The organism is Desulfotruncus alcoholivorax DSM 16058 (genome assembly GCF_000430885.1).
Taxonomy (GTDB): domain Bacteria; phylum Bacillota; class Desulfotomaculia; order Desulfotomaculales; family Desulfallaceae; genus Desulfotruncus; species Desulfotruncus alcoholivorax.
Genome location: NZ_AUMW01000014.1, coordinates 1 through 57,671, shown reverse-complemented (window position 1 = coordinate 57,671; position 57,671 = coordinate 1). Strand labels below are relative to the sequence as shown.

General features: G+C 47.8%; 58 protein-coding genes, 1 pseudogene and 1 riboswitch (1 of these 60 running past the window's edge). Of the genes and pseudogenes, 15 read left to right on the top strand and 44 right to left on the bottom strand.

Annotated elements, in window-relative coordinates:
* The 17 genes and pseudogenes from H569_RS0108255 to H569_RS0108175 all read right to left on the bottom strand — a co-directional run.
* On the bottom strand, window positions 1-1,180 hold the 5' portion of the coding sequence (locus H569_RS0108255) for an ATPase, T2SS/T4P/T4SS family (protein ID WP_027364614.1). It extends 215 nt beyond the left edge of the window; only the first 1,180 of its 1,395 coding nucleotides appear in the window; it begins with the start codon at window positions 1,178-1,180; its stop codon lies off the left edge, out of view.
* Window positions 1,177-1,914 (bottom strand): AAA family ATPase, encoded by a 738-nt coding sequence (locus H569_RS0108250; RefSeq protein WP_027364613.1) that lies wholly within the window; start codon window positions 1,912-1,914, stop codon window positions 1,177-1,179. The genes H569_RS0108255 and H569_RS0108250 overlap by 4 nt, the downstream gene beginning before the upstream one ends.
* Window positions 1,904-2,614, bottom strand: a complete 711-nt coding sequence (cpaB, locus tag H569_RS0108245) for a Flp pilus assembly protein CpaB (protein WP_027364612.1) — start codon at window positions 2,612-2,614, stop codon at window positions 1,904-1,906. Before cpaB ends, H569_RS0108250 begins: the two co-directional genes overlap by 11 nt.
* A gap of 356 nt (window positions 2,615-2,970) precedes the next feature.
* Window positions 2,971-3,144, bottom strand: a complete 174-nt coding sequence (locus H569_RS22730) for a hypothetical protein (protein WP_169726458.1) — start codon at window positions 3,142-3,144, stop codon at window positions 2,971-2,973.
* A gap of 68 nt (window positions 3,145-3,212) precedes the next feature.
* Complete coding sequence (locus tag H569_RS0108235) at window positions 3,213-4,139, bottom strand: ParB/RepB/Spo0J family partition protein (protein WP_027364611.1); 927 nt, start codon at window positions 4,137-4,139, stop codon at window positions 3,213-3,215.
* Window positions 4,105-4,929 (bottom strand): ParA family protein, encoded by an 825-nt coding sequence (locus H569_RS0108230; protein ID WP_027364610.1) that lies wholly within the window; start codon window positions 4,927-4,929, stop codon window positions 4,105-4,107. Before H569_RS0108230 ends, H569_RS0108235 begins: the two co-directional genes overlap by 35 nt.
* 261 nt (window positions 4,930-5,190) lie before the next feature.
* Window positions 5,191-5,598: a DUF4145 domain-containing protein gene (locus tag H569_RS23585; protein ID WP_407638051.1), complete on the bottom strand. Its 408-nt coding sequence runs from the start codon at window positions 5,596-5,598 to the stop codon at window positions 5,191-5,193.
* Between the two features lie 386 nt (window positions 5,599-5,984).
* The gene (locus H569_RS0108220) at window positions 5,985-9,305 is read right to left on the bottom strand and encodes a DEAD/DEAH box helicase (RefSeq protein WP_027364608.1); all 3,321 of its coding nucleotides are present in this window, start codon (window positions 9,303-9,305) and stop codon (window positions 5,985-5,987) included.
* Entirely contained in the window at window positions 9,302-10,096 is a 795-nt protein-coding gene (locus tag H569_RS0108215) for a Hachiman antiphage defense system protein HamA (protein ID WP_238473034.1), read from the bottom strand. Before H569_RS0108215 ends, H569_RS0108220 begins: the two co-directional genes overlap by 4 nt.
* A 204-nt stretch (window positions 10,097-10,300) precedes the next feature.
* A complete protein-coding gene (locus H569_RS0108210) occupies window positions 10,301-12,235 on the bottom strand; it encodes a DUF3732 domain-containing protein (protein WP_027364606.1) in 1,935 nt (644 codons plus the stop codon).
* Entirely contained in the window at window positions 12,232-12,780 is a 549-nt protein-coding gene (locus tag H569_RS0108205) for an ABC-three component system middle component 4 (protein WP_034629976.1), read from the bottom strand. Before H569_RS0108205 ends, H569_RS0108210 begins: the two co-directional genes overlap by 4 nt.
* Window positions 12,780-14,021 (bottom strand): dsDNA nuclease domain-containing protein, encoded by a 1,242-nt coding sequence (locus H569_RS0108200; RefSeq protein WP_027364604.1) that lies wholly within the window; start codon window positions 14,019-14,021, stop codon window positions 12,780-12,782. Before H569_RS0108200 ends, H569_RS0108205 begins: the two co-directional genes overlap by 1 nt.
* Window positions 14,022-14,201: 180 nt before the next feature.
* Entirely contained in the window at window positions 14,202-14,435 is a 234-nt protein-coding gene (locus H569_RS0108195; protein WP_027364603.1) for a single-stranded DNA-binding protein, read from the bottom strand.
* A gap of 136 nt (window positions 14,436-14,571) precedes the next feature.
* On the bottom strand, window positions 14,572-14,820 hold the full coding sequence (locus H569_RS0108190) for a hypothetical protein (protein ID WP_034630010.1): 249 nt from the start codon (window positions 14,818-14,820) through the stop codon (window positions 14,572-14,574).
* A gap of 774 nt (window positions 14,821-15,594) precedes the next feature.
* Window positions 15,595-15,747, bottom strand: a pseudogene (locus H569_RS22180) (IS3 family transposase); the annotation flags it as partial.
* Window positions 15,748-15,759: 12 nt separating this feature from the next.
* Window positions 15,760-16,269 (bottom strand): nucleoside recognition domain-containing protein, encoded by a 510-nt coding sequence (locus H569_RS0108180; RefSeq protein ID WP_027364600.1) that lies wholly within the window; start codon window positions 16,267-16,269, stop codon window positions 15,760-15,762.
* 59 nt (window positions 16,270-16,328) lie between these two features.
* Window positions 16,329-16,748: a nucleoside recognition domain-containing protein gene (locus H569_RS0108175; protein ID WP_027364599.1), complete on the bottom strand. Its 420-nt coding sequence runs from the start codon at window positions 16,746-16,748 to the stop codon at window positions 16,329-16,331.
* 184 nt (window positions 16,749-16,932) lie between these two features.
* Between H569_RS0108175 and H569_RS0108170 the strand changes: the two genes are divergently transcribed.
* From H569_RS0108170 to H569_RS23475, 3 genes are read left to right on the top strand one after another with little or no spacing between them, the layout of a single operon-like run.
* Entirely contained in the window at window positions 16,933-17,682 is a 750-nt protein-coding gene (locus H569_RS0108170) for a tetratricopeptide repeat protein (protein WP_027364598.1), read from the top strand.
* Between the two features lie 23 nt (window positions 17,683-17,705).
* Window positions 17,706-18,485, top strand: coding sequence for an alpha/beta hydrolase (locus tag H569_RS0108165; protein WP_027364597.1), 780 nt, complete (start codon window positions 17,706-17,708; stop codon window positions 18,483-18,485).
* Between the two features lie 58 nt (window positions 18,486-18,543).
* Window positions 18,544-19,188: a lytic transglycosylase domain-containing protein gene (locus H569_RS23475; protein WP_027364596.1), complete on the top strand. Its 645-nt coding sequence runs from the start codon at window positions 18,544-18,546 to the stop codon at window positions 19,186-19,188.
* 28 nt (window positions 19,189-19,216) lie between these two features.
* Here H569_RS23475 and H569_RS0108155 read toward each other — a convergent pair whose 3' ends face one another.
* Window positions 19,217-20,119 (bottom strand): SDR family oxidoreductase, encoded by a 903-nt coding sequence (locus H569_RS0108155; protein ID WP_051273460.1) that lies wholly within the window; start codon window positions 20,117-20,119, stop codon window positions 19,217-19,219.
* A gap of 81 nt (window positions 20,120-20,200) precedes the next feature.
* A complete protein-coding gene (locus H569_RS0108150) occupies window positions 20,201-20,779 on the bottom strand; it encodes a stage II sporulation protein M (RefSeq protein ID WP_027364594.1) in 579 nt (192 codons plus the stop codon).
* Window positions 20,780-21,037: 258 nt separating this feature from the next.
* Here H569_RS0108150 and trkA point away from each other — a divergent pair, with 258 nt between their 5' ends.
* The 3 genes from trkA (at window position 21,038) to H569_RS0108135 (ending at window position 25,485) form a co-directional block, all read left to right on the top strand.
* Window positions 21,038-22,384, top strand: coding sequence for a Trk system potassium transporter TrkA (gene trkA / locus H569_RS0108145; RefSeq protein WP_027364593.1), 1,347 nt, complete (start codon window positions 21,038-21,040; stop codon window positions 22,382-22,384).
* Window positions 22,385-22,387: 3 nt separating this feature from the next.
* Window positions 22,388-23,830, top strand: a complete 1,443-nt coding sequence (locus tag H569_RS0108140) for a TrkH family potassium uptake protein (RefSeq protein WP_027364592.1) — start codon at window positions 22,388-22,390, stop codon at window positions 23,828-23,830.
* A gap of 404 nt (window positions 23,831-24,234) precedes the next feature.
* Window positions 24,235-25,485, top strand: coding sequence for an L-lactate MFS transporter (locus tag H569_RS0108135; protein WP_207637534.1), 1,251 nt, complete (start codon window positions 24,235-24,237; stop codon window positions 25,483-25,485).
* A 97-nt stretch (window positions 25,486-25,582) separates the two neighbouring features.
* Here H569_RS0108135 and H569_RS19690 read toward each other — a convergent pair whose 3' ends face one another.
* From H569_RS19690 to H569_RS0108110, 5 genes are all read right to left on the bottom strand, one after another.
* On the bottom strand, window positions 25,583-25,963 hold the full coding sequence (locus H569_RS19690) for a DUF4363 family protein (protein WP_051273458.1): 381 nt from the start codon (window positions 25,961-25,963) through the stop codon (window positions 25,583-25,585).
* The gene (locus H569_RS0108125) at window positions 25,960-26,652 is read right to left on the bottom strand and encodes a DUF421 domain-containing protein (protein WP_027364590.1); all 693 of its coding nucleotides are present in this window, start codon (window positions 26,650-26,652) and stop codon (window positions 25,960-25,962) included. Before H569_RS0108125 ends, H569_RS19690 begins: the two co-directional genes overlap by 4 nt.
* 27 nt (window positions 26,653-26,679) lie before the next feature.
* Entirely contained in the window at window positions 26,680-29,226 is a 2,547-nt protein-coding gene (gene glgP, locus H569_RS0108120) for an alpha-glucan family phosphorylase (protein ID WP_027364589.1), read from the bottom strand.
* Between the two features lie 204 nt (window positions 29,227-29,430).
* Entirely contained in the window at window positions 29,431-29,736 is a 306-nt protein-coding gene (locus tag H569_RS0108115) for a zinc-ribbon domain containing protein (RefSeq protein WP_027364588.1), read from the bottom strand.
* A 163-nt stretch (window positions 29,737-29,899) separates the two neighbouring features.
* On the bottom strand, window positions 29,900-30,433 hold the full coding sequence (locus H569_RS0108110) for a hypothetical protein (protein WP_169726457.1): 534 nt from the start codon (window positions 30,431-30,433) through the stop codon (window positions 29,900-29,902).
* Window positions 30,434-30,537: 104 nt separating this feature from the next.
* On the opposite strand from H569_RS0108110, the gene H569_RS0108105 reads away from it, so the two are divergent.
* The 3 genes from H569_RS0108105 to H569_RS0108095 all read left to right on the top strand — a co-directional run bounded on the left by H569_RS0108105 (window position 30,538) and on the right by H569_RS0108095 (window position 33,745).
* Window positions 30,538-32,160 carry a phosphoenolpyruvate carboxykinase (ATP) gene (locus tag H569_RS0108105; protein ID WP_309294780.1) on the top strand — a complete coding sequence of 541 codons (1,623 nt, stop codon included), beginning with the start codon at window positions 30,538-30,540 and terminating at the stop codon, window positions 32,158-32,160.
* Between the two features lie 284 nt (window positions 32,161-32,444).
* Window positions 32,445-33,299 (top strand): DegV family protein, encoded by an 855-nt coding sequence (locus H569_RS0108100; RefSeq protein ID WP_027364585.1) that lies wholly within the window; start codon window positions 32,445-32,447, stop codon window positions 33,297-33,299.
* Window positions 33,299-33,745, top strand: coding sequence for a YaiI/YqxD family protein (locus H569_RS0108095; RefSeq protein WP_027364584.1), 447 nt, complete (start codon window positions 33,299-33,301; stop codon window positions 33,743-33,745). The genes H569_RS0108100 and H569_RS0108095 overlap by 1 nt, the downstream gene beginning before the upstream one ends.
* Here the strand turns inward: H569_RS0108095 and H569_RS0108090 are convergent.
* The 5 genes from H569_RS0108090 to H569_RS0108070 are packed head-to-tail and all read right to left on the bottom strand — an operon-like array spanning window position 33,737 to window position 37,246.
* The gene (locus H569_RS0108090; protein ID WP_027364583.1) at window positions 33,737-34,483 is read right to left on the bottom strand and encodes an ABC transporter ATP-binding protein; all 747 of its coding nucleotides are present in this window, start codon (window positions 34,481-34,483) and stop codon (window positions 33,737-33,739) included. The genes H569_RS0108095 and H569_RS0108090 overlap by 9 nt on opposite strands.
* A 42-nt stretch (window positions 34,484-34,525) precedes the next feature.
* Window positions 34,526-35,545 carry an ABC transporter substrate-binding protein gene (locus H569_RS0108085; RefSeq protein WP_027364582.1) on the bottom strand — a complete coding sequence of 340 codons (1,020 nt, stop codon included), beginning with the start codon at window positions 35,543-35,545 and terminating at the stop codon, window positions 34,526-34,528.
* Complete coding sequence (locus H569_RS0108080; RefSeq protein WP_238492496.1) at window positions 35,538-36,236, bottom strand: ABC transporter permease; 699 nt, start codon at window positions 36,234-36,236, stop codon at window positions 35,538-35,540. Before H569_RS0108080 ends, H569_RS0108085 begins: the two co-directional genes overlap by 8 nt.
* A 58-nt stretch (window positions 36,237-36,294) precedes the next feature.
* Window positions 36,295-36,594: a thiamine-binding protein gene (locus H569_RS0108075; RefSeq protein WP_027364580.1), complete on the bottom strand. Its 300-nt coding sequence runs from the start codon at window positions 36,592-36,594 to the stop codon at window positions 36,295-36,297.
* A complete protein-coding gene (locus H569_RS0108070) occupies window positions 36,581-37,246 on the bottom strand; it encodes a thiamine diphosphokinase (RefSeq protein WP_027364579.1) in 666 nt (221 codons plus the stop codon). Before H569_RS0108070 ends, H569_RS0108075 begins: the two co-directional genes overlap by 14 nt.
* 44 nt (window positions 37,247-37,290) lie before the next feature.
* Window positions 37,291-37,401: riboswitch (TPP riboswitch) on the bottom strand.
* A 90-nt stretch (window positions 37,402-37,491) separates the two neighbouring features.
* On the opposite strand from H569_RS0108070, the gene H569_RS0108065 reads away from it, so the two are divergent.
* Complete coding sequence (locus H569_RS0108065; protein WP_051273456.1) at window positions 37,492-37,932, top strand: NUDIX hydrolase; 441 nt, start codon at window positions 37,492-37,494, stop codon at window positions 37,930-37,932.
* Between the two features lie 9 nt (window positions 37,933-37,941).
* On the opposite strand, the gene aroF is transcribed toward H569_RS0108065, so the two are convergent.
* The 8 genes from aroF to trpE all read right to left on the bottom strand — a co-directional run bounded on the left by aroF (window position 37,942) and on the right by trpE (window position 45,529).
* Entirely contained in the window at window positions 37,942-38,766 is an 825-nt protein-coding gene (gene aroF, locus H569_RS19685) for a 3-deoxy-7-phosphoheptulonate synthase (protein WP_051273454.1), read from the bottom strand.
* A gap of 2 nt (window positions 38,767-38,768) precedes the next feature.
* Window positions 38,769-39,593 carry a tryptophan synthase subunit alpha gene (gene trpA, locus H569_RS0108055; protein WP_034629972.1) on the bottom strand — a complete coding sequence of 275 codons (825 nt, stop codon included), beginning with the start codon at window positions 39,591-39,593 and terminating at the stop codon, window positions 38,769-38,771.
* On the bottom strand, window positions 39,586-40,788 hold the full coding sequence (gene trpB / locus H569_RS0108050) for a tryptophan synthase subunit beta (RefSeq protein WP_027364576.1): 1,203 nt from the start codon (window positions 40,786-40,788) through the stop codon (window positions 39,586-39,588). The genes trpA and trpB overlap by 8 nt, the downstream gene beginning before the upstream one ends.
* Before the next feature lie 3 nt (window positions 40,789-40,791).
* On the bottom strand, window positions 40,792-41,412 hold the full coding sequence (locus tag H569_RS0108045; protein WP_027364575.1) for a phosphoribosylanthranilate isomerase: 621 nt from the start codon (window positions 41,410-41,412) through the stop codon (window positions 40,792-40,794).
* Window positions 41,390-42,226, bottom strand: a complete 837-nt coding sequence (gene trpC / locus H569_RS19680) for an indole-3-glycerol phosphate synthase TrpC (RefSeq protein WP_081410932.1) — start codon at window positions 42,224-42,226, stop codon at window positions 41,390-41,392. Before trpC ends, H569_RS0108045 begins: the two co-directional genes overlap by 23 nt.
* Window positions 42,223-43,260, bottom strand: coding sequence for an anthranilate phosphoribosyltransferase (trpD, locus tag H569_RS0108035; RefSeq protein WP_027364574.1), 1,038 nt, complete (start codon window positions 43,258-43,260; stop codon window positions 42,223-42,225). Before trpD ends, trpC begins: the two co-directional genes overlap by 4 nt.
* A gap of 48 nt (window positions 43,261-43,308) precedes the next feature.
* Window positions 43,309-43,878 (bottom strand): anthranilate synthase component II, encoded by a 570-nt coding sequence (locus tag H569_RS0108030; RefSeq protein ID WP_027364573.1) that lies wholly within the window; start codon window positions 43,876-43,878, stop codon window positions 43,309-43,311.
* Between the two features lie 199 nt (window positions 43,879-44,077).
* Window positions 44,078-45,529 carry an anthranilate synthase component I gene (gene trpE / locus H569_RS0108025; RefSeq protein WP_027364572.1) on the bottom strand — a complete coding sequence of 484 codons (1,452 nt, stop codon included), beginning with the start codon at window positions 45,527-45,529 and terminating at the stop codon, window positions 44,078-44,080.
* Window positions 45,530-45,849: 320 nt separating this feature from the next.
* Between trpE and H569_RS0108020 the strand changes: the two genes are divergently transcribed.
* The 3 genes from H569_RS0108020 to H569_RS0108010 all read left to right on the top strand — a co-directional run bounded on the left by H569_RS0108020 (window position 45,850) and on the right by H569_RS0108010 (window position 48,511).
* A complete protein-coding gene (locus tag H569_RS0108020) occupies window positions 45,850-46,107 on the top strand; it encodes a DUF1294 domain-containing protein (RefSeq protein WP_407638047.1) in 258 nt (85 codons plus the stop codon).
* 125 nt (window positions 46,108-46,232) lie between these two features.
* Complete coding sequence (gene spoIIP, locus H569_RS19675; RefSeq protein ID WP_051273452.1) at window positions 46,233-47,447, top strand: stage II sporulation protein P; 1,215 nt, start codon at window positions 46,233-46,235, stop codon at window positions 47,445-47,447.
* A 41-nt stretch (window positions 47,448-47,488) separates the two neighbouring features.
* Window positions 47,489-48,511, top strand: a complete 1,023-nt coding sequence (locus tag H569_RS0108010; RefSeq protein ID WP_034629970.1) for a potassium channel family protein — start codon at window positions 47,489-47,491, stop codon at window positions 48,509-48,511.
* A 77-nt stretch (window positions 48,512-48,588) separates the two neighbouring features.
* On the opposite strand, the gene H569_RS23330 is transcribed toward H569_RS0108010, so the two are convergent.
* Complete coding sequence (locus H569_RS23330) at window positions 48,589-48,720, bottom strand: hypothetical protein (protein ID WP_257720098.1); 132 nt, start codon at window positions 48,718-48,720, stop codon at window positions 48,589-48,591.
* Between the two features lie 158 nt (window positions 48,721-48,878).
* Between H569_RS23330 and lgt the strand changes: the two genes are divergently transcribed.
* A complete protein-coding gene (gene lgt, locus H569_RS0108000) occupies window positions 48,879-49,646 on the top strand; it encodes a prolipoprotein diacylglyceryl transferase (protein WP_027364569.1) in 768 nt (255 codons plus the stop codon).
* A gap of 722 nt (window positions 49,647-50,368) precedes the next feature.
* On the opposite strand, the gene H569_RS0107990 is transcribed toward lgt, so the two are convergent.
* From H569_RS0107990 to H569_RS0107960, 6 genes are all read right to left on the bottom strand, one after another.
* Window positions 50,369-51,613, bottom strand: coding sequence for an acyl-CoA dehydrogenase family protein (locus H569_RS0107990; protein WP_027364568.1), 1,245 nt, complete (start codon window positions 51,611-51,613; stop codon window positions 50,369-50,371).
* Between the two features lie 12 nt (window positions 51,614-51,625).
* The gene (locus H569_RS19670) at window positions 51,626-53,224 is read right to left on the bottom strand and encodes an AMP-binding protein (protein WP_207637533.1); all 1,599 of its coding nucleotides are present in this window, start codon (window positions 53,222-53,224) and stop codon (window positions 51,626-51,628) included.
* Window positions 53,225-53,235: 11 nt separating this feature from the next.
* Window positions 53,236-53,502, bottom strand: coding sequence for a hypothetical protein (locus H569_RS0107980; protein WP_027364567.1), 267 nt, complete (start codon window positions 53,500-53,502; stop codon window positions 53,236-53,238).
* A gap of 152 nt (window positions 53,503-53,654) precedes the next feature.
* Complete coding sequence (locus tag H569_RS0107970; RefSeq protein ID WP_027364566.1) at window positions 53,655-54,890, bottom strand: thiolase family protein; 1,236 nt, start codon at window positions 54,888-54,890, stop codon at window positions 53,655-53,657.
* 19 nt (window positions 54,891-54,909) lie between these two features.
* Window positions 54,910-55,740, bottom strand: a complete 831-nt coding sequence (locus H569_RS21270) for a DUF2148 domain-containing protein (RefSeq protein WP_051273450.1) — start codon at window positions 55,738-55,740, stop codon at window positions 54,910-54,912.
* Between the two features lies 1 nt (window position 55,741).
* Window positions 55,742-56,413, bottom strand: a complete 672-nt coding sequence (locus tag H569_RS0107960; protein ID WP_027364565.1) for a DUF2148 domain-containing protein — start codon at window positions 56,411-56,413, stop codon at window positions 55,742-55,744.
* Between the two features lie 118 nt (window positions 56,414-56,531).
* Here H569_RS0107960 and H569_RS0107950 point away from each other — a divergent pair.
* Window positions 56,532-57,671, top strand: a protein-coding gene (locus H569_RS0107950; protein ID WP_207637532.1) for an IS3 family transposase whose coding sequence is annotated in 2 segments (ribosomal slippage) — window positions 56,532-56,790 and window positions 56,790-57,671 — 1,141 coding nt annotated over the 2 segments. Because the reading frame shifts where the segments join, the coding sequence is not laid out codon by codon here. This gene is flagged as partial in the annotation.

Sequence of the window (57,671 nt, the reverse complement as noted above, 5' to 3'; positions counted from 1 at the left end):
CTTCAAAGACTTCCATGTATTTGCGGGATTTGTCCGGGAGCTGCCGTTTGAAAACCATAATCGGAAACGCTTCAACGATATTGCGCAGCAATCGTTCCTCCGACAGGGAGGTTCCGGCTTCCAAACACATGGTCAGGATGCGGTCGTAAGCGGATCTGGCGCTGTTGGCGTGCAGGGTGCTGACAATGGTGTGCCCCGTCCGCCCGGCCTCCTGCACGGTCAAGGCCTCCGCGCCGCGCATTTCCGCCGGGACAAGTATTTCCGGGTGCAGCCGCAGCGACAGCTTTAATAAGTCCAGCATGGTGACGGGATTCGGCGCTTCTTTTGTCAAAAGGTGAATCACGTCATTGGTCATGATACCGTTTTCATCGTACTTTGCCAGGGATAATTCCCGCGTGTCCTCTATGGTGACGATGCGCTTCTCGGGAGCCACGGTGCTGAGGATGTAGCCCATGTCCGCCGTTTTACCGCTGCCGGTGGCTCCGGCGATGGCTATGGAAACGCCGTTGTTGACGCAGATAGTCAAAAAGTCCAATTCCTCCGCCGTCGCCGTCCCCCAGCGAATCAGGTTCTGCCTGGTGATGAAAGACGGCTTTTGCTTGCGGATGGAGGCGATGGCCCCGGCGTTTGCGTCAACACAGGGCTCTATTGCGCCCGACATTCTGACGCCCCGTGAAATATAGCTGTCCCCGACAGGCTTGGAGCCGTCCAGGATTACGCCGCCAAACCTGCTCATTTTCCTGACGATGTTGGCGCAGGCTTCCGGGCTGCCGAAGGTTTCCGGCAGGCGCATCTTCTTGTCCTTGTACTGCACCCAGACGCCGCTATAGCCGTTGACGTTGATTTCCTCGGTATCGGGGTCCTGCAAATAAGGGGATAAAAGCCCCATAAAGGCCATATCGTTATATACCGCGTCCACCAGCTCGGAAATGTTGCGCACGTCCTTGGACACCAACTGCTCGCTGTTTAAGTAGCGCATAATCAGGTCTTTGAGCTTGGCTTCGGCCTCCTGGGAGTACAGAACCTGGGCCAGCTCCGTGGAATGGTTTTGGGCGATAATGCGCTGCAGTCTGTCTAAAATCTCACCGTAGTCCCGCGCTTCCAGGCTGCTTTCCTCGGTGGCGGAGCGCCGCTTGTTGGCGCGGTAGATCAGGTCATGGATGGAAAACCGGCTGTTCATGGCTTGCCACCTCCGCAGATTCTGTCGGCAATCTGTTCCAATACCTTGCCGTAATGACGGCAGGCCCGGTCGCGGTGGAAATGCAGGGGCGTTCCGGCGTTTTGCAGCTCGCTTGCCCGCTTGACGTAAGGCAGCTCAAAGGGAAAGGGAAGTCCGGTCATGTTCCGGTAGGTCTGATCGTCGAATTCGCCGTCCGGAGCCAGCAGGATATGGATTTGTTTTTCCGCTATATGCAGCTCCCGTACAAAATCGGAAACGGATTGATGCCACATCTGCGCCGCAATAGAGGGCCGGTGCAGGGTGCAGATTGTTTCCGCCAGCCACAGGCCCACACCTGACACCGGGTTTGTCAGCTCTGCGGCTCCGTCGATGACCAGAATGTCGAACGCTACGGACGCGGCGTTGATCATTTGTTCAACCTGCTCAAGGGTTACGGTGTCGCAGAGAAGCCCAGTATAGCGGGTGGGAACAGACAGGAAAAACAGGTTTTTGCTCTCCCCCGACGCCACGAATTTTTCCCCGATGTTGGGGTTGTCTTCGCTTAGTGCCCGGAACAGGCCCTTTTCCGGGGGGACGTATTGGCCGAAGAAGATTTGCAGGTCTCCGAAAACCAAATTAGCGGAAATGAGCCCTACCAATTGGTCACGGGTGGAAAGGGCGTAGGCCAGGTTGGTGGCGAAGGTGCTTTTTCCGCTGTTGCTGCCGCCCCAGACGGTGATGATTTTACTGCTCACGGCTCACACCCCGTTTCTCAAAGACCAAATGCAGTTTGCCGGTGTATTCGGCCTGGATGAGCCTTTCCGCTTGCGCTTCGGTGACGATCAAGGTCACGGCTTTCACGATGGGATCGCTTGTGGAGGACTGGCTTTCGGCCTGCTGTTTCCGAACCTGGGCGGTGTCCTGGGCGCGGGCGTTCTCCGCGCTGTAAACCTCCAGTCCCTTTAATTCGGGATAAATGATCGCCTGCGGAGAGGCGCTTTGGCCGTCGGGTGATTTGTCCGCAAACACGGCCACCGTTACGATGTCGCCGCTTCTCAGGTGTGAGGATAATCCCGCCGCGATGCTGGGCACGCTGATAGTGACCAAACGCTGATTGTTTGCGGCAATGCGGTCAAGCAGCTCGCTGGCAATCGTTCCGCCGAGTTTTTGGGGAAACAAAAAATCCCCCTTGGCGATATCGGTCTGCGCGATTTTCCCGATGATTAAGGTCTTGTCATTCATGACATTTTCCGGCAGGCCATAGCTTCCGACTTCCACTGAAACAAGGTGCTTGTCCTGGATTGCCGTCCCAGCCGGAATATCCATTGCCGCCCGCAGCACTGTCACGGTCGCGTTTTTACTTTCGTAAAAACGGGGCAGGAGAAAAAACGAAACGCCCGCCGCCAGGATTAGGCAAAGGGCGCTTAAAAATATACGATTCTTGAGTAGTTTCAAGTTGTATAATTCCTCCTTCCGAAAATTTTAGATGGAGGGCAGCTTTACCTTCCTAAAAAGAAGGGAGACGCCCGGTCTGCTTTTCTTTTAATTCTTTTTTCCGGCCGCCTGCCCATTGCTGCTGCCGAGTGATGGTTTATCGTCCATATAGATGGGTTCGGAACACCTTGGGCTGTTCTCGTTCTATCGTTTCATGCAAGGCTATTTTGTATATTACCTGCCGAAAGACAGGGATATTTCTTTTTTCGGCTGGTAGTTTTTAAGAGAAGAAGTGTGGAGATGGGGCGTCGGAAGGCGGTGCTGTCTGCATGTTTCATAAACAGGCAGACTACCCCTTTAGTATAGAATTGGGCATTTTACTCCTTAAAAACAGTACACTTCCCTTTGCTGCATTTCTCATGCTGCGTATCGTAATGAAGGCAATGCTCGCAGTCCTGATCCTGTATGATTTTTACAGGGTCGCGTTCGTGTTTAGGCTTTTCCTGCATCATGCGCTCATAGGTCCGCAGCCGCCCCTCCGTAAAGTACATTGAAACACCTCCTTCCCCAACGGACACAAAAAAAGCCCTCTTTTTTTTGAGAGCGAGGCTGCCACGTTTTAGCGTTCCTGTTCCCGCTGCCGCTTTTTGTACCAGCTTTCCAGAAGTTGAACGATCAAGTCCTCTTTTTGCTTTTCCGTAAAGTTACTGGGAAAAAAGCGGTCGATGCGTTCCCGCCGGATATTGAATTTTTCCTTTTGATTGGGCTTTTCCTCAGTGAGAATGGAGAAGATGACATCCATGTTCAGCCTGCCGTCCTGACTGAGCTTTTTCATCCGCTGCGCCTGGGCCAAAGACGGAGTGCAATCTTCGGACTGCATGGTGTTGTACAGGTCTTGTTGTTCATTTTCGGCCAGGTATGAAAGCTCCACAGCAGGGTTAAAGGCGATTTGTTTTTCGTCCACCATTTCAAGGATGGAAGGGAGCAGGGAGGTAAGGCGGATATATCGGGAAATTTGATGTGGTCCTTCTCCAGCCTGTTCTGCAATTATTTGCCTTGATGTTTTGTTAGTTAACTTCTGCGCAACTTGCGCAGAAGTTAAATCAGTCCTTGAGCCTTGCCGCTTTATAGCTTCCAGTTTCATCTTATATGCAAAAGCTTTTTCACTTGGTAAAATGCTTTCCCTTTGCAGGTTGCTGTCAACCATAATGATTATCGCGGCATCGTCATCCATTTCACGGACAATGCAGGGCATAGTTTCCTTACCCGCAAGCTCGCTTGCCTTTTTGCGCCGGTGACCGGCAATCATTTCATAGCCGCCGTCCGCTTTTGGCCGGACAAGGCCGGGGACCAAAACGCCGTATTGCTTTACGCTGTCCGCCATTTCCAGCATGGCCTCATCCGCTTTCACCTTAAAAGGATGGTTGGGAAAATCGCTGATTTCCGATAGGGGAATATCCATCACTTTTTCGCGCTGCTGCTCGGCGCGGCTTTCCTCGGTGGTAAACAGATCATCTACTGAGGCCAGTTTTATGCTGCTTCGCACGTCGTTTTTCGCCAATGTCCCGCACCTCCTTCGTAAAGGCTTCATAGGCTTTCGCCACTAAACCGTGAGGGTCGTGGGCATAGATGCTTTTCCCTTTGGCGCTGGTTTCCGCCGCACGGATAGACAAGGGGATTTCCGTTTGGAAAATGCGCAGCTTGTCGCCGTAGTCGCGGCGCAGGATAAAGGAAATGTCCCTGGCAAAGTTGGTGCGGTTATCCACCATTGTCACCAGAACGCCGTCAATGGTTAGCTTGGGATTGATTTGCCGCCTTACCCTGGCTATGGTCTGTAAAAGCTGCGTCATTCCTTTGGCGGGCAGATAATGGGCCTGAACCGGAATAATTACGCTGTCTGCGGCGGCAAGGGCGTTGATGGTCATCATGCCCAAAGAGGGCATACAGTCGATCAGCACATAATCATACCTGTCTTTGACGGTGTTGATGTAACTACGCAGCACCGTTTCCCGGCTCATAGTGTTGACGAGGGAAACCTCAATGGCCGACAACTCAATATTGCCCGGCATGAGGTCAACGCCCTCCGAATGATGAAGAATACCCTCATTAGGCTCATACGGTTCCTCCAACATGTTTTTGGTTAAAACGGTCGCCAGTGAAACAGGCAGATTGTCCGGCTCATGGAAGCCCAACGAATCCGTTAGGTTGCCTTGCGCGTCCGCATCCACTAAAATCACCTTTTTACCCTGCATCGCAAGGCCGATACCCAGATTGACCGTTGTGGTCGTTTTGCCCGTGCCGCCTTTTTGGTTGGCAAGGGCGATTACTTTTGACACTTGAAATTCCTCCTTTTTTATTGAAATAAAAAAAGCCGTTTGCTTTCAGGGTAATAAAGCAAACAGCTCTTTTCTTTACTTGGTCTTGTATTATGAAAAAACATAAGTACAAAAACCTATGTTCCTCTTATTGATTTATTTGGTTGTAATATGGATAATGGGAAATTTAGTTATTAAAAGGATAATCAGTCCAGGTAATAAAAATTTCTCTTCTTAACGAGCATTCATGAATCTAGTCATCTTTTCTCTTGTAGATTTCCGTCATTTAGACCTAGCTCGACGACTTTGAAATTCATCATACCTCGTGTTTAGAGAAAAAACGTACATAAGAACTGCTTCCACGAAATGGAGTGAATCAAGCGCATCAGATTTATCAATCTGTGCGTCTAAATCGTGCGCTGCGTCGTTCCCTATCGTCCGCAATCCGTCTAACCATATAATAAGCTTGCTATCTATCTTCTGCTGGTCGCGTAATGCCAGTAAGCGTTTATGCAGGCTCCCCTTAGTTTCACCTAACTCGTGACACATGGCCTCGATACACTTACGGCACATGATCACGCATGGTTCATAAAGTCCCGCAGCATACGAGCGTACCGCGTCTTGCTGAGCACGCCTAACAGTTTCAGGCACACCCTTTCCAGGAAATACATCGTGGTCCGGATATAGCATTCGCTCTCCTTGGGGTGCCGAGAATTCACCAGGTACTTCAATATAGTCATACTCAAACAAGAAGGGCTCCTCGCATCCACTGCACACAGCGAACTCGTATACAGTCACGTAGTACGGGCTGTCTACCGGATCGCCGCCTGGATTAGCAAGTTGCGATTTCACGTGCGTCGCTACGACCTGGGCCTCGGTCCGAACGTTACAAGTCTTGCAGTATACCTGGCGCTTTTTTACATCATCCATAACCCTTAATCTCTCCTTAGTAAATTTGACGGCACTTAGCCACTGTTTTGAATGATTATGTTTATATGGATAATAGGCATTTCATTTATAATAGTTCTTATTAATCATAAGTTGTCTGTATTTATGAGCCAAATAATAAGCTTTTCTCATTCAACTAAAATGAGCGGGTTATAGGATTTTAATTGCCACACACCATGGTTCAATTCAAAAAAAAGCCCACTAATGTTTGCGACTTTAGCAAAAGGTAAATCACCATTGGAGTTAACCTTCTCTTGAAAATACCCATCACTCGAAGTCAAGAAATACTCTCCATTCTTTTCACGAGGATATAATTTTTGCGGAAGTCCATCCTTTTTCCATGTAAAAGCTGGAAATGAGATTGTCTTAGGCTTTTGAGCTTTATAAAACTCAGAAAGCAAATTAATCCAGACTCGTGATTTATCCGAAAAGTTAGTCTCTTGCGAAGAGAGGTCTAACAAGATTTGTTTGATTTCGGCAACAGTCTTGTTTTGAAAAGCATCAAGTGCAGAAAGTTCTAACGCTGCACTACGCGAACGCACACCAGCCATATAAATACTTGCGGCAGTTTCATCGGGTAGTCCCAACTCAACGAACATTGCAAGAGTGGAATACGTCTGAACAATGCCTTTTTCAACTTCGGGGTCAAACATTTGAGAAATTGCATGTATAACCCAAGGTAATGTAAAACCATAATAGTCTTTTGAGATTGTATCGGCGTTTTGTTCAGAGTTTATGATTGTTGAAAGCGAGATTCCACTTATCCAATCTCGTCGTATGTTATCAAGAGATGATTGTGCAGGCACTGATTCCATTAGTCCGCTGGCATTTTCGTTACTCCAGATTTCCAATTCACGAATAATGCTGTCTAGCAAATCAATACGATCACTTCCTTCAGCAAGCTCCTGAGTAAATGATATGGCAAGGGTTCGGAAAAACTCTATATTTTCAAGTATAGATTTTGACACGGATAGAGGAATACCAGAAGCCACAAGTTTTTTTCTATCCGCCTTGTTTTTTACCCGGTTTAGCAAGGCAATTGTCCGCGCTCGTAATAACCGCAGGTACAGTTCTTCATTTTCGACTTCAGCTTGAATGAGAGCCAATGATTTTCTAAAAACATTGTCAACCCAATCTATATTTGTATCGTCCGCACAAAAATCCTCATGCATCGCGAGAAGTTCATCATCCAGATAATCAAATAACCCATCCAACCAATTAGAAAACTCGTTTGAAATATCAGGTTCAGAGAAATCATTCGCGATTACTTCAACGAGTAGGTTAAAATCAGTGTTTGTTTTTCTTGCTACCTTAAGAATAGCCCTTAGTGCTGCAAGTAAGCCACTTTCAACTCCCTCCATCCGCTGATTATCAAAATAGTACTGTGCGAGCCTTTTATCGTTATTAACTTGCCATTGTTTCCTTGTGGTATCAATTGTGTAAAGTATTTTCCCCTCCGTATCAGCAAAAGCGCGGCCTGCGCGCCCGCAAATATTCCAAAAATCACGATTACTTATCGGGTTGCTACTATAATATGGAGTCGCAACAATCACTGTTGAAATCCCAACATTAATCCCTTGTCCAAGGGTTGAAGAAGCTATAATGACTAATGGTGGTTTGGAGCGCATGAGCCGCTCTATTGCAATACGCACAAGCGTAGGCAATCTATTGCTGTGGCAAATAACACCTTTTCTTGCAGCCATTAAAACAATATTATCGTCGTTGAGTTCTTCGCTGCAAAGGCTTTGAAAAACAGCCCACAAGGAATTATCCCAAGGGTAATCTTCTGAGTGTTCCCCCAAAGCCAGCAAAACGCTTTCGGCCAGTCCGTTAATAGAGTTTGCCCTTGCGGAATATATCATAACAGTTCCGCTTTGAGCCAACCGAACTGCTGTAGCTGCAATCGCTTCGTTTTTGTTATTTGGAAAGTGGTTGCGTCTGCGCCCAAACCCTAAAGGCTTCTTCTGGATGAAGTTGGGATTAAATGGCTCTCCGTCACTTTTCCATTCCAATCTTACACGATTCCCATCCCAAAGTAATAAACCCAATCGTTCAAGAGAGGGCTTCCATTCTGATTTTGCTACCGAAGCTGAATCGTCAGCAACCCATTGAGCTAAATCATCAGCATTAGGCAATACAGCCGATAAAAGTAAAACTCTTATTTCATTTCGTGAAGCAAATTCTTTTATATGAGTCAGGAACATTTCATTTCGGATGTGTCTTTCTTCTGCTCCAAGTAGGTGCCCTTCATCAATTACGATCAGTTTGATTTCTGCTTCAATCCCTGAGCCACAGCGAATAAGGGCTTTTGCTTTTTCCGGAGTAGCAATGATAATCTGTGATTGACTAATAAGTTCGAAATCTGTTACATTTGCGGTCGAACCACCATATAGCTGCGAAACAGTAATGCCAAGAGGGAAGAAAGTCTTATTCAGGCTTTGTTCAATTTCAAAGGCTAATGAGCGAAAAGGGGCAAGATACAGCACTTTTGACATAATGTGTGTCGATAACGTTTTTAGTATGGCTATCTCAGCTACTCTTGTTTTCCCCCCACTTGTACGCAAATTGATAACTGCGCCGTTATTGTCGCCAACAGCAAGCGGAAGCGAAGCCGTCTGCGACGGCCACATTTCAGTAACGGGAGATTTGAAATTACTGAGTAACCGTATGTATTTTTCGGTTATATGCCTTGCCGGAAATAATGGCGGCAAAACCGACCAAAGAGATGAATTCTGAAATGTAGATAAAATTATCCTCAGTAGCCGAATGATAAGCCAGTACAGCGTTAAGTTGTCCTCGGAAGAGAGGTACAGGAGTTTTTCCAGAATATCATTTGTAAGAATAAAGTTTTCTTCATTTCCGGTATGAATAAAATCAATTATAATAAAAAAACATCGTGCGACCTCGTGTGAGATTACCCACTCATCAAAGCTGCGAAGCTCTGACTGCGCTGGCGCAGAAGAAAAAAACACGTTGCTCGTAACATTCATCAGGGAGGCAAAATCTTTTTTTATAAAACTGATTATTATTTGTCCAACATTAAAATCGGTGTCAATGTCTTTTAGCACTATAAAAGCGCGGGAATACTGCTTTGCTGCATATAAAGCCATACCCGCAATCAAGAGATTATAGTTTTTATTTTTTTTATCCTCATTAGGATTAAAGCTAAAGGTATCTGATAGTATTTTCCCGGCTTTTTCTAAAGCAAGTAATCCCTCGTTGGTTTCGCCATCTTCATTTTCAACCATTGAGCAACCACACGAAAGCAGAACATACGCTATGTGTGTTGCTTTTTCTGTGAGCGAAGGGTCGAAATTAGGATAATTTTCAGCAGTTTCCTTGACTTCTTGCAGTATCCTTCGTGCATCTGCTTGAGCTATGAGGTTTTTAATTCGCCCCTGAGATAAGTTATTAAGCAAATCTGTAGCGTAATCTGTAGGGATACTCATACCGCATCCTCCAATCGTGCAAAGGCTTGCTGTACGATCGTTTCTGGCGACTGAACCCCTAAAGAAATCATAAGCAAATTATGTAGCTCGTTTGTAGTGTCGTTATTAACGTGATTGCTTACATTGCGATTGCTCATAAGCAACCCTACGTAATCTATTTGCAGTCTATTTGTTGCGAATAATATGGCGCAGCTTTGAACTTTTTTTGCCATATCATTCTTGCCTTCTTCAAAGAGCCGATCTGCGACGAACATCAATGAAACAGGCAGGCCAGCCTTGTTTGAACGTACCAATCCATCAATCGTATCAACTACGGCTTGCTTGGTTGGGGTTCCCCTGAACTTTGCTTCGCCAACAATAATCCGCACAGGCTCAGAATCCATATCGAAAAGCAGTACATCGTCACCCTTCATGGATTGCTCAACATTGGGATTATATCTTAATCTATATACAGGGATTTGAGCTTCGGTGGTTGACCGCAGGTATTCAGCAAGAAAAACCTCTGCAAAGTTTCCTTTCCGGGTTGTGGTGTTTTGTGGATAAGGCGACGGAGGAATCGGAGCATTCGCAATCCTAAGAGATTGAATCAAGTCCTTTCGTCGTTCTAAAGCCTCAAGACTAATATGATGGGTTTGTAACGCAGGCACAATGAAATCAAGGAAAACGTCATTGTGACCGTTTTCCTCTAACTTTCTGTGTGCAACACCGCACGCAGTAGTTATATCTGTGGAAAGCAGGGAAACAGCAAAAGGGTGTGTTCCTGTAGGATGATCATTTATGATATTGGCCAATGCTTTTCCCTCCTTTGATTATTACAGTCAGGGCGGCAATTGCTTTTACTTACGTAATCGTGAGCTTTTAATTATTTGCCTTTTAAAAACTTATTTATCAAAATTACCTCCCAAGGCATAAAAGGTACATCCTCAGAGTTATTTTCCGAAATTGACATCGGGTCAAATTAACCTAATGTTGAACTATGAATAATTGTAGGCATATTACGGACCATTATAATAAGAGATAAGACTGGGGGCTTCTTCGGTTCCGGCCAAATGCCGCAACTTGAAATCTGGCAATTCAATTGTTGGAGCTACATAATCTGAGTCAATTAAAATAAACTGTAGGCTGCCATAACTATCAAGTGCCAGTTGATATATCTCCTTATACAACGACTTAACTAATTCCGGGTTTTCATCTTCACTAATGTTCTTTGTCGGGCTATCAATAATTAGTATAGATGGAACCGGTAAATTGCGTTTACTAGCGATTGAGTGAATTGCCAGTGCGTAACAAACATTAAATAGAGTTTTCTTTCCGCCACTTCCAGTATCCCAGAAACTCCAAGCAGTCTCGCCATGTAACACTTCCGGTTTCCAGCTCCTAGGGTCAATAACCACTTGATCATCAACATAAACTCCAGGGAATTTCACACTAAGCATTAATCGCTTAAACTCATCAGCTATCTTTTTTACAATTGCATCAGCCTCAGATAAACGTTTTCTCTCATTTTCAAGCTCTGTTCTTAATATATCAATAGTACCTTGTAATGCGCCTGCATCTTCTTCCAATTTATTAATAGCCTGAGGCATTGATTGTAGTTTTTTCAAAGAAGCAATACGCTCTTCAAGTGTAGCAATTATTTTATCAACATATCGTATTTCTTCAACAATAGCAGAATCATAGTTAGAAAGATCCTCTTGTAATTGAGTATCAAGATGAGCCTTGTCGCCAATGAGCTTATCCAATTGCTTTTTGGTCTTTGATATTTCCATTTCACGACGCTTAATTGAATCAGCTAGCTCATCTATCCGTATATTAAGATCTTTGCGCAGGGAATCATTATCGATTTGGGCTTCTAAAACATGTTCACTTGCTGTCTTGCCACAAAGACTACAACAATCTGAATGTTCAGTAGCTTGGATTTTTGCGCCACAAGCTGGGCAGCTCTCAAATTTTACATCATCAAAAAGCATGCCAGCCTGAACCAACCGTTCATTTTTTATTTTTGCTGTTATAAGCTCTGAGTGCAACATACGTTGCTCATTTACTATTTCGATCGAATCATCGATGGCTATTTTTAGCTGATAAATTTGTTCACCTAATAACAGAATTTTCTCCCTTAAAAAATCAGTAGGGTGTATATCTATACTCCTTTTTTTATGCAATTCAGTTTTCCTTAATTTTGCATCTGATAATTGAGTCTCCGTTTCTTGTAATTGGTCAATTATCTCACTCTCCGAACCTAATGAAAATTGACTCATAAATTCACGAATTTGTTTGACAGCACCTCTTTTAGCCCGCTGATCGTCTATCGCCTTCATTAAGTCAGTTTCTAACTGACTTAATCGTTCAGAGTGAAGACCTGTAAAAAACCGCATTGCGTCTTGACTCTTTCTTCCTCTAAAGGGGTCTTCAAATCTAAAGAATGAGGAGTCCAGATGCATTTGTTCAAGGTAACAATAACGCCATAAGTCCCTAAAACTCAATCTTATCAAGGGTGAATCAGCATCGCGACTCCTTTGTCTCACTTTGATTGGTTCTATACCGCAAAGAAAATATATTATGTCGCTAAGCGTGTATAATTCACTATTCGGAATTATGGGTTCAGCCTGAGCTTGAAGTGGCGCATTTACAGACCCGTTAACTTTTTCAGACTCAAACCATGTTATACGAACACTGGACCCATCTGTTGCACTTCGTTCCAAAGTGCACTTATAATTGCCAAGGCGTACATGCAAGATTGCCGATATAAATTCTTGTTGAATTGCAGGAGTGTTTTCAAGATGGCCTCCCAAACAAAAGTCAATTAAGCGAGCCAATGTAGATTTTCCTTTTCCAACTGGCCCATAAACATATGTTATCAATTCAGAAAACTCGATAATTTCTCTGGTCTTTTTTGTTTGGATTAATAAACGTTCTAATTTAATTTTCATAACTGTATCCTCTTGCCCGAGTTGAGCGAAACAATTTCTGGAAAAGTATCATAAATAAAATTCATGAGGTTTGTTGAAGTCATATCAAAATGTCTCTTTAAAATTCCTGCACGTTTAGTGTATATCTGCATCAAAGAATTTGCACTTAATTTGTTTGCGAAAGCGAAGCCTTTATCCGACAAAGCAATTATCACTTTTCGCCCCTCTGAAATCACTTTTATTAACCCTTCCCCAACCAAAAGATTCAGATAAAACCTATACCGGTGATCCCACGGTCCAAAACGGTAGCGTACCATCTCTGATTCAACACTATATAACTCGTGATCTTCTATAGATAAATCTCTTGTTGACGCTCCTTTGACCTCTAAAGCATGCTTTAACATTGTGGGGTATCTTAGTAAAAAATCCAACTTGGCTAATTTTGTAATTCCTTCGATTGCACCTTCGTTATTTTCACCTGCAAAGGCATATAGAAGTAATAATAATCTCGATTTATGCAAAACTGGCTGTTCATCTAAATCTGCTAACACTTCCACATAATCCATTACTCCACCTCCCACGGACGGTTTATGCTCCATATTACTTTACATTGTGAAGTAAGCGAATACGCTAGCCCTTCCAAGTGCTCAACAGAACAGCCATAGAGTTGCTCTCCAGATGAAGCCCTATTTTTCAAATTATCACGAAGAGAGGACAACATATCAAGTCCAAACGGATCTTCGTCCTTCTTTTCCTTCTCATATGCTCTGGCAGCATCCCCTTGGACCTTTAATCGTAATTCGTGATATTTTTGGAGGCCTCGTTCACGACCGTATTTTTGGATAAGACATGCTCCTGCATAATCCGCTGTATCCCGTAGGTCTTCTGCGTGTATAGTAGATATAGCTGAAAATCCACCTGCGGTTAGTTTTTTGCGTAACAATTCTTTGCTGCCTGTACGAATATCTTCCAAATCCGTTGGATCGCAAGATAATGGGATTGTTTCATCTAAGCCTTGTAATAGCAAATCATAAACGCGCTGTTTGTTAAATGTTTTTCCTGCAATGCGTTCTTGGATTTCTCTTTCAACTCCACTGGATGAAATAGGCAGATATGCAGGTAACAAATCCTGGCTTGCTAATGAAGATGCGCGAAAACATGCATCAATTAAATGGCTTGCAGCGCGCTTTATTCCTTCATAAGAAGCTCCCTTTGCTCTATCCCAAACCAAAACTATTGTATCTATAAGCCGCATTGTGGCATCTCGAAATTTAGGCAAATCATGTTTGATCGATGCCTTTTTTAGTGTATGAAAGCTATCTTCTTCGGCGATCTCTGCTGTTCTAGATATTCTTCTTATAAAGGTTTTAACAACATTACTTAATGAGTCATGATTTTCAATTTGACTTATTTGGCAAAGCAGATATGCAATATCTTGTCCATTCGAGGATGACTGTATGGGGTGATTTGTGATAAATTTAAACGCTTGAAACTGTCTGGGATATTGGTTGTCTAATATCACAAATCTGGCAAAAGCTTTAACCACGTCTTCATCGCTTGCTTTCCAGAGTGGTTGATCGCTTGCCCTAGTTTTTACCTGTATACCAGTAAATAGACCATTAATATGTTTTACCAAAATATCCTCATGATGCTCACAAAACACTTCTTTGACGTCTTCATCTTGATCCAGTAGCATGCAGCAGATAATAGCTGATAAAACCCATTGATATCGGAATCTATTGGAAGTTTCATCGCCAACGTCTGTAGATAAAGCAGAGTCTATTTGAGTGTTTTCAACCTCCGGCATATTGTCGTCCCTCCCTTACTGAAAGGTTCTAACATCGGGCCAAGCTGGCCCGATGGTTTAGTTCAGATCAAATGCCTATGTATAAATATCTAAAATCAAAAAAGCCATATATGACAACATCTATGCGTTTATATTTCAACTTCTTCGTAGTACGAAATGTCTATACTCGACTATTACGTTTTAATTAATCCTATATCTTTGCTGTCCCGAAGAAGTCTTCTCAATCGCTTGTATCGAATTCTTTGACGTATTCACATAGTTTAAAAATAATGTGCCAAGCAGAAGCCGTTCACTACGAGAAATGCGGTTCCATTCATAGCCTTTGAATAAATCTCTTACAAGGAAAACTTCCCCTTGATTCAAGTTCCCTGTTTCTTTAATTGCAGTATTTAAAAGCTCATTCACATCCGGCATTAAAAAAACCTCCATACAATATCAATGAAAACAACGTTGTCAATATAAATTATATCAGCCATATGAATTTATTTCCATATAAAAAGAGAACATAAGCGCAAACCTATGTCCTCTTGTTCATTCATTTTAATTACTGCTAAACCTGTACTTTTAGCTCTTGCCGGTATTGGGCGTAATGGTCGCTTAATACATAGTCGATAACACATACTTTAGGTATCCTGTAGGTGTTGCGGATAAAAAAATACTTTATATGGTTCCCATGCAAAATCTTTCGTGCCGTGGTCTCTCCAATGCCGCCCAACATGGCTCTGAATTCATCCAATGTAACGACATCAGGATACGGCTCAAAAAGCTGCTCGTAATATTCTTGATTTTTCACAGTCATCAGCTCCTGAAAAGATTTGTCAATGGTAGGATGACTGTTACAATATTGATTTTTGATTAACACACGTTCGACATTCCGATGACAGATGGTCCGGATATCCCTCCTGTATATCCCTCCAATATCCCTCCAACGTCCAAAATTTATGTCAAAACCGCTCTTTTGAGAGAGCCTTGGAGTGACGTGGGTTTCCGGGTTTTAAGTGCCGCAAACCCGCATTATACAAGGTTTTTTGGGGTCTGAGGATTCCGGTAGAGTACGTTACATTCCCGATGCTTCCGGTAATGCGGAGGGACTCAAAATCGTGCGGGTTATCCCATGCGGGTTCGACTCCCGCCTTCGGCACCAGCTTTTTGAGTTTCAGTTGCTAACGCAACTGTTTTTTTTATATCTAATATGTTTTCGATAATTTGCCCCATTGAGCTATCAATACAGTAGGCTAGTTGCTCCTGCATGGTTGGCAGCAGGTGACTGTAAGCGTCAGAAGTAATTGCTATGTTGGAGTGACGTAGCTGCTCCAGATTTAATGTTTTTTTCGTCTATATTATTCCTGGCCATACTGGTCATTAACCTGCCCTTCATAACAGCAGGTGCCAACGCTCAGGATCAGACCCAGATGGACGTATACGAAAACCAGCAACTGAGGAGGTTCACAGTGAAAGCTAAATTCTTATTTATGGCGGCTATCATAGCCGCCAAAACCTTAGTACTTTCCATGAAGGACGGCGGCCTTGACAGCCCTAAGGGCCGAGGTGCTATTATATTGCCGACGACTTACTCATACTTAAGATTTCGCCAGAATCGTTCTGTGAAGATGTTATCCAGTGCCCGCCCCCTCCCATCCATACTGATTTGAACACCGGCGGCCTTTAAGAGACCAGTGTATTGTGGACCTGTAAAATGACTTCCCTGGTCGCTGTTCATGATCTGGTGTGTAGCCTTTTAGCAGCATTTCCCCCCTGTTCCCCCCGGAGGAACTAATAAAACCGGGGCGCCCCGTTTTAAACTTTCCCTTTCCAACCAGGCTGAGCGGCTCAACAGAAAGGTTAGGATTACAGCTACGACAAAACGTCCCAATAGTATCACTACGCCGTTGGCGCCCACGGCTATAAACAAGGCGGTGTCTTCCACTACAGCGTGACAAACCGATAAAAATACATTGATCAGGAAAAGATCCTTCCAACTTAAACGGCCGCTGCGCGCTTCCTCAATTAACACACCGGCCCCGTAGGCAATACCGAATATTATGCCAACCAGCAGCGGAAAAGCAGCCTCTCTGGATAGGCGAAAAACCCCAACCACCGGAGCAAGCCATTCTGCAATCCGGTCCAAAATTTTTAAATCCCTGGCAATCTCCAGAACCAACATTATAGGTATAATAATCATAGCCATCATAGCTATATTGTGAACTACTCCCAGCGAGACTTCTCTAGCAAACCCGAACCAATCCAAACATAGCACCTTCTTTTTCTAAAAATATATCTGAAAAGTTTTTGTTGTGTTTCCTTTCCTTAAAGCAAAAGGTTTAGTAAAATCCCGGACAGCACTGCCATGGCAATGCGAAAAACTGTTATAAGTACAGAGTTTACGCCGGTGCGACCCGATACAGCCGATTCAATCGGCAGCGAGTGGGATAAAAGCAGCATGGCAGCAATAATTGTTATTTCTCTGTGGGAAAGGCCAAGCGAAGATATAGCCCCGATAGCTGCGTAAAGGTTGATTAGTTTTCCCAGCACCAATACCAGGGAGGCTTCACCGGGAAGGCCGAACAAATGCATCACCGGTGCGAATAAAGCGGCCAACCAATCTAACACCGGTGTGTATTTTAATACAGTAACCACAAGGTAAACAGGAACTACTACTTTGGCCAGCGTCCAGGTGGTGGAAAAACCCCGGTGCAGCCCCCTTTTTAATGTTCCTGAAGTAATCATGCCGGCAACCCCTTAGATCGTTTAACGATATCTTTCTACAAAAAAACATATTTTACCTCCATTCGCTAAATTACTTAAGTTCGCATGCTTATTAAAACTTTTCATCAGCGGTTTAGGCAGGAAAAAACATCGCCCAGGTAAAATATAGAGTAATTAATTAGGCCTTTACAGGGATGTGCATGGTATGGAAAAAAACGTGGCCAAACACGTACTGGCCGATGTTCTGTGGGTAACCCACCAGTCCCGGGGACATCGGGAGGCCAAAGCTATTTATGATTTGTTGAAGCGTTCCTACCGGGCAAGACAACTGGACTGGCATGAAGAATGTCTTCAATTGGCCTGGGAACAATACCGGCACTGGGTTAGTTCCGGCAGCGCAAATGAATTAAATGATTTTAAACGCAAGGGGCACCATAACAAAAAACCAAGTAATTTAGCCTACCCTATTCGCTTGGAAAAAAGGGGACGAAATGAATGGGAATTCGCCTGGCCGGGAGAAGTATTGAACCTTTCAGACAAGTTTGACCTGGGGATTGATTATCTGGAAGCCGGCGATATAAAAAAAGCAAGAAGGATTTTTAAAAGCTTATTGAGTGAATGTCCTTATTTTATAGACGCATTAAATCACCTGGCAGTTACCGAATGGGATACCGGTAACCTGGTGGCAGCGGAAGATTATTATACAAAAGCGTACAATGTGGGCCGGTCTGTTTTGCCTGCTGACTTTAAAGGTAAATTACCCTGGTACTGGACCGACAACCGCCCTTACCTGAGAACGGTGCACGGACTGGCGCTGGTAAAATTAAGGCGTGGTGATTTAGCCGGAGCTAAAGAATTGCTTGACAGGCTATTAAAACTGGATCCGGACGACCACCTGGGGGTTCGTATGCTATTGGAGGATATAAAAAATGGCACGGTGCCATGGGATGAATAAGCCACACACAGGAGGAGATCACCATGACCAGCGGGCAAGCTTGGGAAAGAGTTAGCTTTACGAATTCCCGAAAACAATGTCTGGCAGGTTTACTACACGCCCCGGCCGGAAATTTAGGACCGGTGGTGATTGTTTGTCACGGTTTCACCGGCAGCAAAGAAGGCGGCGGCAAGGCCAGGGCCATGGGAGAGGAACTTGGAAACCGGGGTTTCAATGTTTTTCTGTTTGACTTTAGCGGCAACGGGCAAAGTGAAGGCTTATTCGAGAGAATAACCCTATCGGGCCAGATAGATGATTTAAACAGCGCGGTGGACTGGTGTACCTCGGCAGGCATGGGCCCCGTCTTTACAATGGGGCGCAGTTTCGGCGGAACAACGGTAATTTGCCACGCTGCAGTCGACCGGAGAGTATCAGGAGTATGTACCTGGGCGGCCCCGGCCAGGCTAAAAGATTTGTTTATAGAGCTGGCCGAAGGCCCTGTGGACGAAAACGGCGAGATGTACGCACTGACCGGAGAGGACGGTATCATTTACCTGCGCAGAACTTTCTTTGATGACCTTGACCGGTTTGATGTACCCCGGCTGGCAAGTAAGATTGCGCCCAGGCCATTATTGATGATCCACGGGGAAAAAGACAACGTTGTTCCCCCTAAGGACGCCAGGTTAATATTCCAAAGTGCCGGTGAACCAAAGAAACTCCTTTATATTCCAGGCGCCGACCACCAATTCTCCAACCATACCCGTGAGGTGTGGGATGCAATGTTCGGCTGGCTTAATCAAATTACAGTATCCGGCAATCCATAACTTGGGTGGAATTATCCCAAAGATTAAGTAATCTTAGAGAAAGTTGGGTGGGTGGCTGATGAGAATAGATGAACTGGCCAGGCTGCTGGTTGAAACCCAGTCGTTATCGGTAACAACCAATCAGAGGACCGAAGAAATTTTGCCGGAAGAGGACTTTTCCTTCCTGCTAATGCTGGCCTTGGCCAAACAGCAGGAAAACAACAGCAGCACACCTGAAAAACAGTCGGCTATAACAACGGAAAATATTTTTCCTGCTGAAACAACATCTTCAGTAACAGCCGGCAGAACTAAAACTACCGCAACGACACCTGTTCATAAAACCGGTATTGAGACAATGGTAGAAAATATTTCCAAAAAACATGGTGTTGATCCGGCATTGGTTAAGTCTGTAATCCAAGTGGAATCAGGATTTAATCCCCGCGCGGTTTCTCCCTCCGGAGCTATGGGCTTAATGCAATTAATGCCTGCTACAGCAGCGTCGCTGGGAGTAAAAGACCCTTTTGACCCGGTTCAAAATGTAGACGGCGGGGTTCGCTACATTAAAAAGATGCTCAACAGGTATAATGGAAACACAGCTTTAGCCTTGGCAGCATACAACGCCGGACCTGGCGCGGTAGACCGGGCCGGAGGAATTCCCGATTGCCGGGAAACAAAGAATTACGTTCAAAAAGTATTAAAACACCAGCTGAATACAATAGCTTGATACTACATTATCAAGCTATTGTTGGCGTTTAGCTCTTTTTACCGGCAGGCAGGTATTTGAGCCCGTTACGCAGCGTCCTTGGCTTAAAGCCAAATTTTTTTTCCACAGCATCAATGTCTGTGATGTTCGGCACTTCCATTTGTTTTAATTCCACAGGAGTTACGGGAGGGTCTGGTAAAATACTATCCATAAGGGGCACAATTAAACGCATTAGAAACATGGGTACATAAATCTTATAGCGTTTTTCTCCCAGCCGTTCCATCAGGAGATCCAGCATCTGCGAGTAACTAAGATGCTCTGGCCCTCCTAATTCGACCATTTGCCCGAACATATTCCCATTTTCGCCAATCAAACACAGGCAGCGCACTATGTCTTCTACAGCAATAGGCTGAAACAAAGTCGCACCTTTACCCGGAACCGGCACAACTGGACCAGGTACATACCTGAATGACTGCATCATCCGGTCAAAAAAATTAAAGCCGTCCCCATATATAATAGAAGGGCGTACAATAGTCCAACCCAAGCCGCTTTGTCTAACCGCTTCCTCCCCGCGCCACTTTGAATAGACATATTTGTACTTGGGATTATTGCAGGCTCCAATGGCACTCATATGGATAAAATGTTTAACTCCGGCCTGACCCGCAGCAATAACAAGGTTTAATGTTCCCTCTACATTCACATGCTCAAATGTATTATCTCCCTCTTCCCTGATCACGGCGACAAGGTGATAAATCTTATCGACACCTTTGCAGGCAGCAGAAACTGCCGCTGAATTATTAATATCGCCGCGGACTAGTTCAACACCTGAGGGTAGCAGTTCCCCGCTTTTTTGGGGAGAGCGTACCAGGCAGCGTACTTTGTGACCTTTTTCTACCAACGCCTTAACAAGATGTCTTCCAACCAGGCCTGTACCCCCGGTTACCAGAATCACAGAACCCCCTCCAGTCATCAGGGTTACGCAGTTAGCTATATATTTGTTATTAAGCCGTAAAATTCCTTTATTTTTTTAGAATTACTGCAAAAACCTTTGGATAATCAGCGGGGTTACAAAGGTTTCTATTAATGCGGCCAGAACCAGCAAGGGCAAGACAACTGAAAAATATGTTTTTACCACCCGGCCCCAAACCGGTTTTCCTCTGCTGCGCAACCTTCGATAATAAAAACTGGACCCGCAAGCGATAAATAGCGCGCCCAGCTCAGGAATGCCATGGGGAATCAATCCAAAAAGCCAGATTTCAAAAGTATAATGATTAAAAAGAAGCGCCTGCATTTTAGCTGCAAAACCGCTAATAACCCCGTTCATTAACAGAATCATTACAGGCCAAACGTTATATGTAACTATGCCCAGCACCAGTGCGGTAAAGCTTACAATGGCATTACGGGTTAAAATATACAAAAAAATATTTTCCGGCAAACCGCTTCCGATAATGATCTTTCGCACTTCAGCATAATACTCGACGGACCTGTCTTGCAATAATACCGCTGCAATATACCCGGCATACACAGCGGCTACAAAAATAGCACAACATACTAAAATATCCCGCTGGTAGTTTTTAAGACCGCGCAATTCATTGCCAACCGAAGAAAACATAGTACCCCCCTAACCCGCAAGCGGATGTTTCTGACACCCAGAATCAATTCAGCCATTGCCTGTATGCAATGGCCGTTATAGTAAGATACCAAATATCGCCCATTTTTAGCCACCCCTGGTAAAATACTATAGTAGTCACTATTTTCCTGCCTTCAATCTATAAAAAATAACGAACCTATATTTGCAAAAAGAAATTTATAACTTATACTAATTAATTATTGAAAATATTACGCCCGGTTTCATTGATGAGGTGAAAAAATGCAAATAACAATTATCGGGGCCGGTAAAGTTGGTAAGGAAATAGCTACCCGTTTGCTGCATGAAGGCCACGATTTAATTATTATTGATAAGGATGAGACAAGACTTCAAAAAATAGAAGAGGATTATGACTGTCTGTGCATCAGGGGCAGCGGTTCCGCAGCCAAAATTCTGAGTTCCAATGTCATTGCAAGCAGTGACCTGCTTATTGCAGTCACAAATAGCGACGAAGTTAACATGATAGCATGCATGACCGCCAAGCGGATTGGCATTCCCCGGGCTATCGCCAGAATCAGAGACCCGCATTATTCCAAAAATCTAATCATTAGCAAAGAAGACCTGGGCGTAGACCTGATCATCAATCCCGATTACTCGGCGGCAATGGAGATCAACCGCCTGTTAACCCTGGCACTACCGGTTAACATGGAACCATTTGCGCAAGGCAAAGTGCAAATGGTTGACATTGCAGTTGATGAGAAGATGACTATATTTTCCAACAAAAAACTTATGGAGATGGATATTCCCAGATCACTACTAATCGTAGCTATATCTCGTGACGGTGATATGCTAATCCCGGGCGGCTCAGACGTGGTTCTGCCGGGCGATATCATTTATCTGTTAGGTCATTCCGATGTAATCAATAAATTTTGTTCAAAAGTCAAAAAGAATAAACAAAAGGTTCACAGCGTCATGATCCTGGGAGGCGGGAGAATCGGCTTTTATCTTGCTGAAAAACTTTGTTCCCAGGGCATGAAGGTAAAAATTATTGAACAGGATAAGAAAAAAAGCCGCGAACTGGCTGAAGAATTGCCGGGGGCGCTAATCTTGTGCGCCGACGGATCCGATATGGAACTACTTAAACGAGAAGGGATCAAAGATATTGACGGGTTTGTAACCGTTACAGGACTGGATGAGGAAAACTTGCTGTTAGGGCTCCTGGCCAAACAAATGGGAGCTAAAAGGGTAATCGCCAAGGTAAGCAGGCCAGGCTACGCCCCTTTGGTAGAGCAGTTGGGGGTTGACTCCGCTATTAGCCCGCGCTTAATTACGGCCGGTGAAATACTGCGGTTTATCAAAGGCGGAAGATTACTGTCACTTTACCTATTGCTAAACGAAAAGGCAGAAGTAATGGAGTTGATCGTACAGCCCGGCAGTAAATTGTCAGGACGCCCGCTGCACAGGTCGGGCTTGCCCCCGGGTACGATTATAGGAGCCATTATGAGAAAAAACAAGGTGATCATACCCCAGGGTGATGATGTAATCAAAGACCTTGACCGGATTGTAGTTTTTGCACTTGGCCATAACGTCCATATTGTAGAGTCGCTGTGCAGCCTTGGAGGAAACTAAACAATGAATACTTCATTGATACTGCGCACGCTGGGACTGGTCTTACTTTGTGAAGCAGGGGCAATGCTGCCTTCTTTAGGAATCGCCCTGTTTTTAGGTGAAGCAGATTACCTGGCTTTTGCCATTTCCATTTTTTTTATTGCCATTGCCGGTTTTATTCTGGCCCGTACTCGCATTGAATCCAGCGTGGTCGGATACAGGGAAGGTTTTATCATCGCCACCGCGGGGTGGTTGTTTTTGGCGCTGTTCGGCTCCTTACCGTTCATCATATCAGGAGCGATTCCCGGTTTTATTGACGCATTTTTTGAAACAATGTCCGGCTTCACCACCACTGGTGCTTCAGTTTTAACTGATGTTGAAATCCTTTCCCGAAGTATTCTATTCTGGCGCAGTATAACCCACTGGCTGGGCGGCATGGGCATTATTGTTCTCACCCTGGCGCTGATACCTTCATTAAAGATCGCCGGCATGAAATTATTCCGGGCCGAAGTGCCTGGACCGGCCAAAAGCAAGGTGCTCCCCCGGGTGGCTCAAACCTCCAGGGAATTATACAAGCTGTATTTTATTATCACAGTAGCAGAAATACTCGCTTTAAAAATAGCAGGGCTTTCATGGTTTGATTCTTTCATTCAAACCTTTGGAACCGTGGCTACAGGTGGCTTTTCCAATAAAAACGCCAGCGTTGCCGCTTTTAACAACCCGGCGGTGGAATATATTATCGTTTTTTTTATGTTCCTTTGTGGTATGAACTTTGCGCTGCACTTTCATGCCTTGCGGGGGAATTTCCGTCCTTTATGGAAAGACCCTGAAACCCGTATGTACACCCTTGTTACACTGGCCGCTGTGGTTTTTATCTGCATCAACCTGATTACTGTTCAGGGTTACGGTATTGAGGCAGCTTTTCGCCAGTCAGCCTTTCAAAGCGTTTCCATTCTCACTACTACCGGGTTTGCCACTGCCGATTATAACCAGTGGCCTGCTTTTAGCCAGGGGGTCCTGTTTCTGCTCATGTTTATCGGTGGGTGCGCCGGTTCAACCGCCGGCGGGATAAAAAATGTCCGTTACCTGATCCTGTTTAAAAATGCTTCCCGCGAAATTACTAAAATGATCCACCCCAAGGCGATTATACCTGTCCGCCTGGGCAGGGATGTCATCACAGAGGAACTGGTGGAAAGCGTCGTTTCCTTCTTTTTCCTTTATCTTGCTATTCTACTCGCCTCAACATTACTCTTAACTGCCATGGGTATTGACTTAATCAGTTCAATATCGGCAGTGGCAGCAACACTGGGCAATATAGGGCCGGGCTTTGGCGCTGTAGGCCCGGCCACCAACTACGCCGCCATTCCCGCCGCGGGAAAGTTACTGCTTGCACTGTGTATGCTGGTGGGAAGGTTGGAGGTTTATACCGTCCTGGTGGTCTTCTCCGCCCGGCTCTGGCGCTCTTGAAAAAATATGTCGATTTAGACCAGCCACTGGTTTTATATAGGAGGCAACGGTTAAAGCAGCGTTGCCTCCTATTTGTTTACCGCTTAATAATTAATACTACTGTTAAAATCTTAATGTGACTATTAGACTGAATTTTGTTAATTTTCTGTAAGTTATATACTAATATATAATGGACTAAAAATTTACAGGGGGTGATAAAAATGACTTAACTACTTTCTATCAGGACTCCGACAGTCGTGTTTATTGAATATTGTAGGAATTGGCGGTTTTATAACATTATACCCAAATAATTTGGACTGTTACCTTTCTTAATAATATATCTGCCTGGAAAACTATTAATTTACCCCTTTGATACAATATTAATTACGTGTCTATATTCCTCAATAATACTGGAGGTGTAAAAATTGTCAACTAATCAACCAAGTTTAACCACTGCCTGGTTGAAGGTTTTCGCAGGTACCGGTGTCAACCTCTGCCTGGGTGTGCTTTATACCTGGAGCGTATTTGCCGCTGCATTAAAAACACAGCTTGGCTGGTCTGCTACTGAAACCCAATTTCCCTATACTTTGGCCTGCCTGATCTTTGCAGCCAGCATGATCCCCGGCGGTCGACTGGTCGACAAAATTGGCCCACGCTGGGTCGTCACTGTAGGCGCTGTTTTTGTCGGTCTTGGTATGTATATCAGCGGCTCATCAATTACTTTAACAAGCATTACCATCGGTTTCGGCCTCTTTGTCGGCATAGCCATGGGCTTGGGCTACGCCGCTCCTACCCCTGCCGCGGTCAAGTGGTTCCAGCCTCATAAGAGAGGCTTAATTGCCGGCCTGGTGGTTGCCGGCTTTGGCGGCGCTTCGATATACACGGCGCCTTTAACCAACTACCTCTTAACGACTTATGGCGTAAAGGGAACCTTCTTCTATCTGGGAGCACTTTTCTTCGTGGTAATGATTCTTCTGGCTCAGTACCTTTCCGTTCCGCCCGCAGGTTATATACCGTACGGCGGACCTCCGCCGAAATCAAATGGCAATACCCCTGTGGCCTCCAAGCGAGACTATACACCCGCTGAAATGGTCAAAACCCCGCAATTCTATCAGCTTTGGCTAATGTTCTTATTTGGCGCCTCGGCAGGTTTGATGATAATCGGCCACCTGGCCACCATCTCCAAAGTGCAGGGCGGCATTACCTGGGGCTTCGTACTGGTGGCTGTGATGGCCGTAGCCAACGCCGGCGGGCGGGTTTTCTTTGGCTGGTTGTCCGACAAACTCGGGCGAACCAGAACCATGTTCCTGGTATTTGCCATCCAGGCAATCAATATGTTCTTGTTTTCCTTCTATACCAGCGGCGCAACCCTCTTAATCGGTTCTGTCCTTACCGGCGCAGCCTACGGCGCCTGCTTGTCGCTGTTCCCATCCACTACGTTTGACTACTTCGGCCTGAAGAACGGCGGTTTAAACTACAGCTTCGTGTTCACAGCCTGGGGTATCGCGGCACTAATAGGTCCCATTATTGCCGGCCGTGCTTTAGACCTTACCCAGAGCTACCAGGGCGCCTACACCATCTCCGCCATCCTGATGATTGTAGCGGCTATTCTGGCATTGATAACGAAGGCACCCAAACCAATGGAGATGCCCATAGACAACAAAGTAACAGGTTAAGTGAAAAGGGGACACACCTCCTTCGGAGGAATGTCCCCAACTTATGGAACAATAGCAATATACCCCAAAAGCCCCGTCCTCCGGGGCTTTTTTTAAGTTATAAAATGTTTTTAAGATTTATCTTTTCCTTTTCCGGAATATGCTCCAGCATCTGCTTTAACACAGACGCTTCACCCGAAGCCATGGTCCTGTCCTTCTGCTCTATATATTTGGTCACGCGGGCGATGGCCATATCTATATTATCAATTTCCTGGTGGTCAATTACCATGGCCCACCAACTTTTGTGGGCAGACCATTTGTTTTGCACCTGATGCATGCCCTTGCCGGCAGCGTCCCAGTTACCTGCTGCTATGTCTTTTTCCAGACTCCCAAAACCCGTCATCATTTGCTGAGTATCACTTTCCAGAGCATTAACGGTGTAAACTCCAAAAGCCAGTACAACTATTAATACTGCAATAACGGCAACGTATATCTTCATGCAGCACCCCCACCGGACCTGGCTTTAAGCTGAAAGAAAAGTTTTCCCGCCGTGTCAAGGCTGGCAAAAAATACTTTTTTAAAATCATTAATTCCAAATTTATTCAGTTCCGTCCTCAACCAACCCTCATTCAGATTAATTTTCTTTAAGTTTTCTTTCATCACCTTGCCATCCATAACCAGCGTTACAGGCATGCCCTCGTACTTGGTTTCCAGCTTTAAATCTTCCGGCTGTACAGCCCGCTTCTGGGATTTGGGGATTACACTGAGCTGACCGTTGGTTTCCAATATGGCAAACTCTACATCTGCTATATTAGGGTAATCCTTGGAGCGCAGCTGTTCTAACAGGTCATTGACATTATAGCGCAGGTATCTTAATTCCTTCTCCACCAGCTTGCCGTTTTCCACCAGCACACTGGGGCGGCCGCAAAACACCATCCGGGCTTTTTCACTTTTCATGGATATATATGATAAAGTGACCTGGGCGGCCATTAAGATGATGATAGGAATGATCCCACTCAACAGGGGAATTCCGGTATTTTGCATGGGAATGGCCGCCAAATCGGCGATCATCAGCGCCACCACCAGTTCAAAGGGCTGTAGCTGTCCTATTTCCCGCTTACCCATTACCCGCATAACAATTACTATGGCAGCATAAAGGATAATAGTTCTAATTACTATTAGCAGCATTTAATCATCACCCGCTTTTGGTAGTGTTTAAAAATTATCGGCCCATCTCACCAGCGGTAGTTCATTTGTTCCCACCATATTCTGCTGGTCCGGCCTTACCCTTACGGTGTAGCCAAAGGTTCCCTGGGTAAGGGGAACTTTTCCCACATACTTATATACCCCATCGCCCACCTGTTCCTTTAACTCCATAGGTAGCGAGTCCAGGCCACAGATGTAGCTTCCCCGGTCACTGCCCAGAGTAATTTCAACAACTACATCCTTCGAGGGAATTGGGCCTAACTTAACCACCGATTCAACCATTAGTTCCTCGCCTTCTACCATATCCCACCTGCCGTTTGTATTTGTCCGTTCCACCTTGACGTGATGCCAGTTTTCCTTCATGAATCTTTTAAACCGGTCGGCCTGCCTGGCAACCTGGAAACCTGCCTCTGTAAAGGCTATACCCCGGTCAATCAAAGGAACATAAAAGCGGTCGGTGTATTCCGATACCATTCTGGCAGTACTAAACCTGGTTATGATGGTCTTTATCGACTCCTTCATTCTGGCTACCCATTTTACTGGAATACCGTTTAGACGTTCGTAATACAACGGTACTACTCTGTCCTCCAGGCATTTATACAGGTAAAAGCTATCGTTCCTGTCTTGATCTGCTTCGTTTAAATTTACATTGCCCGGCCCTCCGATGGCAAAACCGTTTTTACCGTTAAAGGCTTCCGGCCACCACCCGTCCAGCACACTACAATGCAGCACGCCATTCATAGCCGCTTTCATTCCGCTGGTGCCGCTTGCCTCCATGGGCCAGCGGGGCGTGTTCAACCAGATATCTACACCATGGACCAAATGTCTTGCTACGTTGATGTCATAATTCTCAAGAAAAACAATTTTCCCCCGAAACGGTTCTTCCCTGGAGTAATCCAAAATTTTTTTGATTAATTCCTGTCCTGCCTGGTCAGCGGGATGAGCTTTCCCGGCAAAGATGATCTGCACCGGGCGATCGAGGTTGTTTAGCAGCGCGGCTAATCGATCCGGGTCCCTGAATAGCAACGTCGCCCGCTTATAGGTGGCGAATCTGCGGGCAAAACCTATAGTTAGGGCATGCGGCAGCAGAATATCTTCCGCCTCGGCAATCAGTCCCAATTGTTCATGATTGCGGACCCTGTTTTCCCTAACCTTTTCCCTTGCGTATTGAATAACTTTTTCTTTTAATTGCGAGTGTGTTTCCCACACTACTTCATCGGGAATTTCGTCAACCCGGCTAAAAATATCAGGTTCAGTAACATGGTTCTGCCAATTGTCCCCCAGATAGCGGTCAAAAACGTCCTTCCAGGCTTCCGCTATCCAGGTCCCGGCATGAACTCCGTTGGTCACGGAAGTAATAGGCACCTCTTCAACCGGCAGTGACGGGTAAAACCGGTGGAACATCTGCCTGGTGACTTCCCCGTGCAATCTACTGACCCCATTGCAGTAACCGGACATTCTTATAGCCAGTAAGGTCATATTAAATTCCCTGTGTTCAACATCCCAACCCAGGTCAACCAGCGCCTGGCAGCTCATTCCATTATCCCGGCAGAGACTGCCGAGATATTCTTCCACCATTTCCTTGTTGAAAACGTCATGCCCCGCAGGAACTGGAGTGTGAGTGGTAAAAAGGGTATTGGAGCGAACCGCTTCCCTGGCGGTTGAATACGGAATCCCTTCAGACACCATCTCCCTAAGGCGCTCAAGGGTAAGAAATGCGGAGTGACCCTCATTGATATGCCATACCCGGGGTTTGATACCAAGTGCCCTTAGCGCCCTGACGCCACCGGCACCCAGCATCAATTCCTGCATGATCCGCATTTCACGTCCCCCACCATAGAGCTGTGAAGTTATTTCCCTGTCCTCCCGGGAATTGATGGGCAGGTCGGTGTCCAACAAGATAATCCGGGCCAATCCAACCTTGATCTCCCAAACCCTGGCATGAACCGTACGGCCAGGATAGTCAACTGCCACGGTAGTTTCCAGACCGCTCTCTGCAATCACTGGTTTTATAGGCATCTCATTAAAATTCAGGTCCGGGTAAACTACTTCCTGTCTGCCCTCCCGGTTGATGAGCTGTTTGAAAAAACCGTGCTTATACAACAGCCCTACCCCAACAAAAGGCAGACCCAAGTCACTGGCTGCCTTGGTATGGTCACCGGCCAAAATGCCCAATCCGCCCGAGTAGATGGGACAGGATTCATGCAAGCCGAATTCCGCAGAAAAATAAGCTATTGTACGGTCCCTGTATTCCGGGTGGGTGCGGTGGAACCATTTCTCCTCCTGCATGTATTGGTCATATTCGGCCATGACCTCATTATACTTTTTTAAAAAATCCCGGTCGGCCGCTGCTTTTTCCAGGTTCTCCTTGCCAACCCGCAACAGGAATTGAACCGGGTTATGTTCAACCTGATCCCACAAGCGGGGGTTAATCTCTTTAAATAAATCCCGCGCCGGCCGGTTCCAGCTGAACCACAGGTTATAAGAAAGCTCTCGCAGGCGCTGGACCGGTTCCGGCAGCGGCGGGTTTACTGAAACTTTGCGGAAATAAAACATTCGATGACCTCCGTAATCTAGTTTTGGGGGCTTTTTTATTTTATCCCTGGAAACGAACCAAAATGCACCGGTAAAACAAAAACCGGCCTTCGTTAAAAATAACGCAAGCCGGTTTTAAAATGTTTATTATTAAACTTTATGGCAACATTAAGCGCAAGTTTGTTAAAAACTAATGTTCAGCCCTGATTCTAGTTGAGATAATTATTAACCCCAGGAATCTCTACGCTTGGACCGGTAGCAATCCGGGCAATATACCGGCCTGCTGCCGTTGGGTTGGAAAGGCACACTGGTCATTTGTCCACATTGATCGCACATCACTTCATACATCTTTCTCTCCCTGGGTGCCCTGGCGCGGAAATTATTTTGCTGGCGACGAGACCTGCGGCATTCCGGGCAGCGTGAAGGCTCGTTTTCAAAGCCCTTTTCGGCATAGAATTCCTGCTCGCCAGCCGTAAATACAAATTCCCCACCACAGTCCTTACAAGATAAAGTCTTGTCTGAATAAGCCATTGTCCTGCTATTGTCCCCCTTATGAATTAGTGTTAACCATGGAACCTTTATTGATGATTCGCCAATTCATAAGCAGGAACGGGACTCACCACAAAAAATTCCATTAGTATGTCAATATAATATGGGAATTTAAATAAAATTACAACCTGTGAAATAAAATTTTTTAAGTTATTCTTCTTGCCTTAATTATAGTGGACCATTTCCTTTCCCTCCCTTGGCCTGCATCTTTCCCGGCTGGTTCAGGTTCCCTGGCAGCAGCAATTTCTTTTTTAGCAGGTAACAACTCAAAGGGGGCCGGAACCAATACAGGAATGCCCGAACGAGATACGTTTTCAATCTTATGCTTTAGATCACGTACTGTACTTTCCAACTTTTCAACTTGTTCCCTGGAGGCCTTCTTTTTTTCCGCTGCAACCAGGCATTCCAAATCCCTGAGCCTGCTGCGCAGTTTAAAATTACTGGACCTTAAGAACTCAATTTCGCCCGTCATTTCTAAAAATTTTTCATTGCTGAAAAGGGCGTTCTCCAATTGCTCGATCCGCTCGCGGTAAATCAGGTTGGTTCTGCTCAGTGCTTCATTCTCAACTATACAAGCCTTTATTTTCTGATCTTTTTCCTGTCCCATAATGCCGTTGGCAAGCCTGTACGTAAGCAGGGAACCGACAGCAGCACCAGCCCCCAAACAGGTTATAATCATTGTACCCTCTACCAGCACATCTTTCACCTCGTATCAGTTTTTATGAATTTACTTATTCTATGCATTTTTGTTAATTCCTTCCATAATTTAATTTTGCATAATGTATACATTTTCTCAAGCCAAGGCAGGATGAAGAAGATCCATGCAGAATTTCAATAATTATACTACTAACCATAGAGGGAGCGACAAAAATGAAGTTTGTTAAACTACCGGTGGAAGCACAAAAAATAATTAATAACCCCACCCACGAAGAATTGAAAGCATTGGCTCGGAAAGGATGTCGAAAAACTGTTTACGATAGTGCCAGTTTTATCTCCGGCGTACGTAATCGGAGCGCCAAAAAAACATTTATAGTGGAGGACGGGGTTCCCCTGGGCGTTGACCAGCAGGGCATCTCTGTCGAAGAAGCAATTAGAATTGCCGGTGAGGTTCATAAATACCTGAAAAACCAAGAGGTTATACAGCTGGATCGCCGTATGGGCTTACACCGAGACTTTAGCCTGCACTGCCGCCTCTATATTACCTCCAAATTTGCACGTATTCCCTTAAAGTGGAATATTATGCTGTTCCCGCCTGTTGATTCCGAGGCTGATCCGGATTTAGTAAGTGTTTACGTACCTGAATGGCACGAACGGGTGATATTTTGTCACCCCCTGGCCGGAATCACCTATATCCTTGGCACAGATTATTTCGGAGAAGCCAAAAAATCTTTCCTGCGCATGGCCATGTTCCGCTGTAAACAGTCGGGGGGACTTGGTTTCCACGCAGGCAGCAAAGTATTAAGGGTAAAAGATGTAACTGGAGAACTAAAAGATGTCGGTTTCCTGCTTTTTGGACTGAGTGGCACCGGCAAAACTACACTGACTATGCACGACCATGGTTTGAAGGAGCCTGAGAGAGCCATTATCAGGCAAGACGATGTAGTAATGATGAACCCACAGGGCTATTGTTTCGGGACTGAAAACGGCTTTTATATTAAAACTGAAGGATTGGACGAATCGCAGAAAGTTCTTTACAAAGCGGCACAAAGCCCCGAAGCGATATTTGAAAACGTAAAAGTTAATGACAACGGCCTGATTGATTTTGATAACAGTGAGCTGACTTCCAACGGCAGAGGCGTAATCCGCCGTGAAGATGTCCCGGGGGTTGATCAAGGCATCGACCTGGAAAAAGCCCATCGTCTGATATTCATCACCCGTCACGATACAATTGTACCTCCCGTGGCGAAGTTAAACCCTACCCAGGCTGCGGCATTCTTTATGCTGGGCGAATCCATCGAAACTTCGGCCGGCGACCCGACTAAGGCAGGACAATCCAAACGGGAAGTGGGCACCAACCCGTTCATCGTTGGTTTGGAAGGGGAAGAAGGAAACCGGCTGTTGGAAATATTGGAGGCCAACCCGGATATTGAGTGCTACCTCCTTAACACCGGCAGTGTGGGTACGGGCGGAAACCGGCCGGGAATAAAAATTAGCATTGGCGCATCCACCAACATATTAAAACACATCGCCAAAGGTGACATTAAGTGGAAACAAGACCCTGACTGGGGCTACCTGGTACCGGAATTAATCCCGGAAATGGATATGCATGCTTATGACCCTTCATCTTACTATGCCGAGGAAGATTACCATAGCATGGTGGACCAGCTCAGAGAAGAAAGAATTAAGTGGCTGGCCAAGTACAGGGAATTAAAGCAAGAGATTAAAAATGCAATAACCAAAGAATAAACATCAATGAGGCATGTTTAAATTGGGGACATAAAATTGGGGACATTCCTCGAAGAGGCGTGTCCCCTTTCCTATAAATGAGATTGCTTTGTCGCTTCGCTCCTCGCAATGGCAGATTAACTATATTTTCATCCTCCGCCGGTGATGCGCCGGCGGTATGGTGGTTTACCCGGAAAAACTGTGGTTAGGAGGGCCGGCGTAAATGGATGTTGTCTAATATAAAAAAGGTAATATTATGATCTTGTCGAATAGATTTAGATTATTTATTTACATTGGAGGTAGACATGCCCTCAGAAAAAATTGCCCTGATAACCGACAGCACCTGTGACCTGCCAGGTGTAATACTGAACAAGATCAACGCCTGGGTTTTGCCCCTGAAGATTATTTACAAGGACAGGGTCTTTAATGACAGGGTCGATATCCAGCCCCAGGATGTGTATGACAAGATGCCTGCTGAAGTTCCCACCACTTCTATGCCCACGCCTGAAGAGGCCAGGACATTGCTGGAGAAGCTCAGTGCTGAAAATTTCACCCATGCGATATCAATTCACATTTCCAGCGGGCTTAGCGGCACTTACGAAACGATAAAAACCGTAGCACGGCAATTTAACAAAATGAAAGTGGAGGTAATTGATTCCCGTGCCCTTTCCCTGGCCCTGGGGTTCCTGGTGCAGGAAGCCGGGAGATGCATCCAAAACGGGCTTAATTTTGACAGTGTTATAGCACGGGTTAACGAAATACAAAAAAAGATAAACGTATTTTTTGTTGTCAAAACCCTGGAATATTTGAAAAAGGGCGGTAGAATCGGTTATGTTGAGGGAACGGTTGGCCAGCTGCTGGATATTAAGCCGATAATTTCGATAAATGAGGAAGGCAAGTATTTTAGCTGGGGCAAAGTTCGGGGCAGGAAAAAATCTATTAACAAATTGATAGAAATCCTTAAAGAAAAAGCTTCTGGAAAAACAATCAACATTGCCGTCGCTCACGGAGATGCCGAAGAAGAAGCCAGAAAACTTATGGAAAGAATAAAAAATGCAAAAGAGTTTCAAATTAAGGAATTCACGTTCGCACAGTTAAGCCCGGTAATGGGTGTGCATGCCGGACCGGGATTAATTGGCGTGGCTTTTTACGAGGTATAATGAAAATTATTATTGACGCCGACGCTTGTCCCAGGCAGGTTCTACAGATATGCGCACAGGTGGCGCGCGAATACGGGCTTTTGCTGCATACTGTGGCCAGCTTCAACCACAACATAATATCCGACCATCATACCACTGTGGGAAACGGCCCCCAGGAAACAGACCTGGCGGTAATTAACATGACCCAATCCGGGGATATCGTCATAACCCAGGACTGGGGGCTGGCCGCACTGGTGCTGGGCAAACACGCGGCGGCCGTTTCCCCTGCCGGCAGGATTTATCGCCAAGATACCATTGAATTTTTATTGGAGGAACGCGAGCTTAAAGCCCGTTGGCGCAGGAGCGGTAGGCAAACCAAAGGGCCCCGCAAGCGCACAACGAACGATGATGAACGTTTCGCCGCCGCATTGCGCAGGGTAATCCTGGAAATAAAACTTTTAAAATAACGCCTCCATAATGGTCTTTTTCAGTTCCAAGAACCGGGGTGCCGTAACAATCTCCGCGCTCCGGGGCCTGGGCAGGTCTATTTCCAAATGCAGTGCAACCCTGGCCGGGCGGGGGGTAAGCACGTAAACACGGCTGGATAGTAAAAGCGCCTCATCAATATCATGAGTAACGAAAAAAATCGCCTGCCCGAACTTTGCCCAGATATCCAGCAGCCACAGCTGCATCCTGGTCCTGGTTATGGCATCTAAAGCTCCAAAGGGCTCGTCCAGCAGTAAGACCGGGCGCCGTGCCAGGACCGTCCGCATCAGTGCCGCCCGCTGTCGCATTCCCCCGGAAAGTTCGGCCGGGTAACTGTTTTCAAAGCCGGCCAGGCCGAACAGGGACATCAATTCCCGTGCCTCACGCCTAGCCTTCTCCCTGTTCATCCCGTCCACCTCCCGGGCCAGGATTACATTGTCAAGCAGCGACCGCCACGGCAGCAGCAGGTCTTTTTGCGGCATGTAGGAGACAACTTCCCCTGCGCCTACTCCTTCCCGGCCGTCAAACAGCACTTTGCCCCGGTCGGGCTCGGCCAGGCCGCAGATAATATTGAACAAGGTGCTTTTTCCGCAGCCGCTGGGCCCGATCAAACTAACGAACTCCCCTTGCCCTATCTCCGCCGACACCCCGTCCAATACAACCAGCCGCTTGCCGTCCACCTCATACGACTTCCCAACATCCTCCAATATAATTCCCAACTATCCCCCTCCTCCGGGGTCAGGGAGATGTGTCCCCGTTCCTTATTTCTCCGGCAAAAACTCGTTGGTGTACGCCTTATCCGTATCTATCATTTTGGGTAGCAGTTTGCGCTCATACATCCACCTGGCGTAACGCTCCCATACTTCGCCCTTTTGTTCACCCCAGCGAGGTGCATCATCCTGATAGCGGGGGCTGAGATACTTTTGGCTGGCCAGCACCAGTTTTTTATCCGATTCAGGCGCATATTTGAGCAGTATTTGTGCTGTTTCATCCGGGTGCTGCGCGGCATACACGTAGCCTTTGGACGTAGCCCGCATGAATTTTTTGACCAGCTCAGGGTTTTCCGCAGCCAGCTTTTCTCCGGTAATCAACACTGGAGTATAGTAATCCAGCGCCGGGTCAAGCTTACGCAATTCCAAAAAATTAAGGTCAATGCCCCTTTGCTCGGCTTCAATGCCGGTCCAGCCGTAATAAATCCAGGCAAAATCAATATCACGGTCAATGGCGGTAAAGAAATCCGAAGTGCCAATGTTAAAAATTTTAACCTTGGAAAAATCGCCGCCATCTCCTTCCACCACAGCTTTAATCATTGCTTCCTCGGTGGGGGAGCCCCAACCTCCGTACCGTTTCCCTTCCATATCTTTTGGCCTGGTGATACCGGTTTCCTGCTTGGAAGCAAAACCGGAAGTATTATGCTGTATCACCGCGGCTATTGATACTACCGGCACGTCACTGGACCTGGCCAGGGTTACGTCTTCCTGGTAGCTTACTCCAAATTGCGCTTTGCCGGTGGCAACCAGCTGAGTGGTCCCGCCTTCGGTGGGCTCCACTATCTTGGCATTAAGGCCCTCTTCCTTGTACCAGCCTTTGTCCAGGGCCACATAAAGTCCGGTATGATTGGTGTTGGGCACCCAATCGAGCATTATTGTTATATCCTGGGGCTCAGCTTTGGCTGCAGGATCTTCCTTGCCGGCAGCCCCTTCTTCCTTGCCGGCAGCGCAGCCTGCGCTTACTAACAGCGCTAAAACCAGAAACAGCACCATCGCCAATTTTTTAATCATTACTCCTGCTCCTCTCCTTAAAATACCACGGCATGGCCAGCCTGGCCAAAAGTATAATTAATACAAACAGCAGCAAACTAACTGAAGAGATAACAATGATAGCCGCAAATACCCGGTCTAATTGATAAGAGTGGGAGGCCCTGGTCATAAACACTCCCAGGCCGCTGCCGGCCCCCAGCCACTCGCCGATCACCGCGCCCATCACAGCGTAGGTGCCGGCAATCTTTAAACCGGAGAAAAAAGAAGGCAGGGCGGCTGGGAACCGAACTGTTTTAATTATTTTCCAGTTGCTTGCACCCATGACCCGCAATAAATTAACCATATCCGGGTCGGCCGCTTCCATGCCCTCCACCATACTAACCGCAACCGGGAAAAAGCAAACCAGCGCCACAACAATTACCTTGGGCAGCAGTCCCAGCCCGAACCAGATTAACAGCAGCGGGGCAATTGAGATAATTGGTATCGTTTGGGACAGCACCAGTAAAGGATAGATCCCCCGCTTAAACCAGGGGGAAGAATCCATCAGTACAGCCACCGCCAAGGCGAGAAAAACAGCTGCCACCAGTCCGGTAACTGCTGCCAGTAAGGTACTTTGGGAATGGTACATCAGGAGCGGCAGCATGTCTTTAAGGGCAGCGGCAACCTGCCACGGCGCAGGAAGCAGCCAGGCCTCAATTCCTGAAAAAGTCACTAAACCCTGCCAAATCGCAATCAGTGCAACAATAAAAACCAGCGGGGCCGTAAATTTGCTACTGCGGGGCATTTCTATATTTACCGACCTTTTCTTCCATTGTCACCCCTTGTGGCGCATAGTCGATTTTTACAATTGTCATAACCCGTTCTGCTCCGGCAGCAATACAGGCCTGCTGGGCGTTCTTAACTATATCCAGCAGTTCGTCCAGCTCACCTTCCATGGTGGTTTCCATCGGCCCTACCTCATATTTGACCCCGGACTGCTGAACCACTTCAATGGCCTTGTCAACAACCGCATAGCTGTTTCCGCCCGGCACCTGCGGCAAAACTTGAAAGCTGACATTAATTACCGCCATGCAATCCACCTCGCTCATTAATTTTTATTAACAACAGCAGGCCGGAATTAATAGTTATCTCCGCCCTGTCTGCAGCCAACCGGTTGCTGATTCCGTAGGGATTGCCGATAGCGAATACGGCATCGCGCAAAGGCCATTTAGCCCCTGTCACATTAATCCCTGAAACTTCCGCCGTCAATGGCAGCAGGGAAAACAATGCTCCTGCTTCACCTTCCACTAATGCTCGCTCACCGGGGTACACCAAACTAATATCGTTATATTCATTAACAATCCTGGCCCGTACACCCTGCTCCCCGGCAGCCGCCAGCAAGTGGACGTTGGCCAGCGAATGATCAAACCTGGTCCCCAAAGCGCCCAGGATTATTATTTCATCGGGCTTGCCGGCCAGGGCCTCGGCCAGGGCCAGGGCGGTATCGGTGTCGTCTTTATCAACTGGATATTCCTTAATAACTGTGCCTAATTTTCTAAAGTTTTCCAGCAGCTCCCGGTCAATGGAATCCATGTCGCCGACGATCATATCGGGCACAATCCCTATACCGGCGGCATAGCTGGCGCCGCCATCAACACAAATCACTCTGTCTTCCGGTTTAATTATTTCAGCCAGCCAGCTTGCCTCGCCGGCGCTGCCGCCGGTTATAATAACACAGCGCATTTAGTACCTCCAAACATAAAAAGCGCACCCCATAGGCCAGGTGCGCCGAAGCATCAATCCTTTCCTACGCGGGCATTACCCCGATCAGGTTCATTGGGTCAGGTGCTCTATTAGCCCTTTCTCAGCCCAAAACATGAGCTCCCCAGGTATTATTTTTCATTTTTATGATTTTATGATAATTATACAGTTTTATGACTTTCAGTCAATGGTATAATATTACCCAATTATATGGCAGAGGTGATCATATGCCCGCTGAATACCCCCCGCACCCGGTCCCTGCTGCGTCCGCGCTGGTATATAATAATAATGGCAAAATACTGTTGATACAGCGAAAACTTGAACCGGGCGCAGGCAAATGGAGTTTGCCCGGCGGAAAAGTCGAGCTGGGTGAAACCGCCCGGGCAGCCGCAGTCAGAGAAACGTTTGAGGAAAGCGGCATTCGGGTGGAAACAGAGAAGCTGTTAGATGCTGTTGACGTTATAATAACAGATGATAAAATGCGAACCCGTTATCATTTCTTGATTTTGGTTTATTTAGCGCGCTACGTTTCAGGCAGGTTGCAGGAATCACCTGAAACGATGGACGCCCGGTGGGTGCCGTTAAAGGAGGCCTTGGAATACGACCTTACCAGTACGGCCCATACAGTCATAGAGTCATTTATAGTTGAATTAAAGATTCGCATATAAACAAGATTATTATGCGGAGTCTTGAGTATGCAAGTATGCGGAACATGACAATTCACCCATAAAAGCTGCTAATTCATCCGGCTTTAGCGACTGCTGCCCGTCTGAAAGCGCCTGATCAGGGTTTGGGTGGACTTCCAGCATCACCCCGTCGGCACCTGCGGCCAGAGCGGCACGGGCCACCGGCAGCACAAGTTCCCGCCGACCCGTGCCGTGGCTGGGGTCAGCTATCAAGGGTAGGTGGGACAGGAATTTTACCGCAGGTATGGCATTGATGTCAAATGTATTGCGGGTATAGGTTTCAAAGCTGCGAATGCCCCGCTCACAAAGAATAACTTCCTGGTTGCCCTCGGCCAAAATATACTCGGCGGCCAGCAGCCATTCATCAAGCGTCGCGGAGAGCCCGCGCTTAAGCAATACCGGAAAATTTAGCCGGCCTACTTCTTTGAGTAACCCGAAGTTCTGCATGTTTCTGCTGCCAATTTGAATAATGTCGGTATAGCGGCAGACATCGGAGATATGCACTACGTCCGTTAATTCAGTGATAACCGGCATACCGGCCGCCCGCCCGGCGTCTGCCAGAATGCGAAGCCCATCCACACCCAATCCCTGAAAAGAATAGGGGGACGTGCGCGGCTTGTAGGCGCCACCCCGCAATATGTGCACGCCCAGTCTTTTTAATTTGCAGGCCAGCTTGACCATCATTTCCTCTTCTTCAACGGCGCAGGGCCCCGCGATAACAACAGGCGTGCCCCCGCCTATATTACAATCCCCCACCCTGATAACGGTGTTATCCACTTTGCTTTCTCTGCTGACAAGTTTATAATTGGGTCGCATTTTTAGTTCACCTCCGGACCGGCCAGAGCCTGTTTCAGTTCCTTCACTTTTTCACATACCTCGTTTACCAGCCCGGCTGAGCCCGCCCGGCGGGAAACAATATTTACCAGGGCACTGCCCACCACCACTGCATCGCAATGGCGGGCAACTTTAACCGCCTGCTCCGGCCCGGAAATTCCAAAGCCCACCGCTACGGGCAGCTCGCTATACTGTCTGACCGCACCGGTCATGGCGGAAAGATCGGTCAGAATGTTCTCCCGCTCCCCGGTTACACCCGTCACCGAAACGCAGTAAATAAAACCGCGGGCTCTGGCGGCAATCATTTGCAATCTCCCGGGCGGCGTGTTGGGCGTCACCAGGGGGATTAAATCCAAGCCGTTTTTATCTAATGCCTTTAGCAGTTCATCCGATTCCTCGGGCGGCAGATCGGGCACAATCAGACCGTCTCCCCCCGCCCTGGCCAGGCCGGCGGCAAATTTGGCCGGCCCGTACTGCAGCACCGGGTTGTAATAAGTCATCAGCACCAGTGGTACGTCACTGCGGCTCCTGATTGCTTGAACCGCTTCAATGATGCCCTGCACAGTGGTGCCCCCGGCCAGCGCCCTCTGGGAGGCCGCCTGGATGGTGGGACCGTCAGCCACGGGGTCTGAGAAGGGAACACCAAGTTCAAGCACATCCGTCCCGGCTTCCGCCATAGCCACCGCCAGTTCCACGGTGGTTTTCAAATCAGGATCGCCGGCGGTAATATAAGCGATAAGACCTTTCTGCCCGGAAGCAAGCACTTCTTCAAGCCTCGCCTTTATCCTGCTATTGGCCGTTCTAGTCATTTAAGGACACCCCCATTTCCGCGGCAACGGTATGCACATCTTTATCCCCACGGCCGGATAAGTTAACAATAATCACGTTTTCCCCGGGTAATTCCCTGGCCAGGCGAACAGCTGCGGCCAGGGCGTGGGCGCTTTCCAGGGCGGGGATAATGCCCTCGGTGCGGCAAAGCAATTTAAATGCGTCCAGCGCCTCCCGGTCGGTGGCCGAAACATACTCGGCCCGGCCGGACTCTTTAAGATAACTGTGTTCCGGGCCAACGCCCGGGTAATCCAGCCCTGCCGAAATGGAGTGGACGGGAACTACTTGGCCGTCGCCGTCCTGGAGCAGGTAACTTAATGAACCGTGCAATACTCCGGGCTTACCCTTTGATAACGTGGCGGCGTGGAGACCGGTTTCCAGCCCGTGGCCGGCCGCCTCGACGCCAACCAGCCGCACCTCCCGGTCCCCGATAAAGGGGTAAAACATGCCCATGGCATTACTGCCGCCCCCAACGCAGGCAACCACGCAGTCGGGCAGCCGGCCGGCCTGCTCCAGAATCTGGCGCCTAGCCTCGTCGCCGATCACCCGCTGAAAATCCCTGACGATCATTGGATATGGGTGGGGGCCCGCCACCGACCCGATTAAATAGTAAGACGTTGCTATATTGGTAACCCAATCCCGCATTGCCTCGTTCATCGCATCTTTGAGGGTTTTGCTGCCCGATGCCACAGGCACCACTTCTGCGCCCAGCAGCTTCATGCGAAAAACGTTCAGGGATTGGCGCTTGATATCTTCTTCACCCATGTAAACGGCACACTCCAAGCCAAACATGGCCGCTACCGTAGCTGTGGCCACCCCGTGCTGCCCCGCCCCGGTTTCGGCAATGATGCGTTTTTTACCCATCCGGCGGGCCAGCAGCACCTGGCCAATGGTATTATTGATTTTATGTGCTCCGGTGTGATTAAGGTCCTCCCGTTTCAAGTAAATACTAGCCCCGCCCAGCGATTCGGTTAACCCGCGGGCGAAATACAGTGGGGACGGCCTTCCCACATAGTTGGCCAGATAATAACGATATTCTTCCTGAAAAGCGCTGTCTTTGCTTACCTGCTCGTAAGCTTCGATTAATTCCTCCAGCGCCGGCATCAGTGTTTCGGGTACGAACTTGCCGCCAAACCGGCCGTAATAGCCCCGATCATCCGGTAATGCCAATGTCATCTATTAAACCCCCTTGGCCAGAGCGATAAACTCTTTGATTTTTTGCGTGTCCTTCTGCCCGTCTGTTTCAACCCCTCCGGAGACATCAACTGCATATGGCCGGACGGTTCGGACCGCCTCGCGTACATTGAAGGGGTTTAGACCACCCGCCAGAAGCAACGGCTTCGGGCAGGCCATATTTTCCAACAGAGACCAGTCAAAGGTTTTCCCGGTCCCCCCGTAACTTTTCTCACAATAAGTATCAAATAAAAAGGCATCGGCCCGGAAGCCATTCAAGCCGGGCACCGGCTTGCCGTTGCCCACCCGCAGTGACCTGATTACCGGCAGAGAAAGATTTAAAGAATAGCCTGGCGGCTCGTCACCGCTCAGCTGAACAGCAGTGAGGCCGCAGTACCGGGCTATCTGCTCAATCTCCGCCGGCGATGAGTTTACAAATACTCCCACCCGGGCGACAAAGGGCGGCAGCTGGGCAATAATTGCACGGGCCGCTTCCGGCTGGATGCGGCGGCGGCTGGGAGCAAAGACAAAACCCAAAGCATCGGCTCCCGCCTCCACCGCCGCCAGGGCAGTATCAGCGCCGGTAATACCACAAATTTTCACTTTAACCTGGTAATCTTTGTTCATACCCGGCCACCTTTGCTGCTTTGCCAACTCCTTTTAACCGCCAGACCCCTTCCCGGAGATCACCGGAAGTCATTAGCGACTCGCCCACCAGCACCGCATCGGCGCCGTAACTACCCAGCGTTTCAACGTCCGTCCTTGTTTTTATCCCACTTTCGCTAACCACGGTAATATCCGGCTTGTTGATATAACCAATCAATTCCTGCGTGGTTTTAAGATCTACTTTAAAAGACCGCAAATCCCGGTTATTAATCCCAATTATTGACGCCCCGGCTGCTATTGATCGCTCTATTTCACCGGGGGTGCGGGTTTCCACCAGCGCTTCCATGCCCAGCGCGCGGGTTGTATCAATAAATTCCCCCAGTTCTCCGTCAGCCAGCGCTCCTGCTATCAACAACAAAGCGTCGGCTCCTAAAAAACGGGACTCATAAATCTGATATGGATCAATGATAAAATCCTTTCTCAATAATGGCTGCCGGGTCATTAACCGGGCCGCGGCCAGGTATTCCGGAGCACCGCCGAAAAACTCGCTGTCTGTCAATACGGAAATTGCATCCGCTCCCGCCTCCCGGTAAGCGGCAACTGTTTCCATCAGGTTAAAATTTTCAGTTATTATTCCCCTGGACGGGGAGCGCCTCTTAACTTCGGCAATTAAAGCCACTTCCCCGGGACGCTGCAGCGCCGGGCCGAACCCAACCGTAGCAAAGGGCATATCAGCCACCCGCTCTATCAGCTCTTCCAAAGGCAGGCGCTTCCTGCGATCTGCAACTTCTTCCCTTTTATGCCGTAGAATTTTTTCCAGAATGTTTTCGCTCATAGCGCCGCAACCTTGGCTTCCTTGCAGCCCGTCGTAAATCTGATCATTTCCTCCAGTTTGGCCAGGGCGGCGCCGCTGTCTATGCTGCGGGCCGCCAGACCGACCCCGGCGGCGAAATTATTCGCCACTCCGGCCGCCATCAAACCCAGGGCAGCGTTCATCACCACCGCATCATATTTGGGTCCCTTATCGCCTCTCAGCAACTTCAATATTATCCTGGCATTTTCTTCGGGAGAGCCCCCGGCCAACTGGTCAGCACCGGCAGGTGCAAAGCCATAAGCCGCCGGGTCCAGCTCATATTCATCAACACTTCCATCGCGAACTTCACACACCAGTGCAGGACCCACCGGTGAAACCTCATCCAGCCTCCCGGCGCCATGCACCACGAAAGCCCGCCTGGCACCAAGCCGCACCAGTACTTCTGCCAGCACACGCACCAGCTTTGGACTGTAAACGCCCAGCACCTGGGCCTGGGCGCCGGCCGGGTTCGTCAGCGGTCCCAGAATGTTGAAAACAGTGCGAAACCCCAGCTCCCGGCGCGGCGCAGCGGCATACTTCATGGCTCCATGCAGCAAAGGAGCGTAAAGAAACGCAATCCCCACCCGGTCCAGGCAGATGCCTGCTTCATCTGGAGTAAGGTCCAGGTTAACCCCCAGGGCTTCCAGCACATCGGCACTGCCGCAGCGGCTTGATACCGAGCGGTTGCCGTGTTTGGCCACTTTAACTCCCGCACCGGCCAGCACCAGCGCCGCAGCGGTGGAAATATTAAACGTGTTGGCTCCGTCCCCTCCGGTGCCGCATGTGTCTACAAGCAGAGGGTGCGAGCTGATAACAGGCGTTGCTTTACTGCGCATCACCCTGGCAAAGCCTGTTATTTCATCAATAGTCTCACCTTTCAATTTTAAAGCGGTTAACAGCCCGGCTATTTGGGCCGACGTTGCCCCGCCCTCCATAATTTGCTCCATCGCTCCGGCGGCTTCGGTTTCGGAAAGGTTCTCACCGGCCACCACTTTGTTTAATAAATCTTTAATCACTCCGCTCAGCTCCTCTAAACTATTTCAATATATCGTGATATTTAAATTTTACACTGACCCCCTGAGGAAGTTGGAGAGGAGATCGAGGCCGTATTCGGAGAGCATGGATTCCGGGTGGAATTGTACGCCTTCCACCGGCAGGTGCCGGTGGCGCAGGCCCATGATTTCTCCTTCTTCGGTCCAGGCGCTGATCTCTAATTCAGGGGGCAGCGTCTCCCTCTCCACCACCAGGGAGTGATAGCGGACCGCTTTAAAGGGAGACGGCAATCCGGCAAAAATTGATTGGCCATCGTGATAAATTAAGGAAATTTTGCCGTGCATGGGTACCCTGGCCTTGACGATTCTGCCGCCAAAGGCCCGCCCGATGGCTTGCAGCCCCAGACAAACCCCCAGGATAGGCATTTTACCGGCATACTGTTGAATTGCCTGCAGCATAATCCCTGCCTCATCCGGGATGCCCGGTCCCGGTGAAAGTACCATGTAACCCGGGGCAAGCTCCATAATTTCCGGGACGGTAACCATATTATTGCGCTTAACCAGAACATCCTCACCCAGCAGGGAAAGATATTGCACCAGGTTGTAAGTAAACGAATCATAGTTGTCAATCATCAGCAGCAACGCAGGTCACCCCTTTTACGGACAAATAAAAAGCCGGCACTCAAATGAATGAGCGCCGGCTTTATACACGCCGGTCTGCACTCATCTCAGCTCCTCTCAATATTAAAAAACTCAACTAAACTCAACTAAACTCTCATAAAAAATATTCACTTATTAAATTAATTTACTACTGTTAACAGCTACTGTCAATGGCTTTTTTTCAATTTTCCAGGCCCAGAGTTTTGAACATGGCGTCTGCTTTGCGGGCCATTTCCTCGCACTCGCTCCGGGGATTGGAATCGGCCACAATTCCGGCACCGGCCTGGATATAAGCTGTGTCGTCTTTAATCACCAGCGTCCGGATAGCAATGGCGGTATCAAGGTTTCCGTTGAACCCCAGGTAACCCGCGGACCCGGCGTAAATCCCGCGCCGGGTTGGCTCAAGCTCGTCAATTATCTCCATTGCCCTGACCTTGGGCGCGCCGCTCACCGTGCCGGCCGGGAAACACGCTTTAAGCGCGTCCAGGGCGCCAACCCCGGGTTTCGGAACGCCCTCCACCCGGGAAACAATATGCATAACATGGGAGAAATACTCTATATCCATAAAACGGGGCACTTTGACACTGCCGGGCAGACACACCCGCCCCAGATCATTGCGCCCCAGGTCAACCAGCATCAGGTGCTCGGCCCTCTCTTTTTCGTCTTCAAGCAATTCAGCCGCCAGGCGGCTGTCTTCCTCCGGAGTTTTGCCCCTGGGGCGTGTACCCGCAATAGGACAGGTGGTCACAACCCCGTTTTCCGCCCGTATTAGCATTTCCGGTGAAGATCCCACAATTTTAATCTCGCCAAAATTAAAGTAGAACATATAGGGGGACGGGTTTACGCTTCTTAGCCGCCTGTAAACGGCAAAAGCATCGCCTTTAAAACCTACTGAGTAGCGGCGGGAAAGCACAACCTGGATAATATCGCCGGCTCGGATATACTCCAAAGCACGTCCTATCCGCCGGGTCAAAGCCTCATCCGGCAGGTCAACCTTCACTGCGCCGTTTAAAGTAAACTCTTTGGGTGCAGGCAGGGGGTCAAGTAACTTTTGGTCGATTTCCTCTAGTTTATCAATTGCCCGGCTGTATGAAGCGGCCGGATTTTGCGCGTCCACCGGCATATTGACAACAAAGGTGACGGTATGCCGGACATGGTCATAAATAACCACTGTGCCGGGCACAAATTGCATGCAGTCCGGCAGTTCCAGCTTATCGGCGGGAGTACCCGGAAGTTTTTCAATAAACCTAACGGCATCGTATGCAAGATAGCCCACCGCCCCGCCGTAAAACCTGGGTAAAGTTTTAATCAGGGGTACCCGGTAATGGCCAAGTAATTCTGTTAATGCCTCTAGAGGCGGGCCATCGGCAACCACAGACCCATCTTGGAAAGCTGCTTCCCCCTTGCCGTTTTTGGAGCAAAACGTCACCAACGGGTCCATGGCTATAAAGGAATACCTGCCCAAATGGCTTCCACCTTCGACACTTTCCAGCAAACAACAGGGACCATTACCCGATAATTTCAAAAACAGGGTAATGGGTGTTTCAGTATCCATCACTTTTTCGGTATACACGGGAATCAGGTTGTAATTCCGGCTTAGCTCGTGATATTCATTCAATTCAGGGTAAACCATATTAACATCTCCCTAAGAAAAATAAAAAACAGCACTCAAATGAGTACCGTTAATAAACGCTACATACTCACCTAAGCTCAAAAAACTCTCCTCAGCTAAACTCAACTCTTTTTCCTATGCACTTACACATACGTTGGGGACATTCCTCCGACCCCAAAATTTTGACCCCAAAAAGGAGGTGTGTCCCCTTTCATACGTTGGGGACATTCCTCCGACCCCAAATTTTTACCCAAAAGAGGAGGTGTGTCCCCTTTCCTTAAATATTATAAACTAGAGTACGGGAAGTCAACCCCAAATCTTTAGAACTGGTGGTGATTTGCTTGTTTGCAACATATATTCTGACTGTCAACTTAATTACTTTTCTCCTGTTTGGACTGGACAAACGCCGGGCCCACAACGGCAGGCGGCGCATCCCTGAAAAAACCCTTTTCGCCCTGGCGCTGGCCGGGGGAGCGCCGGGAGCACTGGCTGGAATGCGGTTTTTTAGGCATAAAACCCGCCATCGTACATTCACCCTGGGCTTGCCGGCAATTTTGCTGGTACAATTATTGATGGCATATTATTACTACTTTATGTAATTTCATGGAACGGGAGGATCAGCATGGGTTTTTAAAAAAAGCACGTTCATGCGCTTTTTTTAGTTTTCTAAAATAACTCGCCGCCAAGCAGGTAACACTAAACAGAAAAAGGCTGGTGGCGAAAAATGCGCTTCTTTATATTTTTACTGGCTGCCCTGATGCTTTGGCCGGCCTCGACCACGGCGGGAAATTACTCCGATGATTCTCATATTCCCGGCCGCAATTATAAAATAATGATTGGTGGCCAATTACTGGCAATTACTTCACGGCGGCCATATAACGGCGATGAAATTTTCTTTCCCGACGGGCGTCACTACCGGGTTAAGGATCACAAGGGCACAATCTACCGCGCGGTTTCAATGGGCAAGGATAAGGCACTGCTTGGATTAAACGAATATTTCTCCAACCTTGAAGCTGTACCTGTTTCCACACAGGTACAGTTTAGGGGTCCTATTGCCATCTACCACACCCATACCGATGAATCTTATCTACCATCGGACGGCCGGGCCTCCATTCCCTACCACGGGGGGATCTATCAGGTTGGGGGAAGGTTTAATCAAAAGCTTGAAGCTATCCATATCAATACAAGGTGGGACAAAACACCCCATGATCCCCATGATGCTAACGCTTATATGCGTTCCCGGCGAACCGCAGTTAAATTGCTTAAATATAACCCGGCAGCCATGTTCGATATCCACCGTGACGGGGTGGATGACCCCAATGTCTACCGTGAAAATATTAAGGGTATTAATATCAGCCAGCTGCAAATCATCGTTGGCAGGCAAAACCCCAAAATGCACGCCAATCTTGACTTTGCCAAAAAATTAATGTCTTACACCAACAAGCAGTATCCGGGCCTGGTAAAAAGCATTTATCTTGCTCATGGAAATTACAACCAGGATCTGCTTCCCACAGCCCTGCTAATCGAAGCCGGAACTTACACTAACTATAAATCAACCGCCGAAGATGGCATAGCTCTGTTTGCCAGCATTGTGCCCAAAATGATGGGACTGATAAATAAACCCGTTCATCCGGTCCAACCCACAGGGGCAGACCGGGCACCGCTAAAGACAGCTGCATTTATCATCATGCTGGTTTTAGTAATGGGCGCAGCCTTCGTAGCCATCAATGCAGGCTCAGATGAGCTGGATAAACTCAGACAGCGAATTACCAGCCGGGTACCGGTTGAAAAAATACAACCATTCCTGGCCAGGGCTGGTAACGCACTGGACACCGGCGCCAGTAGTTTAAAAGAAAAATCAGCGCGTGTATCCCGAAGAGCATTTGAAAAATCCCGGGATTATGTAAGGCAATATTCCGAGAAAAAGAAAATTAGATAAATATTATCATTATGATATAATTCTATCTTGAGGTGTTGTCAGTGACTTCATCATACAAAGCCATATTGATAGCGCTGGTGGCTTTAATCGCCGTCATCCTGGGTGGCAGTTTTGCATTTATGAAATTGGAAGGTTTCAGTTTCATGGATGCCATTTGGCTGACTGTGATAACTATAACCACCGTCGGGTTCGGGGATGTTGTGCCCAAATCTCCGGCCGGACGGGCAATTGCCTTGCTTCTGGTCGTCAGCGGGGTATGGTTGTTTACATATGTGTTGAGTAATATTTTTTCTGGCTTGGTTGAAGGTCAACTGGTTGATTTATGGGGGAAAAGAAAAATGCTAAACAAAATCAATACCCTTAAAAACCACATCGTAGTCTGCGGTGCCGGCCGGGTAGGTCACGAGGTCGTGCTTGAGCTGTTGAACTACAACACCCCGTTTGTTGTGATAGAAAAAGACGAATCAAGGCTGGAAGAGTTACGCGAAATGGGGGTCCTGTTCCTGGCAGGCGATGCCACCGAGGACAAACTCATGGAATTAGCCCGTGTGGAACACGCCCAGGGAATAATAGTCACCCTGCCCGATGACGCGAGCAACCTGTTTGTTACGATATCCGCCAAAAACTTTAATCCCGGCATTCGCATCATTACCAGGGCCAACAGACCGGAAAATATTAAAAAAATAAGCCGGGCTGGTGCAGACACGGTAATTTGCCCCTCGGCCATGGCAGGTAACCGAATGGCCCTCTCAGCCATAAAACCCGCAAGCGTTGCCTACGTTCAAACACTGGTTGAAACAAGGGAAATAAACCTGGAGCTGGAAGAATTAATATTAGCCGAAAACTCTGCCTTAGCCAACCTGCCGCTAAAGGATTCCGGGCTCAGGGAAAGATTTAACGCCCTGCTGCTGGCCATTAAAAGAGACGAAGAAACACTGGTCAACCCGCGTCCCGATGAAATGCTGCTGCCCTGGGACATACTAATTGTGTGCGGCCCGGCAGAAAAACTGGCCGAACTGGAAAAACTGGCGGCAGGTAAAACTCTAAGACCAGCGACAACCTGACAGGTTTTTTATAACTTCTCACCGGACAGCGTGCGTGCAAAAAAGTTCACCCTCACGGGTGAACTTTAATTTAACTTTTATTCGCTTATTTCAGGCTTTTTATTTGGTTTAACGTTAGGGTTCGTTTCTTTAGTCAGTGGCTTGGCAAATTCGTAACTGAAACTGCCCGGGGTACCCTTCTTCTTAAATTTGTCCTTGTCTTTGTTCACCATAATCCCTCCTTTCTTCAGTCAGTATGACAAAAAAAACTATAATTATACCTTTAAGGGGTCGGGATAATAAAAATAATCGCTCATTTCAGGTGAATAGCATTTTTATCCTCCGGTATGATAAAATACATCAGTATAAAACTACTGGAGGTATGCACATGATTGATCCCATTGCTGTAAATATTGGTCCTTTGCACGTGAGATGGTACGGAATTATTATGGCCTCCGCCTTTGTAATAGGCATTTACCTGGCCTATCGCAGGGCTGAGCGCAATCATATCGACCCCAACCATATACTTAACATGGTTACTTTAATCATTCCGGCTTCAATTATTGGAGCGCGCATGTACTATGTAATTTTTGCCTGGAACAACTACCGCAGTAATCCCCTTGACGCATTGGCCATCTGGCACGGAGGCCTGGCCATCCATGGCGGTATCATAGGAGGTTTGCTGGCCGGGCTTTATTATGTTCGCCGGTACGACCTTCCCATCTGGAAAATTGCAGACATTATGGCACCAAGCTTAATCCTGGGACAGGCCATCGGAAGATGGGGCAATTTTATCAACCAGGAGGCTCACGGGGGGCCGGTAACAGAACAGTTTATTAACCATTTTCCTGCTTTTATTAAAAACCAAATGTATATTAACGGGAGTTATTATCACCCTACCTTCCTTTATGAATCAATGTGGGACTTTCTAGTTTTTCTATTTCTGATGTGGCACTGGCCCAGGAAAAAGGCTCAGGGTGAAATAGCACTGCTGTACCTGATCCTTTATTCTGCAGGACGGTTCTGGATTGAAGCAATGCGCACCGACAGCTTGATGCTGGGTCCAATACGGGTAGCACAACTGGTTAGTATAGTGCTGATCATAACCGGAGTTTTAGGCTTATATTATTTATATCGAAGAAAAAGCCATACTTAAAAGCAAACTACTGGCGCATGAAACATGTTGCATAAAAAAACAACCCTGGTTTTAGGGTTGCAGCATTACATATAATTTGTAAAAAAAATAGCGGAAATTTTCATACAAGGTAAGTACTTCGACAGAATTCTATTTATTCCTGCAAAATATAATTATTTTTTAAAGTATATGTTTTTATAAACCCCAAACAGTCCATTCGGCAGCCCGTTGTAGCCGGCGTAGCAGTAGACTTGCAGGTAACCCTTGAAACACGCCAGGAATTTACGTGGATGTTCGCTCAAACAGATCAGTAAAAATATTTTTATGTTATAATATAAGCTAATTTAAAAATTATACTATAAATCAAGTTTTATTGAGGAAGTTATATGGACAGCAAGCTTTTTATTATAAAGTAGTTAGGCCCTATTTACCCAAACTGCAGATCAATGAAAACGAAATACAACCACACATTGAAAAAGATGATGAAGCAATATCCCTTGATTTTAATATTTTTATTTTGATTATTTTTATCTAATTTAAAGTGATTGCAAACAGTTAAACCAAAACAAAAACTTAGAGCCACCTACCAATAACAGTACCAATAATAATGAAAGTCAAAGCAATGAGGATGACGATTTCGGCCGGGTGCGCTCCCGGCCGTGTGGCTTTGCCATATTCATATTATTAAGCTGTTAGTATTATCAGGTATCTTATCTGCCGTGTTAACCGCTTGTTTACAATTTTTACTCGCTTTCCTCAATCAGCGCCCTGGCTGCGGTCAGCGCCAGCACCTCGTTGGAACCATCTTCAATTAGTGCTGCCCGGGCGTCCCTCAGCAGTTTTTCAATGTAATATTCTTTGCTCACCCCGTAGCCGCCAAACAACTGGACTGCTTCGTGGGCGATTTCAAAAGCTGCATTGGTGCAGTATACTTTGGATAAGATGGAGTAACGAGTTACCGGCGGGAAATTGGTGAAATTGTAATTCATTACCGCCCGGGATATAGCCCGGGCCGTTTCTACCTTCTGGAACATGTCAAAAAGCTTTTTTTGCACCAGTTGGTGTTCGCAAAGAAGCTTGCCGCCCTGCACCCTCACCTTGGAGTAAGCCAGCGCCTCTTCAAAGGCGGCCCTGGCTACGCCGGTAAAGATAGCTCCCATCGTGGCGTTGGCAATGGCCAGCGTGGCGTCCAGCATAGTTTCGTAAGTATCGGGCTGGGACAGCATAAAATGCTTAGGCAACCGTACATTATCAAAGTAAATCTCTCCCTGGGGCAGTTCCCGCTGGCCCATCTTGTCCAGGCTTTTGCCTTTGGAAACTCCGGGTAAGTCCAAAGGCACCACGGCCACACCGCCGCCGGCCAGCCCCATGGATTTTTCAATATTTAAAAAGAGAAGCGCGTGGGTGGCTTGCGGCCCGTTGGAAACCCAGGATGATTTTTGCCCGTTCAACACCCAAACGTCACCGTCCAGCCGGGCCGAGAGCTGGCCGGTTATTTGGGGGTCATTAAACCAGGGCATCCCTACGGTGAGCTGGTCGGAGCCGTGGTTTGGTTCGGTGATGGCCCAGCAGCCGATGAAGCTGTTGTCGGTTTTCTCCACAAAGGGTTTAACAACTTCATCGATCACCTTATCCTCGTCGTCGGGAGCCATTGATGCGAAGAAGGCCGGAAAACAATCCACTCCGATGGATACGGCAAACCCTGCGCTCCCCCAGCCTATTTCTTCCCAAAATATGTGAGCTTCAAGGGGTGAGAGCCCCAACCCACCGTAGTTATCCGGGATATACACCGTATGGTAGCCCAGTTCCTTCATCTGGCGCATACAGTCCCAGTACACCGAATCCTTTTTCAGCACATCCTCCGGGTTGGCTAATTTATCCAGTTCCATGGCTGCCGGGCGCAGTACTTCCCCGGCAAATTTATGCATTGATTTTTTTAAATCCAGCTGCTCATCAGTCAATTCAATATTTAAATCCAAATATTCCATATTCATCCCACCTTATCCATTTAATTTGAAAACATTAGCGGCTTGGGGGCTGAAACCAGCTTTGAGAAGCCGATCCAGGTTCTTTTCCGAAGCTGTTTTGGGGATCTCCTCCACCACCTGTATATAGGAAAGAACAGCATTGCGCTCCAGCCCGGCCAAGCAGGCGGCAAATATAGACCGGGGGTCAACTGTTTTGCCCGGGAAGGGCACCACCGCAGCAACAATATCGCTTTCCCCGGGCGCACCGGATGCAGCTGGAATGCCGTAAACGCAAACATCACTGACATCGGGATGCTGGGAGATTATTCTTTCCACGTAGCCAGGCTGGACAAAATCACCCTGCCTCCTTAAACCGCCGCCGGCGCGAAAATCAAAGTAAAACCAGCCTTCCTCGTCCCGGTGGCACATATCCCCTGTCCTGAGCCAGCCGCCCCGGGTTTTTTCCGCCGATGCCTTCTGGTTGCCGTAATACTCCACGTCGGTGCTGCCGTGCACCATGCGGCAGATTAACTCACCAATCTCCCCTGGCGCACATTCAGTATCGTCATCCCGGACCACTTTCATTTCCATCACGCCGTCCAGGGGTTTGCCGAAGGAACCGACGGGGCCCACGCCCGGTGGATTATGGGCAAAACCACCTTCCACAGCACCATACCATTCGTGAATTTTGACGTTAAACCGCTTTTCAAAATCATGCCAGATAGCCGGGGGCGTGCCGGCGCTGATCACCATGCGCACTGGATTGTCGTCGTCGTTTGCCCTGGGCGGTTCGCTGTAGATGCCCATCATCATGCCGCCCAGTAGGGAAAAGGTGGTGCAGCCGTATTGGCGGCAGATGTCCCAGATCCTGCTCTTGGTAAATTTGTGGCTAAAAACCGCCGGTATACCCAGGGCCAGGAACGGAATAAGGGTCACGGCTTGGGCGTTGCCATGGGTGAGGGACAGTCCGGTGTAAAGCACGTCGGTTGACTGGTAGCGCCAGATGTTTTTGGCAAATAGGGCGTACATGCTCAGGCGGTCTTCCTTGACCATCACCCCCTTGGGGTTACCGGTGGTTCCGGAGGTGTAGATAAACTCCAAAGGGGTATTGGCATCGTTTTTCCGGTTGTCTTGAGGGCTGGTTTGAGGTCCTGCCAGTATTTCATTCAAGCTCGGGAACCGGTCGTTGACCGCAACTCCGAATAACTCTTTATAACTTACGCCCAGCACCGGACAGGCATTTTGGTCCAATTCCAGACAGTCTATTTCATCCAACAAGTCGGCTGCCACAAACACGCCGCGGGCATTGGAGTTCTCCAACTGGAACCGGAGTTTGTCACCCCGTGAGCGGGGGTCTACGGGCACCATCACCGCGCCGGTCGCGGAGGCGGCCCACAGGGCGTATACAAATTCCGGGTGGTTGCGCATAAACACCGCGAATTTATCACCCTGCCCGATGTTGTGCTCCCGCAGCACCCGGGCAATTTTGCAGCCGTTTACAAAAATGTCTTCGAAGGTTAAAACCTCTGCCGGGTATTCTCCGTATTCAAAGGTCAATATTTTAAAACCGGGTTTTTTTTCCGCCGCTGCCTCCACTTGATAGGAAAGCAAATTCATATTTGCCGTAGTCACTGCAAAACCTCCTATCTGGGCAGGCTGTACTTGTCACAAACCGCCGGGTACATTTCATGCAAGGGTTTGAGCAGCGGCAGCATTTTCATTACTTTAGACATAGAACCCTTGGAAACAAAGAGCTTTTTAGCCAGGGCCGCAGGCAGCGACAGCTCCTTCAGCCAGAATTTGTGGGCGGTGTCCCCGGCCAGGGTCATTTCCACGTCAGCTTTTAAATTTTGGTCGCCGGTGAGCACGCCGCCCGGTGTAACCCAAAGCGTCCCTGCCGGGTCGGACAATTTATACTTAATGGTCAGCTCCGCATCCCTGAACTTTTTCCGCTTTCGGGATGTTCCAGCAGCTGGCTCCACAGGCCGCCCAGTATTTCATACATTTGTTTGGTATCCTTATAAACTGCCATTTTAATTTCCCTCCCTGTTTAATATGGAAACTAACTAATTGATTCAAAGATGTGAATGGTCATCGCCGCTTCCTCGTACCCGATATTGCCCCCGCCGTTTTCGGTCATACCAATCCTGGCGCCCACCACCTGGCGTTGGCCAGCCTCGCCCCTTAACTGGGTAACAACCTCGTGAACCTGGGCCAACCCCGAGGCCCCGATGGGGTGCCCCCGTGATTCCAGGCCCCCGGAGGTGTTGACCGGCAATTTACCGCCCAGCCGGGTGGCGCCGCTTTCTGAGAAAATACCCCCTTCCCCCGGCGGGCAAAACCCCATAGCCTCCAACTGGTGCAATTCTCCAAAAGCGGTGGCGTCGTGCAGTTCGGCCAGATCAATGTCCTGCGGGCCCAGCCCGGCTATTTGATAAGCCCTTCTGGACAGGCGCTCCCCGATATCCTCACCGTCAATTGGACGATCCTGCCCGGAACCCAGCACCGAAGCCAGGATTTTGACCGGGCGGGCTCCCGTCAGTTTTTTAAGAAAATCACCGGAGCAGAGAACAGCGGCGGCGGCGCCGTCCCCCACCGGCGAACACATGGCCCTGGTCAGGGGATAGGAAACCGGCGGGTCCGCCAGTACTTCTTCCACGGTCATATCCCGCTGGATTTGCGCCAGAGGGTTCAAACTGCCATGGAAATGGTTTTTGGCGGCAATTACTGCCAGTTGTTTCTGGGTGCTTCCGTACTTGGCCATGTGCCAGCGGGCCACGGAGGCATAGATGTCCATGAAGATGCTGCGCCCCCGGCCGGGTTCATCCTGGGCGACCTGCGGGCTGTAAAGTTCATTTAACTGCATCAGGGTATTGATTTGCTCGACTGATTTTTCCACATCAATACATGAGGCGTAGGATTGCAGGGACAGTGCTTTGTTCTCATGGGATATCTTTTCCACGCCCAGGGCCAGGACCAAATCGTAAGCTCCCGCCGCGATGCCAAGGTAAGCCAGGTGAAAAGCGGTGGAGGCCCCAGCGCAGGCATTTTCCGTATTTACGATGGGTATGCCCTGGATTCCCAGCGGCCTTAAAAGCACCTGACCACGGATGGAGTGCTGATTGCTGAACATGCCCCAGAAGGTGTTGGACACGTATGCAGCCTGCAGCATATTCCCGTCAATGCCGGCATCCCGCAGTACGATTTGCACCGCTTCCGCGGCCATCCCCTTGACGGTGGCCGTAAGGTGTTTCCCAAAACGGTTCATCCCCACCCCAATAACATAAACATCCCGCATAACCGTTCTCCTTTCGTCATTATTTCTTGTATTTTGCCGCAATCCCGGGCCCGTACTTATCAACGATCTCCGCCATTTCCATGATTACCTCATACATGCGTTCCTCTGATTCCAGCTGGGTACCCCAGTTTATAAAGTGGGTTTCCTCCCACCAGCGGTCGGTGGATTTAAACGCCGGCTTGCCGCTGCCTGCAAATCCCAGGAAATTGATGGGCAGGGTATTGAACATGGTTTTTATATGGTCTTCATAGGTAAACTTTTTGTTCATTACCTCCCGGCTGTACCAGACCAGTTCCTTGCAGGGCCCCACCGATATACCCAGAATAGAGCTGGCCTCCGGCAAATACCCCAGGGTCTTGGCCGCACTACCGGTGGAACCCTGGACCCGGTTGTCCACATTGTGCTGCCAAGCTGCAGCCGCAGCCCAGTCGCAGGCGATGCCCACGTCAAGTATTTTCCAATTGCAGGATGGGCCGCCGCCCACCAACCCTTGTCCCAGGTTTTCCCTGGCGTAAGCATTAAATTCCTTGCAAGTGGGGAAGCCGCAGGCACCGCAGTTCCAAGCCATTTCCGAAATGGTGGCGTCGGCACCAATCAGCACCAGCACCGGAGGGTAACCGGCCTCATAGGTCTCTTTAAGGGTCATGTAGTCCCAGGCCACAAATTGGGAGATTTTGGCCATCGCGCCCAGCATTTCAATTATAGGTACTAGATCGTCTCCGGTGACAATTTCCGCTTGTAGTTTTGCCCGGCCGGTAGTAAGTGGCGCCTTATAGGCGGCCTGTATCATACTTTTTGCTACCTCCAGTAGATGCTCCTGAGCGGCCGTTTTTCCGTCGTACCTCGGCATGTTATTCTTCCTCCTTCCGCTTGGGAATCCACTTCCGGTAATCAAAGGTAGTCACTGTGCGGGGAGTGATATATTGTTTGCGGGTGTTTTCCAGTACCTTTGTCATATTAATTAAGTGGTAGTCGGGATTAATATCCACATAGGGGTTCTTGGCCAGGGTGGCCAGCGGAATACCCACCACCATGCCGGAGTTTTTACAGTAGCCCAATTTTAGCCCGGCGAGACCCACGATTGTAAATGGCCGGGCATCTATGAAAAGCCTGGCCGCCAGCCACAGAGCGGAACCAACCGCAAAGCCCAAGTCATTTACCCTGGCTGTGCACAGGGGACCCCTAATTAAAGTTTCGGAACGGCGGTCGGTGGTATCCACCATACCGTATTTGGTCTTCTTGCGCTCGTAAAAATAACTGCAGTCGGGTTTACCCCCGCACATGCCGCAGCCCGCATCCAGGGGGTTATCCTCCGCCATGCGGGATCCAAGGAAGATAACTGCATCGCTCTCCCGGACCATCACCGCCTCGTATTTGAACATCTCTTCCCACGCCTTGTTGGTGTAAGCAAGCTCTTCCATTTTCCGGGCGATTTGATCCTGCTCGTCCTGCCCGTAAACCAGTTCCGCTTCTACATGAGACACTCCACCGGCAAATGGGGCAGTCAGGGCAGCGTTAATCATCAGCCGGGCCGCTAAAATACTCCCTTCACGCCTTCTTAAATCCTGAGGGGATGTCCCGTACCCCTTTTGATGGACACTTGAAACACAAGTATAATAGAAGTTGAAAGGGGTTAAAAAGATGTCAAAGCAATACAGTGCGGAGTTTAAAATGGAGGCTATAAAACGGGTAGAAGCATCTGAAAGTTCCGCAGCATCTGTTGCAAAAGAATTAGGTTTAAAAACCAGCACGCTACATGGTTGGTTAAAAAGATATCGTGAAAAGCCTGAAATACCATTCCCAGGTAGTGGGAAATTGAGCCCAGATGACGAATTGATTAGAAAACTTGAACGACAGAATCGGGAACTCCGTGAGGAAAATGAAATCTTAAAAAAGGCGGCAGCTTACTTCGCGAAGAACCTGAAGTAAAGAGGTTTGAATTCATTAAAGCTAACCGCAATAAATTCCGGGTGGCGAAGCTGTGCAAGGTGCTTGTTGTTTCAAGAAGCGGTTATTATGCATGGGAGAATCGCCCGAAAAGTGTAAGAGAATTAAAGAACGAATTAATCAAGGAACAAATTAAATTGATACACAAGAAGACAAAACAAACTTACGGTTCTCGTAAAATTACCCAGGAATTACGCCGTAAGGGTGAATTGGTTAACCACAAGCGAGTAGAGCGGCTAATGAAACTGGAAGGCATTAGCTCTAAGCTAGCTAAAAAGTATAAGGCAACAACAAATTCAAAGCACCACCTACCAGTGGCGGAAAATATTTTAAACCGGGAGTTTACAGCAACGAGACCCAATATTAAAATGGTCAGCGATATAACCTACCTATGGACAGAAGAAGGCTGGCTTTATATAGCTGCTGTAATGGATCTATGTGGCCAAAAAATAGTTGGGCTCTCAATGAGCGAGCGCATGACGAAAGAGCTTGTTATTAATGCTCTGGATCGCGCCTGTAAAAGGTATAAAGTAGCCCCGGGGGCGTTAATCCATTCCGATCGTGGTAGTCAGTATTGCTCAAACGATTATCAAAATTACCTTAAGAGGCATGGATTTATTTGCAGCATGTCCCGGAAAGGGAACTGCTGGGATAATGCCCCGATGGAGGCCTTCTGGGGGAAAATGAAGTACGAGTGGCTCTGCGAACAACGTTTTCTAACTCGTGAACAAGCTCGCGCCGCAGTATTTGAATATGTTGAGATATTTTATAACAGACAGCGATTACATGAGACCAATGGCTACCTTACACCGGAGGAATATTACTCTGCCGCAA

Coding starts and splice junctions, on each gene's coding strand:
- trpB (WP_027364576.1), bottom strand. CDS start 40,788: ATGACATTGGCATTACCGGATGATCGGGGCTATTACGGCCGGTTTGGC.
- H569_RS0108205 (WP_034629976.1), bottom strand. CDS start 12,780: ATGGATTATGTGGAAGTGTTAGCAGATTTAGATGAACAGCCAGTTTTG.
- spoIIP (WP_051273452.1), top strand. CDS start 46,233: ATGCGCTTCTTTATATTTTTACTGGCTGCCCTGATGCTTTGGCCGGCC.
- H569_RS0108110 (WP_169726457.1), bottom strand. CDS start 30,433: ATGATTATAACCTGTTTGGGGGCTGGTGCTGCTGTCGGTTCCCTGCTT.
- H569_RS0108170 (WP_027364598.1), top strand. CDS start 16,933: ATGGAAAAAAACGTGGCCAAACACGTACTGGCCGATGTTCTGTGGGTA.
- H569_RS0108085 (WP_027364582.1), bottom strand. CDS start 35,545: ATGATTAAAAAATTGGCGATGGTGCTGTTTCTGGTTTTAGCGCTGTTA.
- H569_RS0108045 (WP_027364575.1), bottom strand. CDS start 41,412: ATGAACAAAGATTACCAGGTTAAAGTGAAAATTTGTGGTATTACCGGC.
- H569_RS0108095 (WP_027364584.1), top strand. CDS start 33,299: ATGAAAATTATTATTGACGCCGACGCTTGTCCCAGGCAGGTTCTACAG.
- lgt (WP_027364569.1), top strand. CDS start 48,879: ATGATTGATCCCATTGCTGTAAATATTGGTCCTTTGCACGTGAGATGG.
- H569_RS21270 (WP_051273450.1), bottom strand. CDS start 55,740: ATGCCGAGGTACGACGGAAAAACGGCCGCTCAGGAGCATCTACTGGAG.
- H569_RS0107960 (WP_027364565.1), bottom strand. CDS start 56,413: ATGATTAACGCTGCCCTGACTGCCCCATTTGCCGGTGGAGTGTCTCAT.
- H569_RS0108140 (WP_027364592.1), top strand. CDS start 22,388: ATGAATACTTCATTGATACTGCGCACGCTGGGACTGGTCTTACTTTGT.
- H569_RS0108150 (WP_027364594.1), bottom strand. CDS start 20,779: ATGTTTTCTTCGGTTGGCAATGAATTGCGCGGTCTTAAAAACTACCAG.
- H569_RS23585 (WP_407638051.1), bottom strand. CDS start 5,598: ATGCTATATCCGGACCACGATGTATTTCCTGGAAAGGGTGTGCCTGAA.
- H569_RS0107970 (WP_027364566.1), bottom strand. CDS start 54,890: ATGCGGGATGTTTATGTTATTGGGGTGGGGATGAACCGTTTTGGGAAA.
- trkA (WP_027364593.1), top strand. CDS start 21,038: ATGCAAATAACAATTATCGGGGCCGGTAAAGTTGGTAAGGAAATAGCT.
- glgP (WP_027364589.1), bottom strand. CDS start 29,226: ATGTTTTATTTCCGCAAAGTTTCAGTAAACCCGCCGCTGCCGGAACCG.
- H569_RS0108075 (WP_027364580.1), bottom strand. CDS start 36,594: ATGGCGGTAATTAATGTCAGCTTTCAAGTTTTGCCGCAGGTGCCGGGC.
- H569_RS0108065 (WP_051273456.1), top strand. CDS start 37,492: ATGCCCGCTGAATACCCCCCGCACCCGGTCCCTGCTGCGTCCGCGCTG.
- aroF (WP_051273454.1), bottom strand. CDS start 38,766: ATGCGACCCAATTATAAACTTGTCAGCAGAGAAAGCAAAGTGGATAAC.
- H569_RS0108165 (WP_027364597.1), top strand. CDS start 17,706: ATGACCAGCGGGCAAGCTTGGGAAAGAGTTAGCTTTACGAATTCCCGA.
- H569_RS0108100 (WP_027364585.1), top strand. CDS start 32,445: ATGCCCTCAGAAAAAATTGCCCTGATAACCGACAGCACCTGTGACCTG.
- H569_RS19690 (WP_051273458.1), bottom strand. CDS start 25,963: ATGAAGATATACGTTGCCGTTATTGCAGTATTAATAGTTGTACTGGCT.
- H569_RS0108190 (WP_034630010.1), bottom strand. CDS start 14,820: ATGACTGTGAAAAATCAAGAATATTACGAGCAGCTTTTTGAGCCGTAT.
- H569_RS0108115 (WP_027364588.1), bottom strand. CDS start 29,736: ATGGCTTATTCAGACAAGACTTTATCTTGTAAGGACTGTGGTGGGGAA.
- H569_RS0108220 (WP_027364608.1), bottom strand. CDS start 9,305: ATGAGTATCCCTACAGATTACGCTACAGATTTGCTTAATAACTTATCT.
- H569_RS0108195 (WP_027364603.1), bottom strand. CDS start 14,435: ATGCCGGATGTGAATGAGCTTTTAAATACTGCAATTAAAGAAACAGGG.
- trpE (WP_027364572.1), bottom strand. CDS start 45,529: ATGGTTTACCCTGAATTGAATGAATATCACGAGCTAAGCCGGAATTAC.
- H569_RS0108200 (WP_027364604.1), bottom strand. CDS start 14,021: ATGCCGGAGGTTGAAAACACTCAAATAGACTCTGCTTTATCTACAGAC.
- trpC (WP_081410932.1), bottom strand. CDS start 42,226: ATGAGCGAAAACATTCTGGAAAAAATTCTACGGCATAAAAGGGAAGAA.
- H569_RS0108125 (WP_027364590.1), bottom strand. CDS start 26,652: ATGCTGCTAATAGTAATTAGAACTATTATCCTTTATGCTGCCATAGTA.
- H569_RS22730 (WP_169726458.1), bottom strand. CDS start 3,144: ATGTACTTTACGGAGGGGCGGCTGCGGACCTATGAGCGCATGATGCAG.
- H569_RS0108175 (WP_027364599.1), bottom strand. CDS start 16,748: ATGATTACTTCAGGAACATTAAAAAGGGGGCTGCACCGGGGTTTTTCC.
- trpA (WP_034629972.1), bottom strand. CDS start 39,593: ATGACTAGAACGGCCAATAGCAGGATAAAGGCGAGGCTTGAAGAAGTG.
- H569_RS0108070 (WP_027364579.1), bottom strand. CDS start 37,246: ATGCGCTGTGTTATTATAACCGGCGGCAGCGCCGGCGAGGCAAGCTGG.
- H569_RS0107990 (WP_027364568.1), bottom strand. CDS start 51,613: ATGGAATATTTGGATTTAAATATTGAATTGACTGATGAGCAGCTGGAT.
- H569_RS23475 (WP_027364596.1), top strand. CDS start 18,544: ATGAGAATAGATGAACTGGCCAGGCTGCTGGTTGAAACCCAGTCGTTA.
- H569_RS0108210 (WP_027364606.1), bottom strand. CDS start 12,235: ATGAAAATTAAATTAGAACGTTTATTAATCCAAACAAAAAAGACCAGA.